Genomic DNA, 55,081 nt, shown 5'->3' on the forward strand with positions numbered 1-55,081 from the left:
GTGGCGCGTCGTCCAGTCGGCGGGCAGTTCGAGGACGTACTTCCCCTCGCCGCTGTAGCGCAGCGACTCGCCGTCCTGCCCCTCGACGGGCGCTTCGGCGTGGTGGACGGTCGTGATCGTCCCGTTGGCGCTCACGAACACGATGTCGATGTCGAAGGACATCCCCCGCATGACGAACGTCCGCGAGTCGGCGTCCGCGTGGACGAACCACATCCCCTCGCCGTCGCTCAGGTTCTCGGTGTAGCTCAACCCGGCGTACCGCGAGACTCGGTCGTCGGCGACGCGAGCGTCGACGCTCCCGAGCCGCTCGCCGTCGTCGCCGTCGTACGCGGTGACGGTGGTCCGGTCGTACTCCGTCGGTGGGCCGAGGACACCGACCGCGAGCACCGGGTAGAGGGCGTAGCCGAGAAGCAGGACGGCGACGAGACCGACGACTGCGACGAGAATCGCCGAACTCCGCTGGCTCATACCGGGTGGAGGCGAGTGCGTGGCGTAAGCGTTCCGTCGTCCGGTGTCGGAGTCACTCGCGTTGTCGCCCCTCGAAGTCGGTGTTCAGGAGCTTCAGCCGCTCGATACGGTCGGCGGTCGAGGGGTGGGTCGCCGTCGCCGCCCCGCCGAACCCGTGGGGGAGGAGACAGAGTCCCGAGACGGCGAGCGAGCGGGCGTCCGCGGCGGGTTCGCCGTCCGTGTCGAGCGCCCGAAGCGCCCCGGCGAGCGCCGCGGGACTCCCGACGGCGAGCGCACCGGCCCGGTCGGCGGCGAACTCGCGGTCGTGCGCGAGGCGTTCGCCGAGGTAGACGACGGGGGCGGCGGCGAGGCCGAGGAGGACACCGCCGAAGAGGACGACGAACAGCGTGAGGACGACCGCGCCGGCGAGCGACCCACCGGGCGCACCCGTCGCGGCGGCGGCGAGCGCCCCGCCACCGAGCACCGCGACGATGGCGAGGAAGCTCACCGAGGTGGGGACGCCACGCGGCGTGACGGCGTCGAGCAGCGAGTACTCGCCGCGGGCGACGGCGGGGAGGAACGTCGCGAGCGTCATCACCGTCGCGTCGCGGTTCTTGACGTGTGCGAGTTCGTGGGCGAGCACCGCGTCGAGTTGGGCGTCGTCGAGTCGCTCCAGGAGGCCCGTCGAGACGACGACGGTCGCGTCGCGCGTGCCACCGACGGCGAAGCTGTTGGCCATCTCCGTCTCGGCGACGGCGACTGCCGGGACGGCGACGTCGGCCTGCGCCGCGAGGCGCGTGATACGGGCGTGGAGGTCCGGGTGCTCGCGGGGACCGACGACCTCGGCGTCGACCGCGTCGAGCGTCTCGCGGCGCGTGTAGCGGAGTTGGACCCAGAGGAACGCGGCGAGGGCGGGGAGACCGAACGCCAGCCACGCGACCGCTGGCGGGGCGCTGACACCGAGTGCGTCTCCGAGCATGCCGCCCAGCGGCGCGAGCCACGGCCGGACGAGGAGCGCCAACACGGCGACTGCGAGCGTGTCGACGACGAGAACGGCCGCGAGCGTGGCGACCATGCGACGGGTCAGGCTGGTGTCTCGTGTCGGGAGGGCATCCATAGTTTATTTGATGGACGCGAAACACATATATTTCCCGGAAAATAAGACTCGTTCCGTGTACGCACCCCGCCGCGCAGCCCTCCTCGCGCTGTGTGCGATCGCCGTGGTCCTGGCAGCGTCGCTGTTCCCTGCGACGGGACTCGGGACGTATCCGACCGACGTCTGGAGCGGTGCGCCCGGCGGCCCTCCACTGTTCGCCCCTGGCGAGCAACAACCGCTCCCGCAACCGGACCCACCAGCCAGCGAGGCGACCCCGACACCGACGCCGACCGAGACGCCCGAACCAGCCAACGACGCCGGTACCGACCCGCCAGCGTCGAGCGACGGCGGTGGTCTCGCCATCGTCCCCATCGCCGCCGTCGGTGGACTGCTCCTCGTGGTGGGTCTCCTCCTCAACCGCCTCGGCTACCGCCGCGAGGGGTTCTGGCTCGTCCACCCCTCCCTCCCCGACCTCCCGCCCGCGTTCGTCCAGCGGCTACTGAGTACCGTCCCCCGCGTGACGATGGGGTTCGTCGTCGGTCTCTCGGCGACGCTCCCACGACTCGTCGACGACACCGCGACCGTCCTCGGTGCGGCCGGTTCCGCCGCCTCGATGGTCGTCCGTGGCACCGCACGCGGCATGGCCGCGGCACTCGTGGCGCTCCCGACGCTGTTCACCAGCGGGTCGAGCGGTCTCGCGAGCGGCCTGGGGCGTGCGCTCGGCGCACTGCCGGGTGCGGTCTCCTCGCTCGGCGGCCAGACCAACCGCGACTGGTCCCGGACCCCGTCGACCGACGTGTCGGCCGCCGAGGCCGACCTGGTCCCGACCGACGACGACCGCGGCCCGCTCAGCGTCGAGGAGGCCTGGGCGGCCATGACCGACCGTGTCCCGATGCGTAACGGCGACGCCAAGACTCCCGGTCAGTACGCTCGCGCAGCGGTCCGTCGTGGCTTCCCCGCTCGCTCGGTGGGCACGCTCACCCGAGCGTTCGAGGAGATTCGGTACGGCGACCGGCCGAGCACCGACGACCGGGTCGACGCCGCCCGCGGTGCCTACGACGACATCGACGACGGGGGTGACGACGAGTGACCTCGCTCTCGCTCCCGCGACTGCCGCGACCCACGAGAGCGCACGTCCTCGTCTCGCTCGCCGTCGTCCTGCTCGTCGCGGTCGGCGTCGTCCTCGCCGCCCCGGACCGACTCGCCGACCTCTCCGTACTGGACGAGAGCGCCCAGGCCGTCGTCTCGCTCGCGGCACTGCTCGTCGGCGTGCTCGGACTGCTGTTCGTCCTCCGACTCCCGTCGCTCACCGAAGCGACCGACCCGCTCGATTTCGAGGACTCCGCGGCCGAGATCGGCCGTGGCGACCCGCTCGGTCACGACGTCGACGAGGCGCTCGACCGCTACAGCGAGGTCAACGAGTGGGAGCGAATCAAGGCCCGAAAGCTCGTTCAGGAACGCCTCATCCACGCTATCGTCCACGTCCTGGTCGAACGGGAGGGCGTCACCGAATCCGCGGCCTACCGTCAGATCTGGCGCGGGACGTGGACCGACGACCGGGTCGCCGCGGCGTTTCTCGCCAAAGACGACAACGTCGTCCTCCCGCTTCGGGTCCGACTGCAGGAGTGGCTCACCGGCGACCAGTTCGCACGCCACGCCCGTCGCGTCGTCGCAGTGCTCACCGAACGTCGAGCGGAACTCCGCGCCGAGGATGTCTCGGTCGCCCGCGAGTCCACGCGTGGCGGTGAGCGAACCGCCGCGGTTCGCATCACCGTCGACGGAGGCGAGCGATGAGCACGACGCTCGAGACCGACGCGTCGAGCGAGGCCGCCGAGTCGCTCCGAGACGCCTCCGTCGATGTCGGTGACGAGTCCGACGTCGAAACACCGGCCGACGAGCAGGTCACGACCTCCCGTGAGGTGACCGTCGACACCCGCGCCGTCGACCGGTGGTCCTCGGGCATCGTCCTCGCGCTGTTCGCCGGAGCGACCGGGGTCACACTGGAGAACCCGGTCGTCTTCCTCGGGGCCGTCGTCGGTCTGGCCTACGCCTGTTTCGGCTACGTCACGCGCCCACCACCGCTCGACCTCGCGGTCGAGCGGACGGTGTCGGCGGCCGCGCCGTTGCCCGGCGACCGGGTCGGCGTCACGCTCGCCGTGACGAACGAGGGTGACCGACCCATCGCCGACCTGCGCATCGTCGACGGCGTTCCGGGTGCGCTCCCGGTCGCCGACGGCGAGTCACGCGCCTGTGTGAGCCTCCGGGCCGGTGAGACGACGGTGCTGACCTACGAACTCCCGGCCCGCCGTGGCGAACATCGGTTCTCGGGGCCACGACTCGTCGCCCGGAACGCCAGTGGAACGGTCCGCCGGGCGGTGACGGCGACCGTCGAGTCGTCGATAACCGTCGACACGACGCTGGAGACGCCGACGCTCCACGGCCAGACGCTGCCGTACCCCGGTCAGACGGCGACCGACGACGGTGGCGAGGGCGTCGAGTTCTACAGTACGCGCCAGTACGCCCGTGGCGATCCGATGAACCGTATCGACTGGAAGCGCTACGCCCGGACGAACGAACTGTCGACGGTCTCGTTCCGCGAGGACGAGGCGACGAGCGTCACCGTCATCGTCGACGACCGCGAGGCGGCACAGGTCGCCCGCGAACCCGACGGCGAGACGGGTGCGGCGCTCGGTCGTCACGCCGCCGTCCGCATCGCGGTCGGCCTGCTCGACCGGAACGACCGTGTCGGGGTCGCCTCGCTCGGCGCGGGGAGCTACGTCACGCCGTCGACCGGCCGCGAGCAGCGCGCTCGCATCACTCGTTTCCTCGACGACCCTCGGGGCCTCCACGACCGACCGGGCGTGCTCACCGACGTCTGTAACGGCGAGGTCGACCGACTCTGTGGCCACCTCGACCGTCGCTCGCGGGTCGTCGTCTGTACACCGCTGGCCGACGACTCGCTGGTGGCGATGACGAAGACGCTGACGGCCCGTGGCCACGCGGTGACGGTCATCACCCCCGACATGACTCCCGACACGACTGGCGGCGACCTGGCACGTATCGAGCGGTCGAAACGCGTCGACGACCTTCGACGCGGCGGCGTCCGACTGGTCGAGTGGTCGCCCGACGACGCACTCGCGGTTGCGATGGCACGCGCCGAACGGCGGTGGTCCGCGTGAGCGACACCGCGGCCGCCCGGCCGAACCGCTTTGGCGCACGGGTGACGGTCGGTATCGCCGGTCTCCTGGCCCTCGCCATGAGCTACGCGGTCGGTGTCGGCGTGCAGGCGCTCGTCGCCCTCGTCGGTGCCCTGAGTCTCTCGTGGGCCGTCGGCACCCCCGACGGCGCGTCGGTCGGTCGCCGTACATTGGCGAGTGTCGCCACGCTCGGCGGCATCGGTGCGCTCGCGCTCGGTGTCGGCCACACGTACCCGCCCGTCCAGACGACGGTGGTCGGTGCGGGCAGCGCCGCAGTGCTCGCGCTCGGCGTCTCGCTCGGTGCGCGGTCGCTCTCGGAGTCGCGGTTCCCGGCGGTGCTCCAGTCGTGTGTGCTCGCGCTGGTCGCGCTCGTCGCCCTCTCGATTCTGTTCAACCCGGCGGCGCTCGCCGTCGCTGGCGTCGGCCTCGTCGTGCTGTGGAACGCCGCCACCGCGACGCCGTTTCTCGCGCTGGTCGCGCTTCAGGGTGCGGCCATCGCGCTGTTGGCGATGCTCCCGCCGACGACCCGGACGCTCGAACGCTGGCTTCCCGGCCGCGAGTCGGTGCCGCCGCGCCGCCTCGCCGAGTCCGGACTCTCGTTCGACGACATCCGCTCGGCCCCCCGGTGGCTCGTGGTCGCGTTCGTCGCCGAGGTGTACGTCGCGCTGTTCGTCCCGACGCTGCTCGACTGGGTGTTCGCACAGCTCTCCATCCTCGGGACCGTCCTGGCGGCGATTCTCGAATCGGGGGTCGTCCTCGCCGTTCTGCTGTTCGGCATCGTGCTCTGTGGCATCGTCCTCGTCGGCCGCCTGCTCCAGCGGGCCGCGGTCGCGGTCGGTGACCAGGACCCGGCGGGCGTCGCGGCCGACGCCGCCGGTGGCGTCGTCGCCCCGGTTCTCGGTGCGGTCTGGCTCACCACGCTCTCGCCGGCCACTCTCGAACCCATCGCCGTGCTCCTCGGTGGTTTCGGGAGCGTCGGTCTCGTCGCGCTCGTTCTGGTCGTCATCACGCTCGGCGTGTTCGTCGTCTGGGACTTCCTCACGCTCCGGCCGACCGACGCGGGTCTCGTCTCGCTGTCGGGCCACGGCTTCGCCGCGATGCTGTTCGGCGTCGTCGTGCTGGTCGTCGCCGAGCAGAGCGCCCCGGCACTGTTGGTGTTCGCCGGCTTCGCCGGCATCCTGCTGGTCCGTGACGGTGGTGAGTACGCGACGACACTCGGTCGGGAACTCCCCGGTGTCGACGGTCGACAGGGTGTGCTCGCGCACACGACGGCGAGCGTACTGGTCGGCGTCGGTGCCATCGTCGTCGCCATGCTGACCGTCTTCGTCGTCGGGCCGGCCACGTCGGTTCCCGCCGGTGTCGGGACCGTCGCGCTGGCGCTGGCGCTCCTCGCTATCGTCGCACTCGTCGCCGCCGAGGCCTGACCCGGCGAGTGTCGCAAGCGTTATTCACCGCCGTCGGAATGTGGGGACGAGGGCTCGTGGTCTAGCTGGTCATGACGCGGCCTTTACAAGGCTGAGGTCGGTGGTTCGAATCCGCCCGAGCCCACTTTTCTCCGTGAACCACTCGCCGGCGAGTTGATATCCTCGTGAGACCATCTATGCTGTATGCGCACAGGAACCACGACACTACTGAGCGACAGCCTCGTCAGCACCGCTCGGGCCGGTATCGGCGACACCCTCCGGAGTGTCATCTACTTCACGCCGGTGACGTTCGAGGTGCTCTACCTCCGGAAGGACCTCTACGACGACGAGGCGGCCGCCCGTGAGGTGAAGGGTCGTCTGGTGGACGTCGAGCGCTCGGGGTTCGTCGACGGCTCCGCGTACTCCTCGCTCGGGCCCGGTGGGACGGACGGGCCGACGTTCGGCGAGTACGAGTTCACCCTCCGGGTCTTCCGGGACGGGTTCGTCAGCCGTGTCATCGTCGGTGACCACGGTGTCCTCCTGACGACCGACGAGGTGGACGTCGGGGACTTCGAGGAGGTCGCGGTCACGCTCCGAAAGCTCCTCGCGTAGTCGGGTGGCCGCGCAGAGTCAGATACCGCCGACCGTGCTACGGTACTCGGTGACGTGTTCGAGCGCGGCTTCCACGTGTGGGGTCGCTTCGTCGTCGCTCCCGGCGAGTTCGCGCAGGACGTTCATGTGGCGGTCGAGTCGACCCTGGTCGGGGCCTCGCTCGCGGTCCGCGAGGGTCGTGAGCGCCTCGGCCTGTCCCTCGATTCGCTCGCGGCGTTCGCCGTCGGCGTGGCTGGCGGCTGTTTCGAGTTCCGCTGCTGCGTCGGTGAGTGCTGTGCGACTCATGGCGGCGCTACGACACCCGAGATAAAATCCCTGTGGCCGGGTGGCGGTCGACCCGTGGTCGCGCTACGGCGGCGAGAGGTCGGTGTCGGAGAGTCGGTTTCGCAGTCGTTCGCCGTCGACGACCGAGACCTTGGTCTTCGCCGTCGCGTCGTGGGTCCGCTCGTCCACGTCGTCCGGGTGGACCAGCGCGGCGCGGTCCGCGCCGCTCATCCCGCGTGCGTAGTCCAGTCTGTCGACGCTTCCGGGCGTGACCGACGTCCCGGCCGTCGTCACCGAGACGACCGTCGTCCGTGTCGACCGGAGGAGTCGGTCCTTCCGGGCGACCACCGCGACGTCCCCCTCGGCGTTCGGTGCGGCCCACTCGACGTCGTACCCTTCCGCGGCGTAGAGGTCGAACACCGTCTGTTCGAGCGCTGACCGGTCGAACGTACTCAGATCGACCGTCCACCAGGACGTCCCGCCGCCCCCGTCGTCGTCGCTCCCCGTTGACATGCGCTGATACATCGTGTACTGTGACATAAACGTTACTTCGTTCGTGAAAGTCGGCCCGGCGTCGACAGAACCGTGCGATGACGTGACAGACCTACACAATTATTAAGGGGGTCCCCTCGAATGCTGGTAGTACGCAACACCCCACGGTGCATTCCAGATGAAGTCCCACATCGCCCACGCACTCGCTGACCAGGTCAGCGACGCGTACGGCGAGGGCGGGATGGTCTGGAACCGTGGTTGCACTCGGTCCACCCCGTTCGCGTAACCCGGACGGCACTTCCCGTCCGGCCGTGCGTCGGAAGGGGGTGTGACCGAGTGTCCTTCTCTCTCCCGACTCCACGCCGGACGGAGTGTCACGTCTCTCCGACACTCCGGATACGTGAGTGGTGGACCGCGTCCGCGTGGACGTGGCCACACACCGGGTTCGACTCCCGGCGGACGTCTCCATGTCGATGGAACTCGCGGTCACGAGAGTGGCCGTCAGGCTCTGGGTGCCTCGCGGCGCTGCCGGTGACCTCGCCGGCGGTGCACAGCAGGTGCTCGACGACGCACAGGCGATAGACCGCATCGAGACGCTCGACGTGACGGGCTTTCGCCCCACGGCGACGGACATCCGTGTCGACCTCGACGCGCGTGTCGTGCTGGCCCCCGGCGACGACGCCGCGGCCATCGGCGACGCGTTCGGCATCCTCGAAGTCGAGGTGGACGCGTGACTCGCTCCCGACGGTCGGCGAACGCTCCTCGCGTCGTGGGGCCCGAACGGTCGGGTGTCGGTTCGACTCCGACCGGGGAGCCTGTGCATTCGGGAGCGACAGCGACCGTGATGCACAGGCGAGGGAGATGTCGAAGCAGGGAGTGGAGCGAGCGGAGCGAGCGAAACGACCGCGGTTCGACTCCGACCGGGGAGCCTACGAACCCGCGACCGCCCGTGAGCGTGGCTCGCCACGCGGGTCGGGGTCGGCGTAGTGAGGCGTGACGCGCGTCACACGGGTCTCCACCGACCGCTCTCTTCAACACGTCGCCGCCCCGAGAGGCGAGCGATGACCGTCTCGTTCGACCTGTTCGGTACGCTCGTCGACGCCGACCTGCCGGTGGACCCTGCCCGAGCGGTCGCCCGCGAACTCGCCGCCCGCGACGTGACCGTGCCCGACGACTGGGACGACGCCTACCACGAGGTCCACGTCGACGCCCCGAAGCACGCGGAGGTACCGCTCCCCGCGCACGTCGCGCGAGCACTCGCTTCGCGTGGCGTCGACGCGCCCGGCAACGCGCCGCGCCGGGCCGTCGTCGCCGCGTTCGACCCCGCAGTCGAGACCCGCGCGAGCGCCGTCGACGCAGTCGCGGCGGCGAGCGAACGCGGCCCGGTCGCGCTCTGTTCGAACTGCGCGGTCCCGGAACTCGTCGGGCGGACGCTCGTCCGTTCCGACCTCTCGCGCGACGACTTCGACACCGTCGTGACGAGCGTCGCCTGTGGCTGGCGGAAACCACACGCACGAATCTTCGAGACGACGGCCGACTTCCTCGACGCGGCCCCGAACGCCCTCGTCCACGTCGGCGACGACCCGGAGACGGACGGCGGTGTCGAGGCCGTCGGCGGCGAGTTCGTCGACGTCGGGGAGACGTCACTGGGGGCAGTGGCTCGTCGGTTCGAGTGACAGAAAAACCGCTGTTCGGACGTTAGAAGTCCATCTCGTCGTACGCCCCGCCGCCCTTCTTCAGGTCGCCCGCCGCGACGACGTCGTCGATGCGGAGCAGGAGTTCGACGGCTTCGGTCGCGCTCTCGACGGCCTGGAGTTTGACGCGGACCGGTTCGACGACGTGCTGAGCCATCATATCGGCGGTCGCGCCGGTGTAGACGTCGAGGCCGGCGGTCACGTCGCCCGTCTCGTGGCGGGCACGGAGGTCGACCAGCGAGTCGATGGGGTCGAGGCCGGCGTTCTCCGCGAGCGTGCGGGGGACGATTTCGAGTGCGCTGGCGAACGCCTCGACGGCGAGCTGTTCGCGCCCGGCGACGGAGTCGGCGTAGTCGCGCAGGCGGCGCGCGAGTTCGATTTCGGGTGCGCCGCCGCCGGCGACGACGCGGCCGTCGAGGGCGGTGACGCGGACGACGCCGAGAGCGTCCTCGACCGCGCGTTCGACCTCGCTGACGACGTGCTCGGTGCCACCGCGGAGGACGATGGTGACGGCCTTCGCGTCGGGGCACTCCTCGACGAAGAGGCGGGTCTCGTCGCCCAGTTCGCGCTGTTCGACGAGGCCGGCGTCGCCGAGGGCGGATTCGAGGTCGTCGAAGTCGCTGGTGACGGTCGCGCCGGTCGCGCGAGCGAGGGCGCGCACGTCGGACTTCTTCGCGCGCTTGACTGCCAGCACGCCCGCCTTCGACAGGTAGTGGACCGCGAGGTCGTCGATGGCCTTCTGGCAGACGACGACGGTCGCGCCGGAGTCGACGATGGCGTCGACCATGCGCCGAACCTCGCCTTCCTCGCGGGCGAGGAACTGTTCGAGCTGGTCGGGCGAGGTGATGTCGAGCTGTGAGTCGATTTCGGTCTCGCGGACCTCGATTGGCGCGTCGAACAGGAGCACCTTCGCGTCCGTGACGCGGCGGGGCATGTTCTCGTGGGTGCGCTCCTTGTCCATGACGACGCCGCGGACGAGGTGGGCGTCGGCGACCGCACCGCCGACGATGGGTTCGACGACGACGTCGTCGAGGTCGATGCCCTCTTCGGACTCCACGGCCCGAACCGCCTCGACGACGAGGTCGGCCAGCAGGTCACGCGAGGCCTCCGCGCCCTTGCCGGTCATCGCGGTGATGGCGATCTCGCGCAGGGACTCCTCGCCCTCGACGTCCGTGGCGATGGATTCGAGGATGGCGCGAGCCTCGGCCGCGGCGAACCGGTAGCCGTTGGCGACGACGGTGGGGTGGACGTCGTTCTCCAGTAAGTCCTCGGCGCGGGCGAGCAGTTCGCCCGCGAGGATGACCGCCGTCGTCGTGCCGTCGCCCGTCTCCTCGTCCTGGGTCTGGGCGACCTCGACGATCATCTGGGCGGCGGGGTGGTCGACGTCCATCTCGTCGAGGATGGTGACGCCGTCGTTGGTGATGACGACGTTGCCCATCGAGTCGACGAGCATCTTGTCCATGCCCTTCGGGCCGAGGGTCGTGCGTACCGCCTCGGCGACCGCTCGGCCGGCGACGACGTTCATCGACTGGGCGTCGCGCCCGGAGGTGCGTCGGCTTCCTTCACTCAGAATGTAGATGGGTTGGCTACCAACGTATGCCATAATCACCCCCGGTTAGGACGGCCGAGGAGATAAACATAGATTGAGTGACAGTCGTTCGCCTGCCACGGTGTGTCTCACCCCGTGCGACAGTCGTCGAGCGGTGCGTATTGATACCCCCGAGTCGCTACCTACTGGTGCGGTCCCCCGACCGCCGAGTCGGCCACCGGCACCGGTCCCCAACCCAGGTGCCGGTGGTCGTTTCTCCCGTATCCGACTCACGAGCGACGCGTCGGCGTGTCGGGTTGTTCCCGCCGCTGGGTCATCGCTCGATAGCCGCCCCCGGTGACTCGCGGGCGTCGACCAGTTCGTAGCCCACCGAGCCTTCGCGCAACCGGTCGGTGTGGGCGGCGAGGTCACGTGGTCCGACGAGCAACAGCACCGACAGCCCTCGCGTCGCGGCCTCCTCGACGGCCTGTGCGGTGCCGAACCGAACGTCCGGGTCGTGGCCCGCACGGCGGGCGGCCGCCAGCGCTTCGACGCCCGCGGTCGCCAGGAGGTCGTGTTGGGTCGTGAGTCTCGCTACCTCGTCGGCCGCCACCGCGCGACTCCCCCCGTCGCGCACGTCCGGGAGGACGACGACGGTGACGGTGCCCGTCTCGTAGTCGAGCAGCCCGTCGAACTCCGCGACGCCCACGTCCGCGCCGGCGTCGGCGGCGGTGAGCGTCCGGGCCGTCGCGCTCCCCTCCTCGCCCGCGTGCGCGTGGAGGACGCCGTCGTCCATCGTCAGCGTGACCGTCTCGCCGGCGTCGAGCGGTTCGCCGGCGATGGCGGTGTCGGCGTCGACCTGTCCGACCACCTCCTCGGTGACGAACTCGGTGAACGCCCGGAGGTCCTCGGTCCGGGAGATGAGCCAGTCGACACCCTCCTTGGTCACCTCGTAACGTCCCCGGCCGTGTTTCTCGACCGCGCCGGACTCGACCAGTTCGCGGACGTACTCGCTGACCGCCTGCGCGGTGACGCCGACGGCGTCGGCGATCTCCTGTTGGCTCACCGCCGGTTGCCGCGCGGCGATGGCGACGAGGATCTGGTACCGCGAGGCGTCGCGCTTGTTGCGTAACACGGCCACGTCGCGGCCGTCCTCACCGTTCATACCCGGCGTTGGGGGCCGACGTGCAAGAGCGTTGCCACCTGAGTTGTCTTGTGGAACAGTCGAGTTGTGCTCGGTCCGACCGGCCGGTGTTCAGTCGTCCGCCGGTGTGCACCGAACGGACACGTCCGCCCCGGCCGCTATCAGGGGGCCGCGTGTATCGCCGGGTGATGACACTCGAAGGAGAGCAGGCACCGGGGTTCAGTCTGGAGAGTACGACCGGCGACGAGACGTCGCTGGCCGATGCGGTCGAGGACGGACCAGCCGTCGTCCTCGTCAACCGTGGTCACTGGTGTTCGTTCTGCGCCGAGCAGCTACAGACGTTCAGCGAGGTCGAGTACGACCTCTGGTTCAACGACGACGTGACGATTCTCCCCATCGTCACCGACCCCGTCGGGGAACTCGTCGAGATGCGCGACCGCTACGACCTCTCGACCCAGTTGCTCGCCGACCCCGACGGCGAGGTGGCCGAGCAGTACAGCGGCACCGAACAGACCAGTCACGGCCTGACCGGTGTCGCCGCGACGTACGTCATCGACGAGGAGGGCGTGATTCAGTACGAGCAGGTCGCCGACCACCCCGGCGACCGAACGTACGGGAACTGGGTTCGCTACTACATCCGCAACGGCTTCGAGGGCCCGTTCTCCGGGTGAGCCACGCGCGTCGAGCGCTCCCTGACGGGTCCGGCAGTACCGCCCGACTGCTCGTCACCTGACCGACTCCCGCCCCGCCTCCTCGTGTGGCGCTCGATGGCCTCGGCGGCGGCGTGTTCTCGCTGTTCCACCCCTCGCAGACGGCGTGTTCCTCGCCATCTGGGCGCTGACGACCCAACGACTGTTCTTCGGGCCACCGTTCGACGGCGTGGGGTTCGTCCTCTCGGTGGCCGGCGTCGTCGCCTTCGGTGGGGTGGCGACTGGTCGGACCCGAACGAGGCCAACGGCCTCGACCGGGACACTCAGTAGTAGTAGAGGTCGATGCGGTGACCACAGTCTTCACAGGGGACGCTTCGACCGTGGAGGGTGTCGTCACCTCGTGGCTCGCCCGGTTGGGCCGTGACCGACGCCGAACAGCCGGGACACGCCACGCGGACTCTGACCGACATATCAGAAGCGACGACGGTACACGGCTTAGTTATCTCGTCCGTACCGTCGTCGAACCGCCTCGTCCGGGAAGTCGCCGTCCTCGCCCACCGAACCGCCGTGTCACGTGTCGAGTTAGCAGTTCGCATCCTCCGATTTGGGTCTCGCTACCGTACCCGTCGGTGGTGTGTCATCGTCCGATGACGGGCGCGTGACCACCGTCAGACAGGAGTGCAGAAGACTCATTACCGACGCGGAAGCCCACTCTGACGGGCGAGTGTCACACCGTCGCCCGTTCGTGCGGCCACCCGGCCGTTCTCCCCTTCGGTCACGACGACGGCGAGCGGTTGCGCCCGGTAGTCGACGGCTTCCGGTCGTCGCCGGCCCAACGGTTATCCTACAGAACGTGGTGACGAGCGTATGGCACGAACCGTACTGTTCGCCGGGACGACGCGGGAAGCGGGCGTCGAGTCGCTCGTCACGGCGCTCTGTCGTGGCTACGCCGACCGCGGTCGGTCGGTCACGCCGTTCGCCGCGCTCGCTCCGGCACCGGTCGGTGCCACCGTCGCTCCCGCCGTCCGGACGCAGGCGCTCGCGGCGGGTGTCGACCCCGACCCGACGCTCTCGCCGGTGTTGCGTGCCCCCGACGGTGGACTCACGGTCGACGGCGAGTCGGTCGGCGTCCCCGACGGCTACCACGACCCCCGCTGGGGACGGGCACGCGCCGCCGCCGAACGCGCCCACGACCGACTCCCGACGACCACCGACCTCGTGCTCGCCAGCACCCACGAACCGCTCTCGGAGGGACCGGTCGACGCCCCACCGCTCGGGTCGTCGGACCTCGCGCGGGTCGCCGACGCCGACGTCGTCCTCGTCGCCGACGCGAGTCGGGGCGGGGCGTTCGCCTCGCTCGCGGGGACGCTCGGACTCCTCTCGCCGGCCCTCCGCGAGCGTGTCCGTGCCTGCGTTCTGACCCGTGTCCCGAGTGCGGACCGCACCGCCCTCGAAGCGCGCGTCGAGCAGTTCGAGGCGGAGGTCGAACGCCCCGTCTGCGGCCTCCTCCCCGCGCTGACGGCGGGGACGGTCGACGAGGCCGCCCGGACCGTCGACGCGGACCTGACGCTCCCGTTCGCGCCGTAGTCCGACGACGCGACCCTCATCGATTCCGAGCACTTATCTGTCGGAAGGAACCAGACCCGGTGAATGGTCGAGGCGTTCGCCGTCGCCTCCGGGAAGGGAGGGACGGGCAAGACGACGAGCACCCTCGCACTCGGGATGGCGCTGGCCGAGGAGTACGACGTGACGGTGGTCGACGCCGACACGGGGATGGCGAACCTCCTGTTTCACGCCGGCCTCGCGGACGTCGACGTGACGCTCCACGACGTGCTGTCGGGGTCGGCCAGTACCCACGAGGCGGCGTACGACCGCTTCGGGATGCGCGTCGTCCCCTGCGGGACGAGTCTCGCCGGGTTCCGCGACGCCGACCCCGAGCGCCTGCGGTCGGTCGTCGCCGACCTCGCGGCGGACACGGACGTCCTCCTGCTCGACTCGCCGGCCGCGCTGGGGTCGAAGACGGCCGTCCTCCCCGTCGTCCTCGCCGACCGCGTCGTCGTCGTCCTCAACCCCACCGTGCCGTCGCTCTCCGACGCGCTGAAGGTCCAAGAGTACGCTCGCTCGTACGGCACCGAGACGGCGGGGGTGCTGTTCAACCGCGTCCGCGACGAGGACGCCGTCGACCGGGTCGGCGAGCAGGCAGAGCGCTACTTCGACGGGCCGACACTCGCGGCGGTGCCCGAGTCCGACGCGGTACGGGCGAGCAGACAGGCCGGCGAACCGCTGCTCGCGCACGCACCGGACAGTCCGGCGGCGGCGGCCTACCGCTCGGCGGCGACGAGTCTCGACGTCCGGTCGGGTGCGGCGGGGGCCGTGGCCGACCGGTTCCGGAGCGCGGTCATCCCCGACCCGCCATGAGCCTCGGCGACGGGTCCGTCGACATCCCGCACGGCCGTCTCGTCTACTCGCGGGTCGTCGACGACGTCGGCGTCGCCCTCGCCACCGCGTTCGAGCGTTCGCTGACCGGCTACGCCGTCCTCACCCCCCAGAGTGCGCTCCTCCTCGACGACGCCGAGTGCGTCCTCACCTTCGAGGCGGGCGTCCCGGTGCTCGCCTACGACGTGGCGAGCGACGTGGGCGGTACCGACGCGCTCACTGCCTTCTCCGCGGGCGGCCCCTGCCGAACCGAGTTGTACGACCTCCCCGCCGACGCGCTCACCGTCGCCCACGACACCCCCGAGTTGCGCGTCCCACCCGGTGCCCCCGCCGACCACCTCGCCGACGACGCTGCGCTCGCCGACCGCTGTCGGGCGCGGGCCCCCGACGACCGAACCGACGACCCCGAGACCGACCCGCTCGAAGCGTTCCTCGCCGACGAGGAGCGCATCGCCGCCATCCAGGAGGAGGCACGCGCGGACGCCGAACGCCGCGCGGCGGAGTGGGGTCTCGACGACCACCTCGACGGGTAGCCGGTCCCTCGTGGGGAGTCGTCCGGATTCGAGGAGACGCCGACGGCGCTGGCCGTCGTGGCCTCGCCGTCGGTTCCGTCGGACCGACCAGTTCAGTCGGTCCGGGTCGTGCCGCTCGACCCGACCGGAATCGGTGTCCGGTCGCTCACCGCCCGCTTGAGTGCGGGCACCGCCCGGTCGACGGTGTAACGCAGGCCGTGGCTCCGCAGCGAGATGAGGAGGCGCTCGACGAGGCCCTCGCCGCGCCAGGTGTGGACTCGGAGGTACTCGTCCTGCTGGATGAACACGCGATAGCGGTCGCTCGCGTTGACCTTCTCCAGAGCCGTCTCGAGGTCCTGCTGCTCGGAGATACCGGGGCCGTCCATGTCGAAGTACCGGCCGTGGAACACCTTCGCCGGCCCGGCGAGCGTCCCGAGCGTCCAGTAGATACAGTTGTAGTTGGCCGGCACCGTTGCGATGCGGACGTCGCCTTCGTAGCTCGCACGGCGGAACGAGTACTGGTCTTCGGTCTCGCCCTGTGCGGCGATGTCCTCGAACGCCGTCTTCCACTCCTCGAAGAACCGCCAGACGCGGTCGGACCGTTCGTAGGCGAGGACGCCCGTGCTGTACTCGGGGTAACACTCCGGAATGTCGTCGGTCCACTCGTCCCCAGGACTCCAACTCGGAAACTGGTTGGCCGCCACGTCGAACCCGTCGAGGACGTCGAACAGTTCGGAGATGTCGTGTGCGACGTAGGTGTCGGTGTCGAGGAAGACGGTCCGGTCGAACGGCGTCCGTTCGAGGTTGTACACCTTGTCGGCGAACCCGTACGCGGGGTCCGGAACGTCGAGGTACTCGTCGACGGACGGACTCTCGACGTCCTGGTCGGTGGCGAGCGCGACCGGAACGTCGGGCATCGCCGTCTTCACCGACTCGGCGGAGAGACAGGCCTCCCGTGCGTGGTCCGGCCCCGTCGCAATGTACAGCACGCCGCGTGACATGGCTACCGAGTGGGCGTCGGAGGGTATAGCTGTTGTCACGGAATCATGTCCGGGGTGGAGCGGGAGGTCCCGGCCGGAGGCGGGTCGGTCACCCCGAGAGCCGATAGCTCCCGCGGGGCTACTGCTCCGGTGACAGACTCTCGTCTCTCGACACCCGAAGGTCGACCATGCGATGTCGTGCCATCGTCCCCGACGGGGCCATCGAGCGTGAGTCGTACGAGTACACCGACTACGGCGTCGAGTGTGACCGCGACGACGGCGAGTTCGTCGCGGTCGTCCCGTACTCCTCGCTGGTCGCGTTCCTCGACGAGGAGCAGTTGGCCCGACGACCGCTCCGTCGCCCGAGTGGTCGGTCAGTGGACGACGAGGAACGTCCGCCCGGCCCGGCGTTCGAGGTGGACGACGTCGGTCCCGACGGCGTCTCGCGCGTACGCTGCGACCGTCGCGGCGCTCACGTCCGAGACGTCCACCGACACCCGTGACTGCGGTGTCGGCTCGTTCGTCTCCCGCGACGAACGCGTGGTGCGGTCGGGTTCCGTCCGAATCACGTCGATGGTCATGACTCGTCGGTGCCTCTCGGGGGGCTTAGTGCTCCGCCGTCCGCGCAGTGAAAGTGAAACTGACCGTGTCGTGATTATGCATTCGTCTCTGAACGTCAGGTACCGTTCGCTCGTCCACACGGGCACTCGCCGGGACGTCCTCGAACGGGGGCCGAACCCGATGTATCGGGTCGTGACGGGCCGAATGAATTTTTTTCTCTACTATCTAGAGCGTTTTTAACTAACGGTATCGTATCCGAAAGTCGAGTGACGGTCACGGTGACGCGTCCGGCGCGGATGACCCGTGACCACCACCCAGCAGTAGCTATGATAGGAATCGACGCGTTCTGTCCGAGAAGCGGTGCACCGCTCACCGACGACCGCCACTACGACGCCGACGGCCGTGGACTCCGAGCGGTCAGCGACGACGACGCGGCCCTGGCTGCCGGGACGGCGGGCGAACTCACCGGGGGGGCGATCCGGTCGTCTCGGCCGGCGCTCGTCGCGTACTTCCGGCGCTGTCACGCTCGCCACGAACCGGTCGACACCGATCTGTACGGGACCGCGGCGTTGCTGGTCTACCGACTGCTCCACGCCCGCGAGACCCAGCCACCGGACGTCGTCGTCTGGTACGCGCTACTGTGTCGTCTCGACGCGCTGGGCCACGACACCGAGTGGATGCACGCCCACGCCGCGTTGCGCTGTCCGGTGTGTCACGGCCGCCTGCGCTACGAGCGCATCGGCGACGACCTGACCGCTCGCTGTGCCGTCCGCTGCTCGCCCGAGGGCGACGCCGCCCTCGAAACGCTCCGTCACGACGTCGTCTCGCTGTACGACGACGCCTTCGACGACGCCGCGCCGCTCCCCGCCGACTCGGTCTTCCACCTCTGAGGTACGTAATGACCCGACGACACGACACTACCTTCCAGCCCCAGCAGACGCCATGACCGGCGCGCTCTCCCGCGAGGACATCCGCGTCGTCCAGGTGCTCGCGCTCTCGCCGTCGTCCTGCCGGCGCGTTCGTGAACTGCTCGACGACGATCACCTCGACTACGCCGTCGCGGGCGACCCGAAGGACCCCGAGGGTCCCGCTATCCTCTCGGTCCCCGTCCCCGCGCGCTCGGTCGAGCACCTCCAAGAACGCCTCACCGAGGTCGGTGACGACCTCTACACGGTGGTGCTCGCTCCCGAGGCGGTCCTCTCCTCGCGGTTCGAGGAGGACCCCTACGACGAGGTGGTCGGACGCAACTACCACGGCGTCTCCCGCGGCGAACTCCGGTCGACGGCCGACGACATGCTCCCGTCGTTCGGCATCCACACCCTGCTCACCGTGGTCTCCGCCGTCGTCGCCGTCGCGGGTGTCCTGCTCGACTCGCTGGCGGTGCTCGTCGGCGCGATGGTCATCGCTCCGCTCGTCGGCCCGCCGATGGTCGCCGGGGTCGCCACCGTCGTCGACGACACGTCGCTGTTCCGTCGGAGCCTCGCCCGGCAGGTCGGCGGCCTCGTCGTCGGTGCAGTCAGCGCGACGCTGGCCGCCTTCGTCTTCCGGTTCGTGGGCGTCGGCCCTCCGACACTCGTCCAACTGGAGGCCATCGCCAACCACGTCGAACCCGGTTTCCTGCTCGTCCTCGTCGCCCTCGGCGCGGGCATCGCGGGCGCGGTCAGCCTCTCGATGGACGACGCGCTCGACCTCATCGGCGTGATGATCGCGGCGGCGGTCGTCCCGCCGCTGGGCGTCGTCGGCGTCGGCGTGGCGTGGGGCTTCCCCGTCGCGGCGCTCGGCGCGGCGACGGTCGTCCTCGTCAACGTCGTCACGGTCAACATCGCCGCCATCCTGACGCTGTGGTGGCTCGGCTACCACCCCGCGGAGTGGGCCGCGTTGCGCCGTGCCCGCTCGACGCTCCTCGTCCGCGTCCTCGTCCTCGCGGTGGTCGGCCTGACGCTCGCGGTGGTCCTCGGTGGTCTCACCGACGGCACCATGCCAGGGTGGTGGCCGTGAACGAACGCGTCCTCGCCGTGCTCCGTCGTGCGTTCATGCTCAGTACCCGCATCCTCTGGGTCGTCAGTCGTGTGGCCGTCATGGCGCTCGTCTTCGTCGTGACCGTCGTCGTCGACCCGACCCGTCGGCGGACGTTCCAGCGCTGGTTCCTGCTCGAAGGCGGGCGGATGCGCATCGCCGGCTGGATGACCGGCGTCGTCGTCGTCTCGACGTTCACCCTCGGGATGCTCGGCGTCCTCGGCGTCGAGGACCGCGGGTTCGTCACCTCGATGTTCGGCGGCGTCATCTCGGGGCTGTTCTCGTTCGTCCCCATCGTCGTCGCGGTCAACCAGTTGACCGTCTCACAGCTGTTCGGCTCGCCCGAACAGCTCAGAGACGAGATTCGGAGCGTCCGGTCGTTCCGTTCGAGCATCGAGGGCCGCCTCCCGAACGAGACGGTCGCCCCGACCGAACCCGCCGCCTTCCTCTCGGACGTGCTCGGGCTCGTCCTCGACCGGGTCTACGAACTGCGTGCCGTCGTCGGCCGCGACGGGACGACCGACCAGCGCCGTCGTGACCTCCAGTCGGACGTCGATACGTACGTCCGGACCGTCGAGACCCAGTCCGAGGAGATAGAGCGCCAACTCGACGGCACCCACCAACGACTCATCGCCGTGCTGGTGCCGATGATGGGCGACAGCTACTCCCGGAACGTCACCGACGCCCGGCGACTCGCCGTCGAGTTCGAGGACGTCCTCTCCGCTCGTGCCGGGACGCTGCTGGCGGAGCTTCGAGAGCTGTTCGTCTCGATGGACGTCCTCCGCCAGTACTTCAAGGCGCTGTACGTCCAGCAGGAACTCGCCAACCTCTCGCGGCTCATCGCCTACAGCGGCATCGCGTCGTTCCTGACGAGCGTGTTCCTCATCTTGCTGTTCGCTCGTGGCGAACCGCTGGTCGGTCACGTGTTCCTGGAACTGCTCATCAGCGTCTCGCTGGGAATCGCGTTCTCGCCGTTCGCCATCCTCGTCTCGTACATGATCCGTATCGCCACCATCGTCAAGCGCACCACCGCCCCGGGCGCGTTCACGCCGGCTCGTGAGACCCCCGAGTACCGGGAGATAGACCGCTCGTACGACTGATGCTCACCACCAACCGACCCCTCGTCCCGAGTCGCATCGCTCACCGACCAGCCACCGCGTCGGCGGTCCTGTCCCGTCGCCTCCCCGACCCACGGCCACCGACGGTCGGCCCCGACGACCGGGAGGCCCGCCGGCGATGACCCGGACGCGACGCGCCGTCCTCGCCGGCTGTGGCGCGACGATGGCCGCACTCGCCGGCTGTTCGGTCGGCACCGACGACGCCCCCCAGCGTGGGTGGGTCACCGTCGACTCCCCGACGGGCGCGGCGCTCGCCGACGTCACCATGACCGAGTACGGGCCGGTCGCCGTCGGCGAGGGTGGTACGGTCGTCCACCGTGCCGACGGCGCGGACTGGTCGGTCGTCGACGAGGACGGCCCCGCGGACGCGACGAACGGTCTCACCGCGGTGGCGGCGACCGACGACGGTGCACACGTCTGGTACGTCGGCTCTTCGGGAGCCATCGGTCGACTCCGCGTCCAGACCGGCGACGTGCGGGACTACTCCGCACCCGCCGGCAAGACGTCGACGTGGGAGGCCGTCGCCGTCGTCGGCGCGTCGGGCAGCGAACGCGTCGCCGTCGCCAACGGCTCGGGCGAACTGCTCGTCGCCCAGTTCACCGGTGCGGAACCGACCTGGGAGGGTCCCTCCAAACCGACCGGCGGCGACAACGCCGTCGCCATGGACGACGCGAACGGGGTCGTCTTCCTCGCCAGTCAGAACCTCGTCGCCCGCCAAGCGGGCGGGGAGTGGACCCGCATCGAGGGCCCCAACGCTTCAATCACCGACGTCGCGGCCGTCTCCGGGTCGGTGCTCAACGCGACCACCGACGGCGGGACCATCGCGTCGTACAACGGCCACAACTGGCTCCGGGCCGCCAGGGTCGAACGGCCGCTGACCGCCATCGACCGCGTCGAGAGTCGTGGGCTCGCCGTCGGTGACGGTGAGGTCCGCGTCCTCTCGAACGGGGCGTGGCAGGACGACGACGGCCCCGACGCCTCGCTGCGGGGTGTCGCCCTCGGCACCGCCCGGTTCGCCGACGTCGCCGTCGGCACCGATGGCACCATCGCGGAGCGGTTTTAGATGCCCGTACTCGACTCGCTCGTCGACGCGCTCTCGCTGACCGCCGAGATGACCTGGGACACCTGGTGGGCGCTCGTCCTCGGGTTCACCGTCTCCGGGGCGGTCCACGCGTTCGTCTCCGAAGAACGCATGTCCGCCACGCTCGGCGACGACGGCTGGCGGGAGGTGGGCCTCGCCTCGCTGTTCGGCGCGGCCTCCTCCTCGTGTTCGTACTCCGCCGTCGCCACCGCCAAGACCGTCTTCTCGAAGGGCGCGTCGCTGGTCGCCACGCTCGCGTACACGTTCGCCGCGACGGACCTCGTCGTCGAACTCGGCCTCGTGATGTGGGTGCTGCTCGGCTGGCAGTTCGTCGTCGGCGAGTTCGTCGGCGGCCTCGTCGCCGTCTGCGTCGTCACCGTCCTGATTCGCCGGGTGCCCGACCGCCGGGTCGAGGACGCCCGCGAGCACGTCCGCGAGACCCGCGAGGCGACCTGTCCGACCTGTGGGATGAGCGTCGACGCGAGCGAGGCCACCGACGAGACGACCCTGGAGACGCCCGGCGGCACGGAGTTCTTCTGCTGTGGGGGCTGTCTCGGCTCCTACGCGGCCTCGACAGAGAACCCCAGAGGGGGCCTGACGACGCTCGCCGGCTGGACGCGTGCCGCGAGTTCGACGGTCGGCGACTGGGAGATGCTCTGGCGAGACATCGCGCTCGGGTTCGTCCTCGCGGGCCTCGTCGGCGGGTTCGTCCCGACCGAGTGGTGGACCGCGCTGTTCGGTGGGCACGCCGGCTTCGAGGGCGTCGTCTACACCACCGCCCTCGCCGTCGTGCTTGGGGCGCTCTCGTTCATGTGCTCGGTCGGGAACGTCCCGTTCGCGCTCGTGCTCTGGCAGAACGGCCTGCCGTTCGGTGCGGTGTTGTCGTTCGTCTACGCCGACCTGCTCATCCCGCCGCTCGTGCGCATCTACCGGCGGTCGTACGGGACGCTGATGGGCGTCGTCGTCGTGCTGACGCTGGCACTCGCGGCGGTCACCGCCGGCGTCGTCGTCCACTACGTCGCCTCGTTCGCGGGCATCGTCCCGCAGGCGGGGACGGGCGGCACCGTCGACCACGAGTACACGTTCGTCCTCAACGCCGTGCTCACGCCCGTCTTCCTCGTCCAGTTGGTGCTCGTCTACGGCGTCGACGGCGTCCGCGACGGCCTCGAATCGCGCTACACGCGTGGTCGTGACGCGGTCGTGATCACCCACGACACGGTCCGGACGATCCGCTCGACCCGGTCGCTCGCGCCGGTCACCACCGTCGTGAGCCGCCGCCTCCGCGGGGTCGCAGACCGCCTGCGAGGTGGCTCGTGAGCCGCTCCGCCGCCGTCGAGACGGCCCGGTCGACGGCCGAGCGGGTCGCGCCGCACCTCCCGCCCGAACGCGTCGTCGTCACCCGCGCGTTCGACTGCGCGCTCGGGGCGGCGGCGTGGTTCGTCCCGGCCCTACTGCTGGTCGTCGGGACGCCGCTGCCCATCGTCGGCCTGTTCGGCGGCCTCTGGCTCGCACTCGTCCGCCCGGAACACTACGTCCGACTCCTGCGAGCGCTCGGACTGGACTCGCCGTTCGCCCGACGGGCGCTGGGCGTCGCGGGCGTCACCCTCTGGACGCTCGGCCCGGTGGCCGGGCCACCGACCGGAACGCCCGTCTGGCTCTGGTTCTCCGTCGGACTGCTCGGCGTCGCCCCCTACGGCGGTGTCGGGGACCGCCCCGACGCGATCACCGTCGTCCTCGGCCGGGTGTTCGGCCCGGTGCTCGCACTGCTCGCTCTCACGCCGGTGCTCGCGGCGGGCGGCCTGGTCGCGGGCGTCCAGGTCGCGTTCGCGGTGACGGCGGCGCTGGGCGTCCTCGCGCTCGTCCTCGGCGTCCCGCTCGACGAGACGCCGACCGTCTCACCGTCGATGTCGGCGTTCGTCGAGTGGGCCGAACGCCTCCCGCCCGCCGAGCGCCGCCTCCTGCTGGCGGACACGTGGGCACGGACCGGTCTCGCCGTCGTCGGCCCGCTGTTCGTCGCGTTCAGCATCCAGCGTCTCGGCGACGGCTTCGCCGAGGGCGCGGAGGTCATCGCGCTCTCGCTCGTCGTCGCCACTGTCGCCGCCGGTGGGACCCACCGCGTCCTCTCGCGGATTCGGGAGTTGGGGTCGTGGACGACGCCGCTCCTCTCGGTGGGGGGGCTACTCGTGGCGACGACCGCGCCGCTCGCGGTCGTCCTCGTCCCCGCCTCGCCGCCGGCGTTCGCCGGGACGTTCGCCGCCGTCGGCGTCGCACAGGGTGGCTGGACGGTCCTCGAAGACGAAGTGACCGACACGCTCGGCGAGCACCGCGACACCTACCGGGCGGCACGGGCGCTCCTCCTGATTCCGCCCGCAGTCGTCGGCGGTCTGCTGTTCGCCGTCGCACCCCGGACCGCGTTCGTCCTCTCCAGCGTGCTGGCGGGCGTCGGGACGGTGTCGTACCTCCGACGGGTGGCCCGATGAGCGGGAGCGTGGTCGGTTGGCTCCGGTCGGCGTGGCGACGGCTCGTTGCCGTGGTCGTCCGCGCACTCGACCCGCTGGCTATCGACCACCTGACGGTCGCCCGTCTCTCCGTCGCGTTCGGTGCGTTCGCGGGACTGTGGGGGACGACCGACGCGATGGCCCTCCGCGCGGAGGCGTTGACCCCTGGGATGGGTGTCTGGCCCGCAGCGACCTACGACGCGTTCTTCACGACCCACGGCGTGACGATGCTGTTTTTCTTCGCCACGCCCGTCGCGTTCGGCCTGACGACGGCCGTCCTCCCGCGACTCGTCGGCGTCGAGGAACTCGCTTTCCCCCGCATCCACGCGCTGGCGTTCTGGCTGCTCCCGCCGGGCCTGTTCGTCGCCCGTGCACCCTCGCTGCTGGACCTGCTCGCCGACGTGGGTCTGCTCGGCTTCCGGGTCCGCCCGCCGGTCGTCGGCTGGACGCTCTACCCCCCGATGTCGCTCCAGCCACACGCCGGCATCGACCTGCTGCTCGTCGGCCTCTCGCTCGGGACGCTCTCGACGCTCCTGACCGCGCTGGTCGTCGTGGTGACGGTGGTCACCGAGCGCACTGTCCCGTGGGCGCGTCTCGACGTGTTCACGTGGACGATGCTCGTCGCCGCCGGCCTCGTGGTGTTCTCCTTCCCCGTGCTGGAGAGCGCCATCGCGCTGTTGCTGGCCGACCGCGTGCTCGGGACGACGTTCCTCGCACCGCCGGAGGGGCCGATGGTGTTCGTCAACCTGTTCTGGTTCTTCGGCCACCCCGAGGTGTACGTCCTCGTCCTCCCGGCGATGGGCGTGCTGAGCTACCTGATTCCGCGCTTCGCGGGCCGCGACCTGTTCGGGAAACGTTCGGTCGTCTACTCGACGCTCGCCATCGGCGTCCTGAGCTTCGGCGTCTGGGGCCACCACCTGTTCGCCTCGGGGGTGGACCCCCGCGTCCAGGCGTCGTTCATGGCCGTCACGCTCGCCGTCGCCCTGCCGTCGGCCATCAAGACGTTCGCCTGGACGACGACGCTCTGGAACGGGTCGCTCAGGCTGGAACCGCCGATGCTGTTCTGCCTCGGCGCGGTGGCGTGGTTCGTCGTCGGCGGCGTGACGGGCGTGTTGCTCGCCTCCATCCCCGTCGACTACGCCTACCACGGGACGTACTACGTCGTCGCCCACTTCCACTTCCTGCTCGTCGGGACCATCGTCTTCGGCCTCGTCGCAGGGGGCTACTACTGGTTCCCGCTGTTGACGGGTCGGCGCGTCGACGACCGGTACGCTCGGGCGCACTTCTGGCTCTCGATGGTCGGTGTGGCGGTGACGTTCGGCGCGCTTCTCGCCCTCGGTCTGGGCGGCCTCCCGCGCCGGATGGCGACCTACCCCGAGGTGTTCGCGCCGATGCAGACTCTCGCCACGCTCGGCGCGTTCGTCCTCGGCGTCGCTCAACTGCTGTTCGTCTGGGGCATCGTCCGCGCCCTGCTCGTCGGCGACCCGGCGGGCGACGACCCGTGGGGACTGGCCGAACGCGGCATCGAGGCGCGAGAGTGGTCGCGGTGACCGCGCCATCGCCTCCTCTCCCGTCCCTGCTCCGCTCGGCTGTTCCGAGGCCTCTCCGTGGTCGGCCTCGCTCCTCGCGTCCGGTTCAGGCCGGGACTCGGGTTCGACGCCCGAACGCGACGTCGGCGGGAAACCGCCACTCCTGTGATGTCCGTGAACCACTCTACCTCGACCGGAGAATCGCCCACCGAACCAGAACCGTCAGTCCTCGCCAGCCTCACCGGTTTCCAGCGCGACCTGCTGTTCGTCGTCGCCAGCCTGGAGGGGACCGTTCCGACCGGCGTCACCGTCCAAGAGGAACTCGCCGACCAGCGTGGTGACCGCGTCAACCACGGCCGTCTCTACGGCAACCTGCGGGACCTCGTCGACGCCGACCTCGTCGAGAAACGCCCCGTCGACGGCCGGACGAACACCTACCGCGTCACCGACACCGCCAGCGAAGCGCTCCGCGCACACTGCCAGTGGGAGGCGCTCTGTCTCGGCCGCGAGTGCGTCGAAGGCGAAGACGAGGAGGACGACGCGGCCGACGATGAGGACGACGGTCCCACCTACTCCCGCCGGTGGGACTACTGAGATGTCCGCGTGTCACACCGCCTGCCACTGCCGGGACTGCTCGTGTACCGACTGCACACCGACGGACTGTGCCTGCGTCGACGCGTCGTCGAGCGACGCGACGGCCGACGGGGCGTCCGACCCGCCCGAGTAGATGCTCCTCCTCGACCTGTTCGTCGGTCTCCTCGTGAGCACGTTGCTCACCGGTCCGGTCGTCTACGTCGGCCTCGCCGTCCGAACCGGGACGGCCGTCACCTACGGGTACGCGGTGGCCGTCGCGCTGCTCGCGCTGGTTCTCGGCGGCCTGACGACGGTGCTCCTCGGCTGGCTCCCCGTCGTCGGCGTCGTCCTCTCGCCGCTGGTCTGGGCGGGCACCGTCCGTTCGCTCACCCGCGCGGAGTGGCCGATGGCGCTGTTCGTCGGCTTCGTCGCCTGGGCGCTCGCCTCGACGGTGTTCTTCGTGACGTGACCCACCGCCGACCGCCCGGTCCGACCCCGCCGACCCGACCGGTCCCGACCAGCCGTCTCGCTCGCTCGACCACCCTGCACGGCCGCTCGGTGGCCGTGCTCGTCCCCGACCCCGTCTCACACCACACCGATGACACTCGAAACCGACATCGCCCTCGGTATGCTCCAACTCGTCGCACTGTCCGTCCCACCCATCGCCGTCCTCATCCGGATGCTCCGGGGGGCCGACGACCTGTCGTGGCGACTCCGCAAACTCAGCTTCGGCCTGGCGGTCACCAGCGTCCTCTCGTTCATCGGGGCGGGCGCGGCCGTCGTCGCCTTCCTGCTCTCGCAGGCCGCCCTCCCGACGACGCTCGTGGTGGGGATGACGCTCGCCATCCTCGGCCTCGTCCCGTTCGCCCTGTTCACCGGTGTGCTCTACGTCGAACACAAGCGGTCGTACGCCTGAACGGTCAGGAATCGTCGAACGCCGCCCGCGCGGCGTCGAGTCGCTCGCGGGCGACCCGCCGTCCCCGCTCGGTCGGCCGGTAGCGGTTCGTCCGGCCGTCGACCGGCCGCCGTTCGAGCGCGCCGCGTGCCTCCAGTCGGTGCAGGTTCTGGTAGACCCGGCCGTTGCTCACCCGCTCGTAGCCTCTCTCTTCGAGGTACCGCCGCAGTGTGGCCCCGCTCGTCGGTTCACCCTCCGCCTCCAGCGCGGCCGCCGCACACAGCAGGTCGCGCTCGAACCCGGTCAGTGCCGTCCACCGGAACGTCGTCTCTGACGTCATACCCGAGCGGTCGACGCGACGGGGGAAAACCGCGACCGGGTCCGTTCCGATTCTTCCGGTTCCGACCGGAATCGAGGCGCAGAGCCTCCGTGCTCTCGACTGGACGGCAGTCCGGAGCGTTTCCGATACCACCGTTCGGGGTCCGATACGACGGGCCCGGCTCCGCTACCACCGGCCCGAGTCGAGTGCCACGAACACCGGTCGCCTACCGACCGCCCCACGACACCGCCGTCCGCCGGACACCCGGTCCGGTCGGCGTCGACAGTCTCGCTGGGTCGGTCGAACAGCGTGGCGTCGAGGACGACTCCGACGCTACGCTCAGTCGTCTTCGCTGGCCGCGCCGCCGCTCGTCTCGTTCGTGCCCGCGGAGCGCAACCGGGCGGCGACCTGTTTCGAGGCCGTCCCGCCGAGTCGGCCACGGACGGTCCCCAGCAACCCACCGGGGACGAACAGGACGAACAGGACGAACAGCACGCCCAGGAAGAGGCTGGCGTGGCCGTTGAGGAACGTGTCGACGGCCTCGCCGACGGTCATCCCGTTGTAGATGACCGCCTCCAGCACGCCCTGCGGGAGATGGCTCTGGAGGTAGGGCAGCAGTCCGCCGCCGGTCCCCTCCTTCGAGAGGAACTCCCGGAACAGTTCGTCGAACAGCGTGCCGAACAGCGGGCCGGCGAGCGTGCCGAACCCGCCGATGATGCTCACGAGCAGGGCGTCGCCCGTCACGAGGAAGAAGAACGTCTCGTCGGGCGAGACGGCCCGCGAGTAGCCCGCGAACAGGCCGCCGGCGACGGCCGCGAAGAACGCCGAGACGGCGAACGCGACCAGTTTGTACCGGTCGGTGTCGTAGCCCACGGCGCGTGCGCGCTCTTCGTTCTCGCGGATGGCGAGCATCACCTTCCCGAACGGGGAGTGGATGATGCGCTGCATGGCGAAGTAACAGACCAGCACGACGAGACCGACGAGGTAGTACGACACCTCGACCGTCGAGAGGTCGACGACGCCGAGTGCGAGTTCGTCGCCGTTCAGCTTCCCGAGTCCGAGTCCCAGCGCGTCGACGAACGGGACGCCGACTTCGAACGCCTCGGGGTGGGTGTCGAACGACACCGAGACGCCGTCGCGGGGGTTCGACCCGACGTAGTCCCAGTCGCGCACGAAGACGTAGATGACCTGTGAGAAGCCCAGCGTTATCATGGCGAAGTACACCCCGGAGAGTCGGAACGACACCGACCCGATGGCGACGGCGAGGAGCACGGCGAGCAGGCCCGCGAGCACGAGCAACAGCACGAACGGCGTGTCCGTCGGCACGAGCGGGAGTTTCCCGTTCGCGGCGAGGATGACCGTGTACGCGCCGGTCCCGAAGAACACCGCGTGGCCAAAGGAGAGGTAGCCGGTGTACCCCGAGATGAAGTCGAAGCTCATGGCGAACAGACCGAAGTAGAGCACGACGATCATCGTCTCGACGCGCGGGAGCACCGTCACGAACTCCGCGCCGGCCGGCGAGTTCACCGCCAGCGTGTAGAAGCCGGGGTAGAGCGCCAGCGCCACGACGACCAGCAGGTGGGCGACGTGTTCACGGGCGTAGCGAGCGAGCCACGACTCTTCCGTCGCCGTCTCGCCGCTCCCGCCCGCACCGGTCGCCGTGTCCGTCGGTCCGTCGCCGCCGTCTCCACTACCGCCGGCCGACTCGGTGGGGGTGCTAATGGCCCCCCACCTCCGCTCGGCCGAAGATACCCTGCGGACGGATGACGAGCATCACCACGAGGATGAGGAAGACGGTCATCTCGGGGAGGCTGGGGAAGTCGACGACGTTGACGAACAGCCACTGGGTGAGGGCGTCGGCCAGTCCGACGACGAGGGCGGCGACGACGGTGCCCCGGAACGTCCCGAGGCCGCCGATGATGACGACGACGAACGCCGGGAGCAGCGTCTCCGTGGCGAGGGGGACCGACGCCCCCCAGTTGCCGTCCCACATCAGCAGCATGCCGGCCACGCCGGCGAGGCCGGCACCCAGCGCGAAGACGGTGGTGAACACGCGCCGGACGTCGATACCGAGCGCCTCGGTCATCTCGGCGTCCTCGCTGCCCGCCCGCACCACCAGCCCGTAGCGCGTCCGGGTGAGGAACGCCCAGACCGCACCGACCGCGAGCGCACCCAGCAGAATCTCGAACAGGTCCATCCCGGCGACCGAGACCGGGCCGAGCGTGAACGACCCCGAGAGGAACTCCGGTTTCGTCCCGAGGGCGGCCTGCCACTCGGTGATGGGCTGGAGGCCGTAGAACAGCACCACGATACGCACGAGTTCGTCGATGACGAGCGTGATGCCGAACGTCAGCAGGATCTGGTAGACCGGCGGCCGGTCGTAGAGCGGCCTGATGAGTCCGACCTCGAGCGCGCCGCCGAGCGCCGACAGCAGGCCGAAGACGACCACGAGGCCGACGAAGAAGACGGCCAGCCGCGCGAACGGGCCGGTCGTGGTGGTGACGAGCGTCACCATCACGAGACCGCCGAGGTACGCCCCGAGCATCGTCAGCGACCCGTGGGCGAAGTTGAGCACGCCCATCAGCCCGAAGATGAGCGTCAGGCCCATGGCGATGAGTGCGTAGAGCGCGGCCTTCGAGAGGCCGTCGAGCAGGATGGACGACAGCGCCTCGACGGTGAACAGGTCGCCCAGTTGCAGCGGGGCGAGCGTCGCCGTCGACGCGAACGCACCCGCGGAAGCGAGCACGCTCATGCGGTGAGGTACCTCCGGAGGTCGTCGTCCTCGGCGCTCACGTCGTCGGTGTCGCCCGAGGCGACGACCGTGCCGTTGTCGAGCACGTAGAACCGGTCCGCGAGGTCCAGCGCCAGCGGGAGGTTCTGTTCGACCAGCAGGACCGTCGCCGCCTCGCTCGCCGCCGAGATGGCCTCGGCTACGTCCGCGACGATCTGGGGTGCGAGGCCCTCGCTCGGTTCGTCTACCAGGAGCAGGTCGTTCTCGCCGACGAGGCCGCGAGCGATGGCGAGCATCTGCTGTTGACCACCGGAGAGCGCGCCCGCCTCGGCGGCCTTCCGCTCTTCGAGGGCGGGGAACGTCTCGTACACCTGCGCCAGCGCGGCGTCGACGTCGCTCCCCTTCGGGACGGCGATACGGACGTTCTCCGCGACCGTGAGCGCCGAGAAGACGCGCCGGTCCTCGGGTATCCAGCCGATGCCGCCCTGTGCGACGTCGCTGGTCCCCATCCCGACGAGGTCCGTGCCGCGATAGCGGACCCGGCCCTCGCGGGGCGGCGTCAACTGGAGGATGCTCCGGAGGGTGGTCGTCTTGCCGACGCCGTTACGACCGATGAGGGCGACGACCTCCCCTTCCTCGACCTCCAGTGAGACGCCTTCGAGGATGTGGCTCTCGCCGTAGTAGCTGTGGATATCTTCGACGGCGAGCAGCGGTGTGCCGGTCGACGCCGTCTCGGTATCCGGGGTCGTTTCCGCTCCCGAAGCGTCGTCGGTGGGCGTGTCGCTCGAACTCACGCCGACCCCTCCGCGGTGTCCGTGGACTCCTCGTCCGTCTCCGTCGCGTCGAGCGCACCGGGTTCGTAGCCGCCGAGGTACGCCTCCTGGACGGCCGGGTCGTCCCGGACGTCCTCGGGCGTCCCGTCGGCGATGACGCTGCCGCGATTGAGGACGACGATGCGGTCGGAGACGTTCATGACGATGTCCATGTTGTGTTCGACCAGCAGGACGGCGTGGTCGGTGGCGACGTCCTCGATGAGCGCGATGATGTCGTCGACGCTCTCGGAGGAGACGCCGGCGTTCGGTTCGTCGAGCAGGAGGACGTCGGGGTCGCCCGCCAGCGCGACGGCGACCTCCAACTGGCGTTTCGCGCCGTGACTGAGCGAGCGTGCGGGCCGGTCGGCCCGGTCGGCGAGACCTACTCGGTCGAGGATGGTGTCGGCCTCCCGGAGGTAGCGGTCGAACGCGCCGGCGTTGCGCCAGCCCGTGAACGAGTCGTCACCGGCGGCCTGCGCCGCGATACGGACGTTCTCGTGGACCGTGCTCTCGGGGAAGACGCTCGTGATCTGGTACGACCGGTGGACGCCACGGGCGGCCGTCTCGTGTGGCGGTGCGCCGGTCACGTCGTGCCACTCGCCGTCGCGGCGGTGTTCGACGGTTCCCTCGGTGGGTTCGAGGACGCCCGTCAGCAGGTCGAAGAACGTCGTCTTCCCCGCGCCGTTGGGGCCGATGAGCGAGCAGAGTTCGTCGCCCAACTCGACGTCGACGTCGTCGACCGCCGTGAGGCCGCCGAAGCGTTTGGTCAGTCCGTGCGTTCGGAGTCGGCTCATGGTTCAGAGACTGCAGTTCATCTCCGACGAGTCGGCGGGAATCGTCGTCCGGTCTTTCGAGATGGTCGCGACCGGTTCGGAGGGCATCACGGGGGCGTTCCAGCGGTCCTCCTCGTTCGGGACGACGTTCGCCACCGTCATCGGCGAGCGCGCCTGGTTGTTGTACTCCTGGAACGTGTACGCGCCCTCGCCCTTCGGGGTGTCCCGTACGGTCATCCCGCGCAGGGCGTCCGCGATCTCCGACCCGTCGGTGCTGCCGGCGGACTGGGCGGCCTGCACGATGGCGGAGGCGGCGGTGAACGTCCCCGAGGTGAAGAGGTCGGGGACCGCGCCGTAGGCGTTCGAGTAGAGTTCGACGAACCGGTCGTTGATGGGGTTGTCGTACTGGTTCCAGTGGTAGCGCGTGGTGAACGGGCCGAGGTTCGAGTTCTCGACGGCGTCGGCGGTCAGCGGGTCGCCGAGCACCTTCTGCATCGTCTGACCGACGATCTGGGTGGTGATCTGGGTGGCGAACCCACCGAACACGCGGAAGTCGTAGTCGCCGTTGAGGACGGTCGTGAACAGCGCGGGGAGCGTCGAGACGGTGAACCCGCCGACGATACCCTCCGCGCCCGCCTCGACGGCCTGGTCGAGCAACGGCGTCCACTCCGAGTAGCCCTGCGGGACGAACCGCTCGCCGACGATCTCGACGCCGTTGGCCTCCAGGACGGTCCGGTAGTTGTTGACGACCGCTCGGCCGAACGAGTAGTCCGCGCCGAAGAGGTAGACCGAGGAGACGTCGGAGTTCTCCGCCACGTACCGCCCACCGGAACGGGCGTCCATCGCCGTGTTCTCGCTCGCGCGGAAGACGAGGTCCGTACACGTCTCGCTGCTGGAGGTGATGTCGGCGCTCGCGGCGGGTCCGATCATCGTCGGGACGCCCGACTGCTTCGTGACCGAGTTGACGATACGCGTCGCGGCCGCCGAGGAGGTGCCGCCGAACAGCAGATCGACCTCCTCGCTCGTCACGAGGTCGGTGGCCACCTCCTGTGCGGTCTGGGAGTCCAGTTTGGTGTCCCGGACGTGCATCTCCACGTCGAGGTCACCGACGCTCATCGTCTTCGTCCCCGTTGAGGCGTCGGGGAGCGAGGACGCCTCGCCCTTGTAGCCGAGTCCGGAGTAGAACCCCCAGAGTGCTTGCTGGCCGTAGTACTGGAGGTCCCCCGAGACGGGCTGGACGACGCCGACTTTGAGCGTCCCGGAGACGCTCGCCCCGGCCGTCCCGGTCGTCGTCCCCCCGCCGGTGCCGTCGGTGGTGCCGCCGTCGGTCATACCGCCGTCGGTCCCGTCACCGCTTCCGTTCTCCGACCCGCTGTCGTCCGTACACCCGGCGAGCGCGGCGACCCCCGTCGCTCCGAGCGTCGCCAGTACCCGTCGTCGCGTCTGTCTGTTCGCGTCCATGACACGAGAGAGAATGTGGCTACTGGGGCAAGGGACCCGAGGTTAACATGTTAACCGGACCGTCCGCTCCGACAGCCGCCGATTCGACATGGTCCGCCAAGCGATTCACATGTTAACCCACCGACTTTCACCGCTACCGGCGCAGGTCGTGGTATGGACCTCCGCGCACGCCGGTTCGACGCCCGCGACGGACTCCGACTGAACTGCTGGGAGCACGCGCCCGACCGGGCGACCGAGGCCGTGGTGTTCGTCCACGGCTCCATCACCTGCTCGCGTGCGCTGTTCTCCCCGCCCGTCGAGCGCGACGGGCGTATCGACGAGTCGTACTCGTGGCTGGCCGCCACGGCCGAGACGGGGCGGGCGGCGTTCGGCCTCGACGTTCGGGGCTACGGCGACTCCGAGCGTCCGCCCGAACTGAACGAACCGCCCGAGGCGAACGGCCCGCCGGTGCGTGCGGACCTCGCCGCGAACGACATCGCCGACACCGTCGCCCACGTGCGTGAGGAGTACGACACCGTCCACCTCGTCGGCGTCTCGTGGGGGACGAACACCTGCGGCCGGTTCGTCGCCCGTGACGACCCCGAGGTGGCCTCGCTCACCCAGGTGGCCCCCGTCTACCGCGTCCCCTACGACGTGAGCGAGGGACTGGCGGCGCTCGGCCTGGACCCCGCCGGCGAGTTCGGCGCGTACCACCGCCAGGAGTACGAGACCGTCAAGGAACGGCAGGGCGAGACCGACGAGGCGCTGTTCGAGGCCATCTGGCGGACGCAGGTCGAGTCCAACCAGGGCGAGGGTGACGGCTACATCGCCCAGACGGGGTCGCTCGCGGACTACGCCGACTGCGGGGCCGACGACCCGCCGTACGACGCTGCCGATATCGCCGTCCCGACGCTCGTCGTCCGCGGGAGCGCGGACGCTATCTCGTGGCGTGAGGACGCGCTGGCGCTGTACGACGAACTCCCCCGCGAAGACGGGACCTACCTCGAACTCGCGGGCGCGGACCACTACGCGATGCACGGCGAGCGACGAGCGGACCTCTACGACGCCGTCTCGGGGTTCCACGACCGCGTCTGAAGACGGCCCTCCCCGTCGCCCTCCTCACTCCGTCTCTTCGTCGAGCGTCTCCAGCACCTCGGTGATACGGGCCATCGTCTTCGCCTGACCGCGTCGGAGCGTCTTCGAGACGGCGGGTTTCGACACGTCGAACTGGTCGGCGAGACTGCCGAGCGTCTCGCCGCGTGGACTGTCGAAGTAGCCGCCGCTGACGGCCGCTTCGAGCGTCTCACGTTCGCGCGTCGAGAGGTCACGACAGCCCTCGATGAGCGTCATCGCCGCGCCGACGTTCTGGACGAAGCCGCTGAGTTCGGTGAGGTCGACCGACTCCCGCGAGAGCACCTCGTACTCGTTGTCGTTGTCGAGAATCGACAGCGCGGTGTCGGCGTCGGCGTCCCGGTCGAAGCCGACGTGCCACAGTTCGCGGCCGCCCGCGATGTGGAACGGGCCGGTGATGTAGCCGTCGTACTCGCGGATGGTCGCCATCGCGGTGGTCTCGTCGATGGTCGTCCGGACGTGCGCGACCGGTCCCTTCCGGGAGACGAGGTCGTAGTCGCGCAACCCCTCGTGGTCGCGGAGGACGCGCAGTCCGGCGTCGAGGGCCGCGGGCGTCGACCCCTCGACGACCATGCGGGTGTCGAGGCGGTCGCCCGCGGGGTCGAACTCCCAGTGTGCCGCCGAGAAACTGACGTCGTGAGCGTCGCTGGCCGCGATGAACGGACAGTCGTACTGCTCCATATCGAGGGTGACGTCGAGCATAGCCCTTGGGTCGTTCACCCATGTTCGTTTCGGGAGATAAATCTTTTCGGACACTCCCGCCTGCCGGACCGTCACTGCTCGACGAAGCGGCCGGCGTGTGCGCGTGTTCTCCCCGTCCCTCCCGACACACAAACAAAACATTTAGTCGGGGGTCGGCTGTTGGAGCCTTCATATGGCAACCATCGCCACCTTCTCCGTTCCCGCTCGGTCGCTCGCGCTGTCGGGGGCGCTGACGGCGCTCCCGTCGGCGTCGTTCGTCTGTGAGTCGACCGTCGTCTCCGGCAGTGGGACCACGACGCCGTTGCTCCGGGTGACCGGCGCGTCACGGGAGGCCGTCGAGGACGCACTGGCCGCCGACGCGAGCGTCGAGGCCGTCACCTGTCTGGCCGACCACTCGACGGAGTTCCTCTACCGCGTCGAGTGGGGCCCGGAGTTCGACTTCTTCGCCCGCGTCCTGCCGGGGTCGACCGGGTCGGTGTTGAGCGCACGCGCGTCGGGGTCGGACTGGTCGATTCGCGTCCTCTACCCCGGACGCGACGCCCTCTCGACCGCCCACGAGACCTGTCTGGACCACGGAATCGACGTCGAGGTCGAGACCGTCCGTGACCTCGACCCCGACCGGCCCGAGCGATTCGGTATCACGAACGAACAGCGCGAGGCCCTGCTCGCCGCCTGCGAACACGGCTACTTCGACATCCCGCGTCGCACCGGTCTCCGCGAACTCGCCACCGACATCGGCATCTCCCACCAGGCGCTGTCCGAACGACTCCGGCGGGGGCACGACACCCTCATCACCGAGACGCTCGCCGACGGCGACAGCGCTCCGTTGTGACGGACAGGGTGTGTCACCGATAGGCACGACAACCTTTCACGGGGAAGCTGTCGGTGTACGGAGAATACCGCCGAATTCACGGTCCTATGTCCTTCTTACTGCCGTATAATCCTCAATTAAGGCGCTCCGTATCTCATGCCCGCCGAGAGCGCGCACCCGACCGCTGTCCGGGGGTTTAGCCACGTCCTATGGACTATCACTCGTCCGGGTCTGTTGTCCGACTGGGACTTACATGATTTGGACAAAGTTTAAGCACAAGTAAGTTTGAACTCCGGACATGTCGGGACCGCTCCGCTCGGTCGTGCCGGACTTCGTCCGCAAGAGCTACGCCCGCAAGTTCGGGATCGTCCTACTCATCCTAGGGATCTCCGTCGGACTTGTCGGTGTGGTGACGACCGCACAGATGCAACAGCAACTCAACGAGGGTGCTGACGAACAGTACGCAAGCTTCGCCGCCAGTGAGGCCCACAGCCTCGACGCGTGGCACCAACGGAACACGGGGTTCGCTCCCTCGATAGCACAGTCCGACGCCGTGCAGAGCGGTGAGGAGACGCGCGTGCAACTCTCCTTGTCCGGATGGATGGACCGACTCCCGAACGGGACGTACGGTATCCACTACGTCGACTACGCGAGCAACGAGGTCGCCGCGTCGACGAACAGCAACTACACGAACGAGAACCTGGGGAACATCGGGGAGCCGTGGACGGACGACGGCGAGGTCTACGCGGAGACCGCCTCCTTCGAGGGGTTCGGTGAGGAGCAGTACGTCTCCGACCCGTTTTTCGTGATGAACGGTGACCACGCGATTCCGATGGTCGCGTACGCGGCCCCCGTCGAGGGACAGCCCAACGAGTTCGTCGTGGTGACGGTTCGCTTCGACAGCTACCAGTCGGTGTCGATGAGCGGTGACCAGACGAACGCCGAGATTTCGCTCGTCGGTCCGAACGGCGAGGTCGTCATGCGCCACGCCCACCAGCTGGGTCACTCCTGGCTGCCGGGCAACCTCGACCGCGCGGCGCTCGAAGAGCGCTCGTCCGGGATGGACGGCATGCACTCGGGCGACATGGGAGGAATGGACATGTCCGAGATGGACCACTCCGGCGTCCCCGAAGCCTACCAGTCGGACTCGATGGAGTTCACGCAGTTCGACGACTCGACGGGCCTGCTGGAGACCGCCAACCGCGAAGGTGGCTCCGACACGGTCCGTGACGGTCAGGCACCCGGCGCGTTCGCCGGCCTGCTCGCCAGCGGTGGGCAGACGCTGAGCTACTCGACGGTCGGCGACACGGGTTGGGTCGTCGTCACCGAGACGCCGATGTCCGCCGCCTACTCGACGGGCATCACGCAGTTCAGTCTGCTCGGCTCGGGCCTCGCGGTCCTGTTCATCGGTGTGTTCGGTATCGCACTCGGAACCAGTTCCGCTCGGACCGTCAACCGCCTGCGCGGCAAGGCAGAGCAGATGGAGGAGGGGAACTTCGACGTCGACCTTCAGACCTCCCGTATCGACGAGTTCGGTCGGCTCTATCAGGGCTTCGCGTCGATGCGTGACCGCGTCCGCGGTCAGATCGAGGAGACGGAGTCCGCCCGTGCGGAGACCGAGGAACTGAACCGTCGACTGGAGACGCGTGCAGACGAGTACAGCCAGGTCATGCAGGCCTGTGCCGCGGGTGACCTCACCCGCCGGATGGACCCCGCCGACGAGAGCCGTGCGATGGCCGACGTCGCCACGGAGTTCAACGAGATGATCGAGGAGATCGAAGCCACCGTCGACCGCCTGAAGGCGTTCAGCGACGACGTGGCGACGTCGACCCAGCAGGTGGCGGCGAGCGCCGAGATGATCTCCGAGGAGTCCGCCGACACCTCCGAGTCGCTCGACGACATCAGCGAGGACGCGCGAAAGCAGAACGAGACGCTCCAGCGAGCGTCCGAGGACATGATCTCTCACCTGACGACCATCGAGGAGATCGCGGCGTCGTCCAACGACGTGGCGTCCATCGCACGTGAGACCGCAGAGACCGGTCGTGCCGGTCGTGACGCGGCCGCGGACGCGATCCAGTCGATGGAGGCCATCGAGGCCCAGTCCGGCGAGACGGTCGACGAGATCGAGCGCCTCGAACGGGAGGTCGCACAGGTCGACGAACTCATCGAGTTCATCTCCGACGTCGCAGAGCAGACCAACATGCTGGCGCTGAACGCGAACATCGAGGCGTCGCGTGCCGGCGAGTCCGGCGAAGGGTTCGCCGTGGTCGCAAACGAGATCAAGAACCTGGCAGAGGAGACCAAACAGACCGCGGGCGACATCGAGGACCGACTCGAACGCATCCGCGAACAGACCGAACAGACGGTGGCGGAGGTCCGTGAGAACAGCGACCGTATCTCCGAGAACACCGGGTCCGTCGAGAACGCGGTCGACGCACTCGACGAGATCGCGGGCTACGCACAGGAGACCAACACCGGGATTCAGGACATCTCCGAGTCGACCGAGGAGCAGGCAGCGTCGACGGAGGCCATCGTGCGCACGGTGGACGACGCGGCCGCTATCTCCGAGGAGACGACCGTCGAGTCCGAGTTCGTCGCAACGGCGGCGGAGACCCAGACCGCCGCACTCCGCGAGATGTCCGGCGGTGCCGGTGACCTCGCCGAACAGGCGACCCGCCTGAGCGACGCACTGGACCGCTTCGAGACCACCGATTCGGAGGCCGCGGACCTCGACATCGGCGACGCCAGCGAGGCGGCCGCCGAGGCCGACGCGGACGAGGCCGACGAGGAGACGGCCGACGCTGACGACGCCGTCCCTGCCGAACGGAGCGACTGAGATGGCCGGCAGCGAGCACCATCACACGAACACGCCCGGAGGCCGAGCGTGAGCGAGGCCGAGTCCGGCGACACGACGGAGACGCGTGAACTCGTCGAGTTCATCACCGTCGTCGTCGGCGACGCCCGCTACGCCTTCGAGGTGGGCCGCGTCGCACAGGTGACCGACGTCCCCCGCATCACGCGGCTTCCACGGACGGCGGACCTGGTCGCGGGCCTCGCCAGCGTCAACGGCGAGATGGTCTGCGTGCTCGACACGCGGGCCGCCTTCGACCTCCCACCGAGCGACGACGACGGCAAACTCGTCGTCCTCGAACGGACGGACGACGAGGCACAGACCATCGGCGTCCTCGTCGACGACATCGGCGACGTGGAGCGCTACCCGGTCGACGCCATCGAGCGACCGGAGGAACGACCGAGCGCCGCGACGGGGCCGTGGGTCACGGCCGTCGTCGGTGCGAAGACGACTACGAACGGTGACGTTGCGGTCCTCGGCGTCGAGCGACTGGCAGCGAGCATCACCCCCGAACAGGAGACTACACAGCAATGAGCGACACTATCGGCATTCTCATCGTCGACGACTCCGACTACATGCGGAGCCGTCTCAAGAACGTCCTCGACGATACGCGGTACTACATCGTCGACGAAGCACCCAACGGCGCGTGGGCCGTCCAGAAGTACAAGGAACACGCCGCCGACGTCGACGTCGTCCTGATGGACATCGTCATGCGGAAGGCGAACGGCGTGAAGGCGACGGCCGCCATCAAGCACATCGACCCGGACGCACGCGTGTTGATGTGTACGTCGGTCGGCCAGCGCAAGAAGATGAAGCTCGCGGCCCGCGCGGGTGCGGACGGCTACGTGACGAAACCGTTCGACGACGACGACATCATCGAGGCAATCGACGGCGTCCTCGCATGAGCGACGCGACGAGTACCGCTGTCGACCAACGCGGACGGGAGGAGCGCCGCGGATGACGGTCAGCGATGAGTTCGTCCGTGAGAGCACGTCCCAACTCCGAGACCTGAGCGACGGGCTCATCGCCATCGAACAGGCACCCGGTGACGGGGCGACGCTCGACGAGGCGTTCCGTACCGCACACAGCCTGAAGGGTAACTGTGCGATGGCGGGCCTCACCGAGGCGAGTGCGGTCGCACACGCCGTCGAGGACGTGCTCGGTGCCGTCCGGACCGGCGAGGTCCTCCCCGAACCGGACCTCATCGACGCCGCGCTCGACGGGACCGACAGCATCGAGTCGCTCGTCGAAGCCGCCCGGACCGGCGACACCGAGACCGTCGAGTACGAGGCGTCTATCGAGACGCTCCGCGAGACGCTCGCCGCTCGCCGGGAGGCCGACGCCGACGCCGACCCGGTCGTCCGGACCGACGACTCGGCGGCCGAAGAGGAGCCGGAGGCTCCGCCGGACGACCTCGACGCCGACGTGCTCGACGCGCTCGACACCGCCGCTGAGTACGACGACCTCGACGAACTGCTGGCGGCGATGGACGACGACGAGGGCCTCGACGAGATGCCCGACCTCCCCGAAGCGAAGCAGTTGAACGAGGGGTCGGCGACCGACGAGACTGCGGACGAGACACCGGTCTCGTCCGGCGACGGACCGTTCGCGGCTCCCGACGAGGCGTCGACACCCGAACCGACCGGAGACGCCCCGGCCCCCACCGAGGACGACGCGGACCCGTTCGCGTCGGTGCAGGCGGAGGTGGCCGAGGAGGAGTCGAATCTCGCGGAACTGCAGGCGGAGATCGACGCGGTGTCGTTCGGGGAGTTCGACGAGGACGACGACCTCTCCATCGAGGAACTCGTCGAGGGGGTCGACGACGAAACCGTCGCTGCGAGCGACGAGACCGACGAGAACGGTGGCTTCCGGTTCGGTGAAGACCGGGAGGACGCTTCGGACGCTCCGAATGCCGCCGAGACCGACGCGGACGACGCGTTCGGCGAACCGTTCGGGGCGGACCCCGAGGGGGCCACCCCCGTGGAGGCCGACGCCGGCTTCGACGGGTCCGGCCCGTTCGCGGACGCACCGGCCGACGACGTCGCCGAGGCGACCGCGGCAGGCGGTCAGAGCGAGGACGGGTCCGACGACGGGTTCGACGGCTCCGGTCCGTTCGCGGCTCCCGACGAGGCGTCGACACCCGAACCGACCGGAGACGCCCCGGCCCCCACCGAGGACGACGCGGACCCGTTCGCGTCGGTGCAGGCGGAGGTGGCCGAGGAGGAGTCGAATCTCGCGGAACTGCAGGCGGAGATCGACGCGGTGTCGTTCGGGGAGTTCGACGAGGACGACGACCTCTCCATCGAGGAGCTCATCGAGGCCGACCCGGCCGCCGAGGCGGACGAGGCCGTCCCCGAGACGGGGACGCCCGAGGCGTCGACGACGCCGTCGGTTCCGACCGTCTCGAGCGACCTCACGCCGGCGGTCGTGGCGACCGACGAGCCAGCACCGACGGTTCCGTCGGTCGCTCCGAGGCCGCCCGAACACCCGGCGGACCTCACCCCCGCGGTCGGTGCCGCGAGCGGCGAGGCGGCGGTCCCGGAGCGACCGTCGGTGGCGACCGAGGCCGGTCCCGACGCCACGGACTCGGCCACGGGGGACGCACCGGCCGACTACGCGGCGATGGGCTGGGGGGAGCTCCAGTCACACGCCGCCGACCGGTCGGTGTACCGACCCGGCATGACCCGGACGGGCGTCGAGGCCGCGCTCGCGGCCCTCGACGACGGTGCGGACACGGAGACGGCCATCGCCGCCGGTCGACCCGACGAGTCGGACGAACCGGACGAGTCCGTGTCGGCGTCGACCGACACACCACCGGTTCCCGAGCACCCGGCGGACCTCACGCCCGCAATCGGTGCCGCGAACGGCGAGGTCGACGTGCCCGAGCGTCCCGCCGAGGCGACGGACGCACCCGCGGTGCCGGACGTACCGACGGACCTCACGCCCGCGGTCTCGGCTGCGGAGGGGGCGGTCGACGTGCCGGACCGGCCGGCCGAGGCCACCGCCGACCCGGAGCCGGAACCGGAACTCGACACGGACGTCGAGGACCTGCTGGCCGACACCGGCTTCGACGACCTCGCGGCGGCCGACGACGAGGAGTCGGCGGCGGAACCGGAACTCGACCCCGAGGTCGACGACCTGCTCGACTCCTCGTTCGAGGAGCGCGAGACGGACGTCGAGTTCGCGCGTGACACCGCGACCGAGGCGTTCGAAGACCGGTTCGGACAGCTGTTCGGCGCGGACGAGGCGGCGGTCACGCGGACCGTCACCTCGCTCGCGGAGAGTTCAGCGGCGGACCTGTTCGCGGACCCGGCCGACGAACGGGGCGGGGTCGAGCGTGACCGCGTCCAGTCCATCACCGTCGACGTGGAGAACGCCGAGGCGCTGCTGTCGATGGTCGAGGAGCTGACCGCGACCCGGTTCCGTCTGGAGGGGGCGCTCGAAGACGCCCGCTCCGAGGAGACCGTCGACGCGCTCTCGGGGCTCCAGTCGGTCACCGCGAACCTGCGGAAGACCGTCATGGACCTGCGGCTGATGCCGTTCGAGACGGCGACGCGGGACCTCCAGCGGCTGGTGCGCGACACCGCTCGCGCTCAGGACAAGCAGGTCGCGCTCGACGTGAGCGGCCGCGAGGTCGGTCTCGACCGGTCGGTCATCGACCGACTCAGTGCGCCGCTGGTCCACGTGGTCCGGAACGCCGTCGACCACGGTATCGAGACCCCCGAGAGCCGCGAGGCCATCGGGAAGGACGCACAGGGGACCGTCGAGGTACGCGCCGAGCGTGCCCGCGACGGTGTCGTCATCGAGATCGAGGACGACGGCCGCGGTATCGACGTCGACGCCGTCCGCCAGCGCGTCGTCGACAACGACCTGTTGAGCGCCGAGGAGGCGAGCGAACTCCCCTCCGAGGAGCTCTACCCCTACGTCTTCGAACCCGGCTTCTCGACGGCCGAAGAGGTGACGGACGTGAGCGGTCGTGGCGTCGGAATGGACGTCGTCGACCGCGTCACCGCCGACCTCGGTGGCAGCGTCGAGGTCGAGAGCACGCCCGGCGAGGGGACGACCGTCCGCCTGCGACTGCCCATCACGGTGGCCGTCGCGGAGGTCATGTTCGTCCAGTCGGGCGAGGAGCGCTACGGCATCCCGATGACCGCCATCGAGGAGGTCGACGAACTCGACGCCGTCGCGGGCGACCGGCCGCTGGTCCGTCTCGCGGAGGCGCTCGACACGCCCGGCACCCACGCGGAGACGGGCGTCGCGGTTCGACTGCGACCGGAGACGCGGGACGTGGCACTGCAGTGTGACCGGGTCGTCGAGACCCGAGAGGTCGTCATCCGCCCGTTCGAGGGCGCGCTCGGCGAGGTGCCGGGCGTCAGCGGCGCGACGCTGCTGGGTGACGGAGAGCTGGTGAACATCATCGACGTGGCAACGATATGAGCAAGACGAGCAATCAGAACCGAGGCGCGACGGGTCACCGCATCGACGTGGAGTCGTTGGCGGTGCTCAACCGACTCGGCGACATCGGCATCGGCGGTATCGAACAGCGCCTCCAGCGCTTGAAACAGGACGCGAACGTCACCTCCGAGCAGGTCGCACACGGCTACGCACGGCCGGACCTGCTCGACGTGACGTTCGAGAACAACGAACGCGTCGGCGTGAAGATGAAGCTCCCCGGCGCACCGTTCGGCTTCGCGCTCGTCTGGTTCCCGATGACGAGTGCGAACAACGCCGCACGGCTGATGCTTCAGGACGTGCTCAACGAGGGCCAGACACCCTCGCACAAGATGGCTCGGAGCGCCATCACCGAACTCGGCGGCATGGTCGCCGCCGGCTTCGTCGACGCGTGGGCCGACACGTTCGAGCAGGAGATCGACCTCGGCGCACCGACACCGGTCCAGGCGACCGAGCAGGCACTGGTCGGCAACGTGCTCGAAGAGGGCGAGGACCTGGGGCTGTACGTCTCCTCGGCGGTTCGACTGCCGAGCTACGACATCAGCCTCAACGTCCTGCTGTTCCCGCGCAACGCGGTGTTGCTCCAGATCCTCGACCGCATCGACGTCCAGCGAGTCCGCCGATGATGCTCGACGTGGAGGCGTTGGGCACCTTCTACGAGATGGCCCGCGAGGGGGCGGAACTCGCCGCTGGGCGACTGACGCCGATGACGGACATCCAGACGCGCGTCGGCGTGACGCGCCTGGATTTCACCACCGGTCCCGCCATCCGTGCGGAACTCGACGACGACGTCCGGAAGGTCGGCATCCGCGTCGAACTCACCGGCGGCGTCGAGGGGACCTCGCTGTTGCTGTTCGACGAGGACAGCGCCCGCGAGGTGGCCGCGACGCTCACCGAGGGGATGGACGACGGCCTCACGCAGAGCGCCGTCGCCGAGGTCAGCCAGATCATGAACAGCGGCTTCGTCGACGGCTGGGCGGACGTGCTCCAGACGGAAATCGACGTCACGACGCCGGAGTACGTCGACGGCACCTCGCCCGACGCGTTCCTCGACGAGGAGGACATCACGCCGGCCGACGAACTGGCGCTGGTCTTCCGGAGTCAGATCGAGGCCGTCGGCACGGAGTTCGCGTTCAAACACTACTTCATGCCCGAGCGCGACTCCATCGAGTCGCTGTTCGAGCGCCGGACCGCGGGCTACTCACTGGAGTACGAGAAGCTGGTCGGCTTCGACCGGATGGCCCACCGCGGTGCGGAGACGGTCGCCGAGAACCTGACGAAGATGACGGGTATCGACATGGACGTCGACATCCGGCGCATCAACTTCGTCTCGCTCGACGCCATCCCGGAGGACGTGCCCGCCGAACCGCAGGTCAGCGTGGCGTTCGGCTTCGACGGCCTGCCCTCGGGCTACCTCCTGTTCCTGTTCAGCGAGCGCTCGGCCAACCAGCTCGTGGAGGCGACCGTCGGCGAGTCCGCGAACGACGACGGCCTGAGCGCGATGGGTCAGGACGCGGTCCAGGAGCTGTCGAACATCATGGCGTCGGGGCTGCTCGACGGGTGGGCGAACCTGCTCGATACGACCATCGACCACACGACGCCCACCTTCGCCCACGACATGGGGCCAGCGGTGGTCGACCCGCTCATCGTGGGGCTGTCGGAGGGCCAGGAGTTCGCGTTCGTCTTCGACACCCGGCTGAAGGCCGTCGACACGGAGTTCGACCTCGACATCTACGCGATTCCCAACGAGACTGACCTCGAAGCCGCACTGGAGCGTCTCGACGTGACGGACGTCGAGGCCGTCCCGATGCAGGCGGAGTTCTCGGCCGCGACGGGCGGCCCGAACTCCGACGACCTCCAGGAGATCGGCGACATCGAGGGGGTGGACCTGTGAAGACGTTCACCTCGACGCCCGACGACGCGCCGGGTCCCGAACGGCTGCTCGTCGGCGTCTCGAACTACGTCGTCGGGACGGGCGAGCAGACGCTCGTCGCCTACGGGCTGGGCGCGTGTGTCTCGGTCGTCCTCTACGACGAGTCGGCGGGCGTCGGTGGGGTCACCCACGCGATGCTCCCGAAACAGCCACGGAGCGGCGGGATGCCCGGCAAGTACGTCGACACGTCCATCGAGTCGCTGCTGCGCGACTGCGTCGGCTCGGGGGCCGGCTTCGGCGACGTCGAGGCGACCATCGTCGGCGGGGCGACCATCTTCGAGCTGAAGGACCTCGCGGCCGGTGCGGGCGAGCGGAACGTCGAGGCGGCCCGCGAACAACTCGACGCGCTCGACGTGCCCGTCGTCGCCGAGGCGGTCGGCGGCGAGGCCGGTCGAACGGTCGAACTGGACGTCGCCACCGGGACGGTCACGGTGTCGACGGCGGACGGCGAGACGGAAGTTCTGTAGGGGGCGATGGGGGTGACGGTCGCGTCTCCACCGTCACGAGCGCGAAGGGGGTCTGGGGAACCGACGACGACGGCCCGACCCGTCACGGAACGGACCGGTCCGCCCGCGAGAAGGTGTCAATCGAGGGCACAATCGTTTTCCCCGTTCCTTGGTAACTACGTTCAACCAGCGCGCCGTCGGCGCGCGTGGACCAATACATGGCAGACAAACCGCACCAGAACCTGGCCGTCATCGGCCACGTCGACCACGGGAAGAGCACGCTCGTCGGGCGACTCCTGTTCGAGACGGGCAACGTCCCCGAGCACGTCATCGAACAGTACCGCGAGGAGGCCGAGGAGAAGGGGAAAGGCGGGTTCGAGTTCGCCTACGTCATGGACAACCTCGCCGAGGAGCGCGAGCGCGGGGTCACCATCGACATCGCCCACCAGCGCTTCGACACCGACGAGTACTACTTCACCATCGTCGACACGCCGGGCCACCGCGACTTCGTGAAGAACATGATTACGGGGGCGAGCCAGGCCGACCACGCGGTGCTGGTCGTCGCCGCCGACGACGGCGTCGCCCCCCAGACCCGCGAGCACGTCTTCCTCGCCCGCACCCTGGGCATCGGCGAACTCATCGTCGCCATCAACAAGATGGACCTCGTCGACTACAGCGAGGACACCTACAAGGAGGTCAGAGACGACGTCCAGAAACTGCTCCAGCAGGTCCGCTTCCGTTCGGAGGACGCGAGTTTCATCCCGTGTTCGGCGTTCGAGGGCGACAACATCGCCGAGCGCACGGGCAACATGAACTGGTACGACGGCCCCATCATCTTGGAGGCGCTCAACGACCTGCCCGAGCCACAACCGCCGACGGACGCACCGCTCCGCCTGCCGATTCAGGACGTCTACACCATCTCGGGTATCGGGACGGTTCCCGTGGGGCGGGTCGAGACGGGGATGCTCGAAATCGGTGACGACGTCTCGTTCCAGCCCTCGGACGTCTCGGGGGAGGTCAAGACCATCGAGATGCACCACGAGGAGGTGCCAGAAGCCGGCCCCGGTGACAACGTCGGGTTCAACGTCCGCGGCATCGGCAAGGACGACATCCGCCGCGGTGACGTCTGCGGTCCCGCAGACGACCCGCCCAGCGTGGCCGAGACGTTCCAGGCCCAGATCGTCGTGATGCAACACCCCAGCGTCATCACCGCGGGGTACACCCCCGTCATCCACGCCCACACCGCGCAGGTGGCCTGCACGTTCGAGTCCCTCGATCAGAAGATAGACCCCGCCTCGGGCGAGGTCGACGAGGAGAACCCGGATTTCATCCAGTCCGGCGACGCCGCTATCGTGACCCTGCGCCCGCAGAAGCCGCTCAGCATCGAGCCGTCGGGCGACATCGCCGAACTGGGAAGTTTCGCCATCCGCGACATGGGCCAGACCATCGCCGCCGGCAAGGTCCTGAGCGTCGAGGGACGCTGAGGAGCCTCCACCTCCTCGAGTCGAACGTCGGTCGAGAGCGCCGTCGCTCTCTCGACCGAGGGTGACGACGTTGCCTCCGCCGGGTGTTCTTGCCCGCGTCGCGGGGGCAAGCGAGGTGGCTTCGTCCGGTTCGCGTCTCTCGAGAACCGGACGTCGAGGAGATGCTGGAGGAGATGCACAACGAGGTCGACTGACAGCCGTCGGCCGTCGTGACCTCAGAGGACGCGCCGCGAGAGCAACAGGACGCCGACGACGAGCAGTCCGATACCCCAGTACAGCGAGTCGTAGGGGAGCCAGAGGAGGAGGAGCGTGACGATGCCGGAGGTGAGTAGCGACCAGCCGAGCGTGTCGGTGAGTCCAGCCATAGGAGAGTGCTGGAGCGCCCGACAGGTGAGTCTGTGGCCTGCCGATGCGTCAGCGACGCGGGGCAGACGACGGGCGGGCGGTCGTGGACGAACGGTTCGTGGCGTTCTCGGTCGCATCGAGCGTGACGCTCAGCGTGTAGCTTCCTGGGCCGAACGTCCCGGTCTCGTAGTCCACCAGTCGCTGCTCGCTGGCGGTCGCTCGGTCGAACCCACGGTCCGGCGTCTCGTAGACGGCCCACGTGAGTTCGAGTTCACAGCCGTCTGCGACGGTGAACTGAACCCTCACGCTGCCGCTCGACGCCCCGGAGGTCGACCGGACCGTGACACACCTGTCGACGTCGGCGGCGAGTTCGTCGGGACGCATCGTCTTCTCTTTCTGATAGTGGCCGTCGACGGTGGCGGCGTGGAAGTACTGGACGAGCCGCGACTGGTCGTTGTAGAACCGGTCGCTGTCGGGCGGCCCGAACCGCTCGATGACGGGACCGGAGACGAAGTCGAACTGGTAGTACGTGGCGTTCGGTTCCGGTTCGGGCTCAGGCTCCGGTTCAGGCTCCGGTTCCGGTTCAGGCTCCGGCTCCGGTTCAGGCGGTCGGTCGTCGCCGCCCAAGAAGGGGTCGAAGCGGACGTTCGAGACGCCGGGGGTGTCTCCCTCCGAGACGCTGTCACCGCCACCATCGGCGAGTGCTCCCGTCACGGGGTCGGCGAACGGCGCGTCGGGGTCGTCGGGCACACTCGACGGACCGTCGGCCGCCCCCCAGAAGTTCTCGCGTGCGTCGACCGGGGTCGGACCGTCGTTGCGCAGTCCGACGTCGTTCCCCTCGAAGACGTTGTCACGGACGAGGAGGGCCTCGTTCGTACCGAACTCCGAGACGAGGATGCCCACGCGGTTGTCCGCGATGCGGTTGTCGAGGACCCGGACGTCCCCGAACCCCTCGACGGCGACGAGTTCGATGCCGACGTCGTTGTCGCTGACGTCGTTGCCGCTGATGGTCCCGACGGAGCCGAGATACTCGATACCGGTCGCCGCGCCACGGACGACGTTGTCGACGACGTCGACGCCCGCGCTCCCTTCGACGACGTTGATACCCTCGTTCCCGTCGGTGAAGATGGTGTTCCGGGCGACGAGTACGTCGCTGGTCGTCCCGCTGGTGCTGGAGATGGAGACGGCCCGACTCGTGACGCCGGACCCGATGTCGAACTCGTTGTCGACGATGCGTGCCCCCTGCACGCGTTCGTTCAGGTAGACCCCCTGAGTCCCGTCGAACGTGTTGTTCTCGACGACGATGTCCACGCCCTGTTCGCCGAACAGGATTCCCGACCCACCGAGTCGGCTGTCGTGGACGAGGACGTCCCGGAAGAACAGCGCGTCGATGCCGTCCGCGAGGTCGCTGTCGGTGACGGTGAGTCCGAACAGCGAGTCGGCGACGAGTTCGTCGGCCGTCACGTCGCGGAGCGTGAGTCCCTCGTAGACCGTCGAGGTGTCCTCACCGACGAGCACGGAGCCGTCGACGACGAAGCCGTTCCCGTCGACGGTGACGTTGTCGGCGAGTATCCGGAGACAGGGGTCGTTCCCGTCCGCCGGTCCGACGTCGTTCCCGAGACGGTACTCTCCCGGTTCGGTGACGACGGTACACTCGGTGAGCGTCGTCACGTCGCCCTGCACGGTGGGCGAGGCGTTCGATCCGGCACCGACGGTGCCGACGAGGCCACCGGTGACGACGACGACGGCGACGAGACAGACGAGCAGCGCGCTTCGCGTGGGCATAGTTCACACGCACCACGTTCGTCGGTTTGGTTATTCACCGACGGTTGGAACGAAATCCTCTCCTACCCGTGAGTGTCGGGGAACTGACCCGTTGACCGCTCAACACCGCCAGTCGCGGTCGGTGTGGTTGAGTCGTTCACACCCGTCGGCGGTGACGACGACGAGGTCCTCGATGCGGACGCCGAACTCGTCGGGCAGGTAGACGCCGGGTTCGACGGAGAACACCATCCCCGGTTCGAGTTCGCGGTCGTTGCCCGCGACGATGTACGGTTCCTCGTGGACGTCGAGGCCGACGCCGTGGCCGGTGCGGTGGACGAACTGCTCGCCGTAGCCCGCGTCCGCGACGACTTCGCGGGCCGCGGCGTCGACGGCCTCGCAGGTGACGCCGGGTTCGACGGCGTCGACGGCCGCCTGCTGTGCCTCCCGGACCACCTCGTGGACCGTCTCGAACTCGGCCGGTGGGTCGCCCGCGAACACGAGCGTCCGGGTCTGGTCGCTCGGATACTGGTCGACGACCGTCCCGAAGTCCAGCACGACCGGGTCGCCCGCTTCGATGGTCCGGTCGCCGTGGGTGTGGTGTGGCATCGCACCGTTCGGTCCCGACCCGGCGATGACCGCGAAGGAGACGCCCGACCCGCCCGCCGCGTCGAGTTCGCGTTCGATACGGCGCGCGAGGTCCGTCTCGGTCCACCCGACGACCTCCTCGCCGAGCGCACGAACGGCCGTGAGAGCCTCGTCGGCGGCCTCGCCCGCTCGTCGGAGAGCGTCGAGTTCGGCGTCGTCCTTCCGGGTCCGGAGCGGCCCGAGCACCTCGCTCGCCAGGCCCATCTCGGCGTCGTGGACCGCCGCGAGGTCCTGGGTGAACCGGGCGTGCATCGTGTCGTCGACGAGTACGCGATCCCCGAGGCCGAGGTCGGCCACGACCGTCGAGAGCGCCTCGCGGGGGTCCTCGTCGTCGTCCCACGTCCGGACGTCTTCGACCCACGACGTCTCGCGAACCTGCTCGCCGTAGAGCGCCGGAACGAGGAACGTCGGGTCGCCGGTCTGCGGGACGAACAGGAGGAGGTGGCGCTCGCCGGGGTGTTCGTCGAACCCGCTCAGGTAGTAGAGGTTGTGGCTCGGGAAGCAGACGAGGTCGGCGTCGGCCTCGCGGAGTCGGTCCTGGGCCGCTCGCGTCCGTCGCTCGAAGACACTCGACATGCCGGTGGGTCGTCGCGTGGCGGATTAAACGGTCCGACTCCGCCGCAGTCGGGCGGCGTGTCCCCTGATTTACCGGGTATATTCTCTGGGATGTCACTTTCACCCATGGCACTCTATGTGTGTATCCAGTGGCTTTATATGCGTCTTGTCCTGCTGGTGGAATATGTCTCAGGGGACCGGACAGCTTCCACCGAGTGTGGCCGTCATCGAACAGGTGGCTGCGAGAGAGGACACCGACCCGATGCGGCTCGAACCGCCACTGAACGACGTCGTCGACCCGGACGCACTCGACGCGCTCTGTAAGGGGGCGTCGATGAACGGCTTCGTCGTCTTCTCGTACTGTGGCTACACGGTCACCGTCGACGCCGACGGCGTCGTCACCGTCGAGGAGAAACCGTTCGACGCCACGGCGACACGACAGTCCGCGCCGACGGCCGTCTCCGAGTAACCCGTTCGACACTGTTCTGCGGAAACGCCGGAGCCGACAGCGTGCGGTGCGGCGCGGAGGTGCGCCGCGCGGGGGGAGGGCCGAACCGTCGTTCGGTCAGGGGGGTCGCGGCGTCCACACGGTGACCGAACGTGGTTCGGCTCCGCGGCCGCCGCGCGGCGTGTGAGTCGCCTCACACGGACCGGTGATGCCTTCACGCCATCACCGGAGGTCGGTTGCCGGGAGACGCGGGCCGCCCCGCCGACACCGACGGCCGCCTCGTGGCGGGGCACCCGGCTGCCGGGCACCGTGTGAACGGTCTCCGTGTCGTGTATTCAGTACTGTGTCGTGAGTACACTGACTGTAGATAGTATCGATACAATCCATACTATCTGTTCTCACGACACCCATCCCGGTCGGTGGCGGTGGCGTGTCGAATCAGAGTTTGTGGCGGAACGCGCGGAGGGCGTCGCGGCCCGTCTCGGTGAGCGTCACCTGCTTGCGCCGGCCGACGCGTTCGACGTCGATGTAGCCGTCCTCGACCAGCGGGTCGACGACGTTGGCGTTCAACAGCGCGAACTTCGCCTTGTCGTTGGCCGGTTGGTTCTCGGCGATGTACGAGAGGCCCTCGGCCTCGGCGTACTCGATGAGGTGTTTCTTCTTCGCCGTCCGGTGGGCGGAGTTGGTCTCCTCGAGGTAGGCCATCGTCGCCACCTGGTCGCGGGTCGGTGATTCGATGGGGTAGGCGGGGAGCACCTCGTCGCCCGCGTAGCCGTAGCTCTGTCGTTCGCCCCGGTCGGCGTGGGCGTAGCCCTCGGGGTGGACGTAGTAGGGCGTCGCGTCCGTGCACATGCAGGCGATGGTCGCACCGACCGCCGACAGCTTCGACCCGCTGGAGACGTTGACCCGGACGATGTCGTCGGGGTGGTCGGCGGCCAGCGTCGTCACCGCACCGAGGACGTCGTAGATGTCCATGAGGTCTGCTGTGTGAGTCCGAACCGTACACTCCTCGTCGAGTTCGGCCTTCAGTTCCTCGTGGTAGTCGGCGCGTTCGTCGGCCGGGCCGTCGTGTTCGAGGAGATAGACCACGTCCACGCCGTACGCGCGAACCGGCCCGACGATACGGTCGTACTCGTAGCCCAGCGGAGCGATGTGGACCTCGTTGATGACGTGCACGGGGGGTCGTTCGACTCCACTCGCTTAGCGGTTTGCACCGACGGGTGTGGCGACCGGACGACGAGAGTGACAGTCCGACCGCACGCTCGTCGGGGTTCATCGGCCTCGCGTCCCTCCCGTCGAGCATGTGGGAGTTCGACGGTCCGGACCCCGGTGTGTGGGAGCGGGCGTCGGTGCCCGTCTCCGAAACGCTCTACGACGTCTGTGACAGCGCGAACGGTCCCGTCGTCGTCGGGAGCGACGGCGTCGTCCTCGGCCGCAACCGCGAGCAGTGGGGCGTCGTCCTCGAAGACGGCCCGGCCGCCCGTGGGCGGACGCTCCACACCGTCGCCGCCACTGCCGACGGCCGGCGCGTCTGGTTCGCCGGTGCGGACGGCGCACTCGGGTCGGTCGACCTGGCGACCGGCGACCGAAACGACTGCTCCCGACCACAGGATGCCGAGGGGACGTTCGACGCCCTCTGTGTCGCGGGCGCACGCGGCGAGGAGAAACTGCTGGTCGCCGACGGGTCGGGCAACGTCCACGCCGGCGTCGTCACCGACGACGAGGTGGACTGGGACCGGCCGACGACGCCGAGCGGTGGCACCGCCGTCGCCGCCCTCGCCGCGGACGGACCGTTCGGCTACGGCGTCGACGGCGACGGCGACGTCTGGCGGACCACCGCCGACGGCTGGGAGCGCATCGGTATCGACGACACCGACGGCACGCTGACCAGCGTCGCCGCCCGCGCCGACCGCCTGCTGGTCGGTGGGTCGGACGGCCGGGTCTACGCCCACGACGACGAGGGTTGGGTGCCGTTCGACCTCGGCGGAGCGACCGTCCGGTCGGTCGACTTCCGTGGTCCCGAGTCGCTCGCCGGTGGGGACAGCGCCCTGCTCTCGGTGGGCCGGGACGGCGACTGGGCGAGCGTCGAGGTGGGCGGCGACGCCGCCGTCCGTGGCGTCGCGCTCACCGAACCGGCGGTGGCGGTGGGGTCGGGTGGCGTCCTCCTCGAACGGACGTCGAGCGGGCCGAAAGGCCCGGACTAACAATACCCGGTGGGCGTGTTCGCCCGGTGATGACCGGGTCGCGGCAGTCTCGCCGAGCACGTAGCGCACCGCGCAGTCACGACGGCCGAGACGCCTCACGCCGCCCGGTTCCTCACACCGTCCCCACCTCGCGGGCGGGTCTGGTCGGATGAGCGTCTCGCGCTCCTCGCTCCGGTTGTTCGCCGCGCGAGTGGGGACGACGGCGCTGTCGTTCCTCGCGTTAGCCTACTTCGCACGGGTGTTGGGGAGCGGCCAGTTGGGGGTCTTCTTCCTGTTCCAGGCCGCGCTGGCGATGCTCGTGATGCTCTCGGACGTCGGCATCTCGACGGCCATCGAGAAACGTATGAGCGCGGGCGGCGGCCCCAGCGTCTTCTGGACGGGGGCGTCCGTCGTCGGCGGCGTCGCCGGCGTCCTCTCGGCCGTCGTCGTCGGTTTCCGGGGCGTCGTCTCGGGGTATCTCGGTGCGGACCTCGCGCTGTTGCTCGCGCTCGCCCTCCTGTTGACGACGGCTCAGTTGGTACTCAACGCGGGGCTTCGAGGCACGTTGCGGACCGGAGAGACCGGGGACCTGATGGTGCTCAAACTCGGTCTCCAGTGGGGTCTCGCCGCCGTCCTCGTCTGGAGCGGGATGGACGTGTTCGCACTCGTCGTCGGCTTCCTCGTCGGTGTCACGGCGTCGAACTGCTGGGCGGCGGTGAAGCTCCGGCCGTCCCCGGCGACGCCCACCGAGGCGGACGCCCGCTCGTTGCTCGGCTACGCGAAGTACAACGCCATCCCCAGCGTCGGCCGGGAGGTCCACAGCTGGATGGACGTGCTCGTCGTCGGCCTCCTGCTCACCGCGGCGGACGTGGCCGCCTACGAGATCGCGTGGCGCGTCGCCAGCGTGACGACGCTGCTCGCGGGGGCCATCGGCGTCGCCATCATGCCACAGACGAGCGCGTGGGACGCCGACGGCGGCAGCGAACGTATCGGACGGCTGGTGAGTGCGGCGTTCCTCCCCGCGCTCGTCTTCGTCCTCCCGGCGGTCGCCGGGGCGGTCGTGGTCGGCGAGGACCTCCTTCGCATCGCGTTCGGCCCGGAGTTCACGACCGCCAGTCTCGTCCTCGTCGTCCTCGTCGCGGGGAAGGCCTCCGAGGCGATCCAGTTGGTCGTCGGCCGGACGCTCCTCGGCCTCGATCGGCCCGACCTGGTCGCGCGTGCGACGGCCCTCTCGCTCGGGCTGAACCTCGTGTTGAACGTCACGCTCGTCCTCGCGTTCGGACTGGTCGGCGCGGCCGTCGCCACGACGCTCTCGTTCGCCCTCGGGACGGCGCTCCGGATGCGGTATCTCGGGCGGTTCGTCCCGCTGTCGGTTCCGCTCGCCGACCTCGCGTGGTGTGTGGGTGCGTCGCTGGTGATGGGTGGTGTCCTCGTCGCGCTCGGTCGCTCGGTGGCGCTCGACTCCGCGGTCGCACTGCTGGGCTACCTTCTCTCGGGAGCGCTCGTCTACGGCGTGGTCCTCCTGGTGAAACCGAGCCTCCGCGAGACGCTCGTGGGCTACGCCGAGACGGTACTGCCCGAGACGGTGTTTCGCGCGTGACCGGTCACACGGTGGGTCCGACCGTCGGCGGCGAGGAAGCGGACCGCCGTCGAACCGGTCGGAAGTGTCGTGTGCTACTCGTCCGACGGGGACGCCGCGTCGCCGTCGTGGTCCTCCCCGCGACCCTCGAACTGGTCGCCGTCCTCGCTCGTCCCGGCCTGTCGTGGTTCCTGTCGGGGGCGTTCGAGGACGGTCGCGTCCGCGCCGACGGCCACGTCGGGGTCGCCGAGCGCCACGTCGAACAGGTCCTCCTCGGTCGGGGCGTGGACGGCCTCCCAGCGGTCGCCCTCGACGCGCTCGTAGATTTCGCCGCCGTTGCCGAGCACGACGAGTTCGTCCTCGTGGGCGCTGAACGCCCGGAGCGAGGCGGTGTCGGTGACGCCGATGGGCGTCCAGTTCCTGTAGGAGTCGTCGTAGCGGTAGATACGCCCGTCGCCCGCCGCGACGTAGACCCGGCCCTGCTCGCCCGCGTAGATGTCGTAGAACGTCACCTGCGCGTCCCGGATGCCGATGCGCTCCCAGCCGTCCTTGGCCGTCGTCTCGAACACGTTCCCGCTGGTGTCGACGGCGTAGCCGATACCCTCCGGGGACGCGCCGAGTGCGGCCATCGTCGAGCCAGCGCCCGAGGGTTTGTCGGCGACGCCCCAGTCGGCGTCGAAGCCGTCCATCGTGAACGGGAGCACCTCCCCGGAGCCGTTCGAGACGAGCGCCTTCTCGCTTCCGCGGGGCCCGGCGACGGTGATGGCCTCCCACGTGGAGGTCATCCCCTCGGGCATCGAGTAGTCGAACTTCCGGCGACTCGTCACGTCGTAACAGCCCAGCGCACCCGAGGACCCGGAGAACCAGACGCGTTCGCCGTCGTCGGTGACGGCGAGCGCCCGTAGCTGGTTGTCCCGCGTGTGTGGTCCGCTCTCGAAGACCACCGCCCAG

Annotated in this window: 57 protein-coding genes and 1 tRNA gene (2 of these 58 only partly in view); 38 read left to right on the forward strand and 20 right to left on the reverse strand. The window is 69.5% G+C overall.

Annotated features, from left to right (window positions below):
* Nucleotides 1-468, reverse strand: the 5' portion of a protein-coding gene (locus tag GQS65_RS00600) for a DUF192 domain-containing protein (RefSeq protein ID WP_158202727.1). 60 nt of this gene lie to the left of the window's left edge; the window shows 468 of its 528 coding nt (coding positions 1-468); it begins with the start codon at nt 466-468; its stop codon lies off the left edge, out of view.
* A 52-nt stretch (nt 469-520) separates the two neighbouring features.
* Nucleotides 521-1,564, reverse strand: coding sequence for a M48 family metalloprotease (locus GQS65_RS00605; protein ID WP_233264956.1), 1,044 nt, complete (start codon nt 1,562-1,564; stop codon nt 521-523).
* A gap of 55 nt (nt 1,565-1,619) precedes the next feature.
* Here GQS65_RS00605 and GQS65_RS22030 point away from each other — a divergent pair, with 55 nt between their 5' ends.
* The 6 genes from GQS65_RS22030 (at nt 1,620) to GQS65_RS00635 (ending at nt 6,755) form a co-directional block, all read left to right on the forward strand.
* The gene (locus GQS65_RS22030; protein WP_158202728.1) at nt 1,620-2,633 is read left to right on the forward strand and encodes a DUF4129 domain-containing protein; all 1,014 of its coding nucleotides are present in this window, start codon (nt 1,620-1,622) and stop codon (nt 2,631-2,633) included.
* Entirely contained in the window at nt 2,630-3,337 is a 708-nt protein-coding gene (locus GQS65_RS00615) for a DUF7269 family protein (RefSeq protein ID WP_158202729.1), read from the forward strand. The genes GQS65_RS22030 and GQS65_RS00615 overlap by 4 nt, the downstream gene beginning before the upstream one ends.
* Entirely contained in the window at nt 3,334-4,722 is a 1,389-nt protein-coding gene (locus GQS65_RS00620; RefSeq protein WP_158202730.1) for a DUF58 domain-containing protein, read from the forward strand. Before GQS65_RS00615 ends, GQS65_RS00620 begins: the two co-directional genes overlap by 4 nt.
* Nucleotides 4,719-6,164, forward strand: a complete 1,446-nt coding sequence (locus GQS65_RS00625) for a hypothetical protein (protein WP_158202731.1) — start codon at nt 4,719-4,721, stop codon at nt 6,162-6,164. Before GQS65_RS00620 ends, GQS65_RS00625 begins: the two co-directional genes overlap by 4 nt.
* A gap of 50 nt (nt 6,165-6,214) precedes the next feature.
* Nucleotides 6,215-6,288, forward strand: a tRNA-Val gene (locus GQS65_RS00630).
* A 59-nt stretch (nt 6,289-6,347) separates the two neighbouring features.
* The gene (locus tag GQS65_RS00635; RefSeq protein ID WP_158202732.1) at nt 6,348-6,755 is read left to right on the forward strand and encodes a DUF7522 family protein; all 408 of its coding nucleotides are present in this window, start codon (nt 6,348-6,350) and stop codon (nt 6,753-6,755) included.
* A gap of 18 nt (nt 6,756-6,773) precedes the next feature.
* On the opposite strand, the gene GQS65_RS00640 is transcribed toward GQS65_RS00635, so the two are convergent.
* Both GQS65_RS00640 and GQS65_RS00645 read right to left on the reverse strand, forming a co-directional pair.
* Nucleotides 6,774-7,040, reverse strand: a complete 267-nt coding sequence (locus GQS65_RS00640) for a DUF7553 family protein (RefSeq protein ID WP_158202733.1) — start codon at nt 7,038-7,040, stop codon at nt 6,774-6,776.
* A gap of 63 nt (nt 7,041-7,103) precedes the next feature.
* Nucleotides 7,104-7,532 (reverse strand): restriction endonuclease, encoded by a 429-nt coding sequence (locus GQS65_RS00645; RefSeq protein ID WP_158202734.1) that lies wholly within the window; start codon nt 7,530-7,532, stop codon nt 7,104-7,106.
* A 446-nt stretch (nt 7,533-7,978) separates the two neighbouring features.
* Here GQS65_RS00645 and GQS65_RS00650 point away from each other — a divergent pair, with 446 nt between their 5' ends.
* From GQS65_RS00650 to GQS65_RS00655, 3 genes are all read left to right on the forward strand, one after another.
* A complete protein-coding gene (locus GQS65_RS00650) occupies nt 7,979-8,245 on the forward strand; it encodes a hypothetical protein (RefSeq protein ID WP_158202735.1) in 267 nt (88 codons plus the stop codon).
* A gap of 127 nt (nt 8,246-8,372) precedes the next feature.
* Nucleotides 8,373-8,498 carry a hypothetical protein gene (locus tag GQS65_RS21800; RefSeq protein ID WP_267902860.1) on the forward strand — a complete coding sequence of 42 codons (126 nt, stop codon included), beginning with the start codon at nt 8,373-8,375 and terminating at the stop codon, nt 8,496-8,498.
* A 74-nt stretch (nt 8,499-8,572) separates the two neighbouring features.
* Nucleotides 8,573-9,187, forward strand: coding sequence for an HAD family hydrolase (locus GQS65_RS00655; protein WP_158202736.1), 615 nt, complete (start codon nt 8,573-8,575; stop codon nt 9,185-9,187).
* 22 nt (nt 9,188-9,209) lie between these two features.
* Here the strand turns inward: GQS65_RS00655 and thsA are convergent, their stop codons facing one another.
* The gene (gene thsA / locus GQS65_RS00660) at nt 9,210-10,808 is read right to left on the reverse strand and encodes a thermosome subunit alpha (protein ID WP_158202737.1); all 1,599 of its coding nucleotides are present in this window, start codon (nt 10,806-10,808) and stop codon (nt 9,210-9,212) included.
* A gap of 259 nt (nt 10,809-11,067) precedes the next feature.
* Nucleotides 11,068-11,898: a DUF7839 domain-containing protein gene (locus tag GQS65_RS00665; protein ID WP_158202738.1), complete on the reverse strand. Its 831-nt coding sequence runs from the start codon at nt 11,896-11,898 to the stop codon at nt 11,068-11,070.
* A 167-nt stretch (nt 11,899-12,065) separates the two neighbouring features.
* On the opposite strand from GQS65_RS00665, the gene GQS65_RS00670 reads away from it, so the two are divergent.
* Nucleotides 12,066-12,548 (forward strand): peroxiredoxin family protein, encoded by a 483-nt coding sequence (locus GQS65_RS00670; RefSeq protein ID WP_158202739.1) that lies wholly within the window; start codon nt 12,066-12,068, stop codon nt 12,546-12,548.
* Between the two features lie 302 nt (nt 12,549-12,850).
* Here GQS65_RS00670 and GQS65_RS00675 read toward each other — a convergent pair whose 3' ends face one another.
* Entirely contained in the window at nt 12,851-12,997 is a 147-nt protein-coding gene (locus tag GQS65_RS00675; protein WP_158202740.1) for a hypothetical protein, read from the reverse strand.
* A gap of 397 nt (nt 12,998-13,394) precedes the next feature.
* On the opposite strand from GQS65_RS00675, the gene GQS65_RS00680 reads away from it, so the two are divergent.
* The 3 genes from GQS65_RS00680 to GQS65_RS00690 all read left to right on the forward strand — a co-directional run bounded on the left by GQS65_RS00680 (nt 13,395) and on the right by GQS65_RS00690 (nt 15,496).
* Complete coding sequence (locus GQS65_RS00680) at nt 13,395-14,114, forward strand: hypothetical protein (RefSeq protein WP_158202741.1); 720 nt, start codon at nt 13,395-13,397, stop codon at nt 14,112-14,114.
* 63 nt (nt 14,115-14,177) lie between these two features.
* Entirely contained in the window at nt 14,178-14,945 is a 768-nt protein-coding gene (gene minD, locus GQS65_RS00685) for a cell division ATPase MinD (RefSeq protein ID WP_158202742.1), read from the forward strand.
* Nucleotides 14,942-15,496, forward strand: a complete 555-nt coding sequence (locus tag GQS65_RS00690) for a hypothetical protein (RefSeq protein WP_158202743.1) — start codon at nt 14,942-14,944, stop codon at nt 15,494-15,496. The genes minD and GQS65_RS00690 overlap by 4 nt, the downstream gene beginning before the upstream one ends.
* Before the next feature lie 92 nt (nt 15,497-15,588).
* Here the strand turns inward: GQS65_RS00690 and GQS65_RS00695 are convergent, their stop codons facing one another.
* The gene (locus tag GQS65_RS00695) at nt 15,589-16,476 is read right to left on the reverse strand and encodes a hypothetical protein (protein WP_158202744.1); all 888 of its coding nucleotides are present in this window, start codon (nt 16,474-16,476) and stop codon (nt 15,589-15,591) included.
* A 167-nt stretch (nt 16,477-16,643) separates the two neighbouring features.
* On the opposite strand from GQS65_RS00695, the gene GQS65_RS00700 reads away from it, so the two are divergent.
* The 12 genes from GQS65_RS00700 (at nt 16,644) to GQS65_RS00750 (ending at nt 26,747) form a co-directional block, all read left to right on the forward strand.
* Nucleotides 16,644-16,958: a hypothetical protein gene (locus tag GQS65_RS00700; RefSeq protein WP_158202745.1), complete on the forward strand. Its 315-nt coding sequence runs from the start codon at nt 16,644-16,646 to the stop codon at nt 16,956-16,958.
* 384 nt (nt 16,959-17,342) lie between these two features.
* Nucleotides 17,343-17,906, forward strand: a complete 564-nt coding sequence (locus GQS65_RS00705; RefSeq protein ID WP_158202746.1) for a hypothetical protein — start codon at nt 17,343-17,345, stop codon at nt 17,904-17,906.
* A 52-nt stretch (nt 17,907-17,958) separates the two neighbouring features.
* The gene (locus GQS65_RS00710; RefSeq protein ID WP_158202747.1) at nt 17,959-19,014 is read left to right on the forward strand and encodes a TIGR00341 family protein; all 1,056 of its coding nucleotides are present in this window, start codon (nt 17,959-17,961) and stop codon (nt 19,012-19,014) included.
* Entirely contained in the window at nt 19,011-20,132 is a 1,122-nt protein-coding gene (locus GQS65_RS00715) for a hypothetical protein (RefSeq protein ID WP_158202748.1), read from the forward strand. Before GQS65_RS00710 ends, GQS65_RS00715 begins: the two co-directional genes overlap by 4 nt.
* A gap of 136 nt (nt 20,133-20,268) precedes the next feature.
* Nucleotides 20,269-21,213, forward strand: a complete 945-nt coding sequence (locus GQS65_RS00720) for a hypothetical protein (RefSeq protein WP_158202749.1) — start codon at nt 20,269-20,271, stop codon at nt 21,211-21,213.
* Nucleotides 21,214-22,548, forward strand: a complete 1,335-nt coding sequence (locus GQS65_RS00725; RefSeq protein ID WP_158202750.1) for a permease — start codon at nt 21,214-21,216, stop codon at nt 22,546-22,548. It begins immediately after the preceding gene.
* Nucleotides 22,545-23,711 (forward strand): hypothetical protein, encoded by a 1,167-nt coding sequence (locus GQS65_RS00730; RefSeq protein WP_158202751.1) that lies wholly within the window; start codon nt 22,545-22,547, stop codon nt 23,709-23,711. The genes GQS65_RS00725 and GQS65_RS00730 overlap by 4 nt, the downstream gene beginning before the upstream one ends.
* On the forward strand, nt 23,708-25,279 hold the full coding sequence (locus tag GQS65_RS00735) for a cbb3-type cytochrome c oxidase subunit I (RefSeq protein ID WP_158202752.1): 1,572 nt from the start codon (nt 23,708-23,710) through the stop codon (nt 25,277-25,279). The genes GQS65_RS00730 and GQS65_RS00735 overlap by 4 nt, the downstream gene beginning before the upstream one ends.
* A gap of 147 nt (nt 25,280-25,426) precedes the next feature.
* Nucleotides 25,427-25,852: a helix-turn-helix transcriptional regulator gene (locus tag GQS65_RS00740; RefSeq protein ID WP_158202753.1), complete on the forward strand. Its 426-nt coding sequence runs from the start codon at nt 25,427-25,429 to the stop codon at nt 25,850-25,852.
* 1 nt (nt 25,853) lies between these two features.
* Nucleotides 25,854-25,985 (forward strand): hypothetical protein, encoded by a 132-nt coding sequence (locus GQS65_RS21805; protein WP_267902861.1) that lies wholly within the window; start codon nt 25,854-25,856, stop codon nt 25,983-25,985.
* Nucleotides 25,986-26,300, forward strand: a complete 315-nt coding sequence (locus tag GQS65_RS00745) for a hypothetical protein (protein ID WP_158202754.1) — start codon at nt 25,986-25,988, stop codon at nt 26,298-26,300. It begins immediately after the preceding gene.
* Between the two features lie 129 nt (nt 26,301-26,429).
* Complete coding sequence (locus GQS65_RS00750; protein WP_158202755.1) at nt 26,430-26,747, forward strand: hypothetical protein; 318 nt, start codon at nt 26,430-26,432, stop codon at nt 26,745-26,747.
* 4 nt (nt 26,748-26,751) lie between these two features.
* Here GQS65_RS00750 and GQS65_RS00755 read toward each other — a convergent pair whose 3' ends face one another.
* The 6 genes from GQS65_RS00755 to GQS65_RS00780 form a co-directional block, all read right to left on the reverse strand.
* On the reverse strand, nt 26,752-27,066 hold the full coding sequence (locus GQS65_RS00755; RefSeq protein ID WP_158202756.1) for a PadR family transcriptional regulator: 315 nt from the start codon (nt 27,064-27,066) through the stop codon (nt 26,752-26,754).
* A 318-nt stretch (nt 27,067-27,384) separates the two neighbouring features.
* The gene (locus GQS65_RS00760) at nt 27,385-28,572 is read right to left on the reverse strand and encodes a branched-chain amino acid ABC transporter permease (protein ID WP_394351420.1); all 1,188 of its coding nucleotides are present in this window, start codon (nt 28,570-28,572) and stop codon (nt 27,385-27,387) included.
* 190 nt (nt 28,573-28,762) lie between these two features.
* Nucleotides 28,763-29,797 carry a branched-chain amino acid ABC transporter permease gene (locus GQS65_RS00765; protein WP_158202757.1) on the reverse strand — a complete coding sequence of 345 codons (1,035 nt, stop codon included), beginning with the start codon at nt 29,795-29,797 and terminating at the stop codon, nt 28,763-28,765.
* The gene (locus GQS65_RS00770; protein WP_158202795.1) at nt 29,794-30,486 is read right to left on the reverse strand and encodes an ABC transporter ATP-binding protein; all 693 of its coding nucleotides are present in this window, start codon (nt 30,484-30,486) and stop codon (nt 29,794-29,796) included. The genes GQS65_RS00765 and GQS65_RS00770 overlap by 4 nt, the downstream gene beginning before the upstream one ends.
* An 80-nt stretch (nt 30,487-30,566) precedes the next feature.
* Nucleotides 30,567-31,382, reverse strand: coding sequence for an ABC transporter ATP-binding protein (locus GQS65_RS00775; RefSeq protein ID WP_158202758.1), 816 nt, complete (start codon nt 31,380-31,382; stop codon nt 30,567-30,569).
* Nucleotides 31,383-31,385: 3 nt separating this feature from the next.
* Nucleotides 31,386-32,822, reverse strand: coding sequence for an ABC transporter substrate-binding protein (locus GQS65_RS00780; protein WP_158202759.1), 1,437 nt, complete (start codon nt 32,820-32,822; stop codon nt 31,386-31,388).
* Nucleotides 32,823-32,975: 153 nt separating this feature from the next.
* On the opposite strand from GQS65_RS00780, the gene GQS65_RS00785 reads away from it, so the two are divergent.
* Nucleotides 32,976-33,896, forward strand: coding sequence for an alpha/beta hydrolase (locus tag GQS65_RS00785; RefSeq protein ID WP_158202760.1), 921 nt, complete (start codon nt 32,976-32,978; stop codon nt 33,894-33,896).
* Nucleotides 33,897-33,920: 24 nt separating this feature from the next.
* Here GQS65_RS00785 and GQS65_RS00790 read toward each other — a convergent pair whose 3' ends face one another.
* The gene (locus GQS65_RS00790) at nt 33,921-34,634 is read right to left on the reverse strand and encodes a helix-turn-helix domain-containing protein (protein ID WP_158202761.1); all 714 of its coding nucleotides are present in this window, start codon (nt 34,632-34,634) and stop codon (nt 33,921-33,923) included.
* 172 nt (nt 34,635-34,806) lie between these two features.
* Between GQS65_RS00790 and GQS65_RS00795 the strand changes: the two genes are divergently transcribed.
* From GQS65_RS00795 to tuf, 9 genes are all read left to right on the forward strand, one after another.
* Nucleotides 34,807-35,466, forward strand: a complete 660-nt coding sequence (locus GQS65_RS00795; RefSeq protein ID WP_158202762.1) for a helix-turn-helix domain-containing protein — start codon at nt 34,807-34,809, stop codon at nt 35,464-35,466.
* 277 nt (nt 35,467-35,743) lie between these two features.
* Nucleotides 35,744-38,281, forward strand: a complete 2,538-nt coding sequence (locus GQS65_RS00800; protein WP_158202763.1) for a methyl-accepting chemotaxis protein — start codon at nt 35,744-35,746, stop codon at nt 38,279-38,281.
* A 48-nt stretch (nt 38,282-38,329) separates the two neighbouring features.
* Nucleotides 38,330-38,830 carry a chemotaxis protein CheW gene (locus tag GQS65_RS00805; RefSeq protein ID WP_158202764.1) on the forward strand — a complete coding sequence of 167 codons (501 nt, stop codon included), beginning with the start codon at nt 38,330-38,332 and terminating at the stop codon, nt 38,828-38,830.
* Nucleotides 38,827-39,201: a response regulator gene (locus tag GQS65_RS00810; RefSeq protein WP_158202765.1), complete on the forward strand. Its 375-nt coding sequence runs from the start codon at nt 38,827-38,829 to the stop codon at nt 39,199-39,201. The genes GQS65_RS00805 and GQS65_RS00810 overlap by 4 nt, the downstream gene beginning before the upstream one ends.
* Before the next feature lie 52 nt (nt 39,202-39,253).
* Nucleotides 39,254-42,733, forward strand: a complete 3,480-nt coding sequence (locus GQS65_RS00815; protein WP_158202766.1) for an ATP-binding protein — start codon at nt 39,254-39,256, stop codon at nt 42,731-42,733.
* Nucleotides 42,730-43,374, forward strand: a complete 645-nt coding sequence (locus tag GQS65_RS00820; RefSeq protein WP_158202767.1) for a chemotaxis protein CheC — start codon at nt 42,730-42,732, stop codon at nt 43,372-43,374. The genes GQS65_RS00815 and GQS65_RS00820 overlap by 4 nt, the downstream gene beginning before the upstream one ends.
* Nucleotides 43,371-44,642 (forward strand): chemotaxis protein CheC, encoded by a 1,272-nt coding sequence (locus tag GQS65_RS00825; protein ID WP_158202768.1) that lies wholly within the window; start codon nt 43,371-43,373, stop codon nt 44,640-44,642. The genes GQS65_RS00820 and GQS65_RS00825 overlap by 4 nt, the downstream gene beginning before the upstream one ends.
* Nucleotides 44,639-45,148: a chemotaxis protein CheD gene (locus GQS65_RS21520; RefSeq protein ID WP_199268372.1), complete on the forward strand. Its 510-nt coding sequence runs from the start codon at nt 44,639-44,641 to the stop codon at nt 45,146-45,148. Before GQS65_RS00825 ends, GQS65_RS21520 begins: the two co-directional genes overlap by 4 nt.
* A 197-nt stretch (nt 45,149-45,345) precedes the next feature.
* Nucleotides 45,346-46,611, forward strand: a complete 1,266-nt coding sequence (gene tuf, locus GQS65_RS00835) for a translation elongation factor EF-1 subunit alpha (protein WP_158202769.1) — start codon at nt 45,346-45,348, stop codon at nt 46,609-46,611.
* A 215-nt stretch (nt 46,612-46,826) separates the two neighbouring features.
* Here tuf and GQS65_RS21290 read toward each other — a convergent pair whose 3' ends face one another.
* The 3 genes from GQS65_RS21290 to GQS65_RS00845 form a co-directional block, all read right to left on the reverse strand.
* On the reverse strand, nt 46,827-46,976 hold the full coding sequence (locus tag GQS65_RS21290) for a hypothetical protein (protein ID WP_199268373.1): 150 nt from the start codon (nt 46,974-46,976) through the stop codon (nt 46,827-46,829).
* A 49-nt stretch (nt 46,977-47,025) separates the two neighbouring features.
* A complete protein-coding gene (locus tag GQS65_RS21295) occupies nt 47,026-48,741 on the reverse strand; it encodes a NosD domain-containing protein (RefSeq protein WP_199268374.1) in 1,716 nt (571 codons plus the stop codon).
* A 99-nt stretch (nt 48,742-48,840) separates the two neighbouring features.
* The gene (locus GQS65_RS00845; RefSeq protein ID WP_158202770.1) at nt 48,841-49,941 is read right to left on the reverse strand and encodes a M24 family metallopeptidase; all 1,101 of its coding nucleotides are present in this window, start codon (nt 49,939-49,941) and stop codon (nt 48,841-48,843) included.
* 163 nt (nt 49,942-50,104) lie between these two features.
* On the opposite strand from GQS65_RS00845, the gene GQS65_RS00850 reads away from it, so the two are divergent.
* On the forward strand, nt 50,105-50,389 hold the full coding sequence (locus tag GQS65_RS00850) for a HalOD1 output domain-containing protein (protein ID WP_158202771.1): 285 nt from the start codon (nt 50,105-50,107) through the stop codon (nt 50,387-50,389).
* Nucleotides 50,390-50,806: 417 nt separating this feature from the next.
* On the opposite strand, the gene GQS65_RS00855 is transcribed toward GQS65_RS00850, so the two are convergent.
* A complete protein-coding gene (locus GQS65_RS00855; protein ID WP_368279741.1) occupies nt 50,807-51,544 on the reverse strand; it encodes an HFX_2341 family transcriptional regulator domain-containing protein in 738 nt (245 codons plus the stop codon).
* Between the two features lie 125 nt (nt 51,545-51,669).
* Between GQS65_RS00855 and GQS65_RS00860 the strand changes: the two genes are divergently transcribed.
* Nucleotides 51,670-52,572 (forward strand): hypothetical protein, encoded by a 903-nt coding sequence (locus GQS65_RS00860; protein ID WP_158202772.1) that lies wholly within the window; start codon nt 51,670-51,672, stop codon nt 52,570-52,572.
* Between the two features lie 148 nt (nt 52,573-52,720).
* Nucleotides 52,721-54,151, forward strand: coding sequence for an oligosaccharide flippase family protein (locus GQS65_RS00865; protein ID WP_158202773.1), 1,431 nt, complete (start codon nt 52,721-52,723; stop codon nt 54,149-54,151).
* A 74-nt stretch (nt 54,152-54,225) separates the two neighbouring features.
* On the opposite strand, the gene GQS65_RS00870 is transcribed toward GQS65_RS00865, so the two are convergent.
* Nucleotides 54,226-55,081: the 3' portion of a WD40/YVTN/BNR-like repeat-containing protein gene (locus GQS65_RS00870; protein ID WP_158202774.1), read on the reverse strand. It continues 152 nt past the right edge of the window; 856 of the gene's 1,008 nt are visible here — the last part of the coding sequence; the start codon falls outside the window, past its right edge; it ends in the stop codon at nt 54,226-54,228.

This window comes from Halomarina oriensis, from assembly GCF_009791395.1.
GTDB classification, from domain to species: domain Archaea; phylum Halobacteriota; class Halobacteria; order Halobacteriales; family Haloarculaceae; genus Halomarina; species Halomarina oriensis.

Bases quoted from the DNA above. Each gene is read 5' to 3' on its own strand.
- GQS65_RS00670 (WP_158202739.1), top strand. From the start codon at position 12,066: ATGACACTCGAAGGAGAGCAGGCACCGGGGTTCAGTCTGGAGAGTACG.
- GQS65_RS21290 (WP_199268373.1), bottom strand. From the start codon at position 46,976: ATGGCTGGACTCACCGACACGCTCGGCTGGTCGCTACTCACCTCCGGC.
- GQS65_RS00735 (WP_158202752.1), top strand. From the start codon at position 23,708: ATGAGCGGGAGCGTGGTCGGTTGGCTCCGGTCGGCGTGGCGACGGCTC.
- GQS65_RS00605 (WP_233264956.1), bottom strand. From the start codon at position 1,564: ATGGATGCCCTCCCGACACGAGACACCAGCCTGACCCGTCGCATGGTC.
- GQS65_RS00700 (WP_158202745.1), top strand. From the start codon at position 16,644: ATGCGATGTCGTGCCATCGTCCCCGACGGGGCCATCGAGCGTGAGTCG.
- GQS65_RS00825 (WP_158202768.1), top strand. From the start codon at position 43,371: ATGATGCTCGACGTGGAGGCGTTGGGCACCTTCTACGAGATGGCCCGC.
- GQS65_RS00740 (WP_158202753.1), top strand. From the start codon at position 25,427: ATGTCCGTGAACCACTCTACCTCGACCGGAGAATCGCCCACCGAACCA.
- GQS65_RS00820 (WP_158202767.1), top strand. From the start codon at position 42,730: ATGAGCAAGACGAGCAATCAGAACCGAGGCGCGACGGGTCACCGCATC.
- GQS65_RS00845 (WP_158202770.1), bottom strand. From the start codon at position 49,941: ATGTCGAGTGTCTTCGAGCGACGGACGCGAGCGGCCCAGGACCGACTC.
- tuf (WP_158202769.1), top strand. From the start codon at position 45,346: ATGGCAGACAAACCGCACCAGAACCTGGCCGTCATCGGCCACGTCGAC.
- GQS65_RS00860 (WP_158202772.1), top strand. From the start codon at position 51,670: ATGTGGGAGTTCGACGGTCCGGACCCCGGTGTGTGGGAGCGGGCGTCG.
- GQS65_RS00665 (WP_158202738.1), bottom strand. From the start codon at position 11,898: ATGAACGGTGAGGACGGCCGCGACGTGGCCGTGTTACGCAACAAGCGC.
- GQS65_RS00695 (WP_158202744.1), bottom strand. From the start codon at position 16,476: ATGTCACGCGGCGTGCTGTACATTGCGACGGGGCCGGACCACGCACGG.
- GQS65_RS00655 (WP_158202736.1), top strand. From the start codon at position 8,573: ATGACCGTCTCGTTCGACCTGTTCGGTACGCTCGTCGACGCCGACCTG.
- GQS65_RS00810 (WP_158202765.1), top strand. From the start codon at position 38,827: ATGAGCGACACTATCGGCATTCTCATCGTCGACGACTCCGACTACATG.
- GQS65_RS00795 (WP_158202762.1), top strand. From the start codon at position 34,807: ATGGCAACCATCGCCACCTTCTCCGTTCCCGCTCGGTCGCTCGCGCTG.
- GQS65_RS00800 (WP_158202763.1), top strand. From the start codon at position 35,744: ATGTCGGGACCGCTCCGCTCGGTCGTGCCGGACTTCGTCCGCAAGAGC.
- GQS65_RS00755 (WP_158202756.1), bottom strand. From the start codon at position 27,066: ATGACGTCAGAGACGACGTTCCGGTGGACGGCACTGACCGGGTTCGAG.
- GQS65_RS00650 (WP_158202735.1), top strand. From the start codon at position 7,979: ATGTCGATGGAACTCGCGGTCACGAGAGTGGCCGTCAGGCTCTGGGTG.
- GQS65_RS00775 (WP_158202758.1), bottom strand. From the start codon at position 31,382: ATGAGCCGACTCCGAACGCACGGACTGACCAAACGCTTCGGCGGCCTC.
- GQS65_RS00725 (WP_158202750.1), top strand. From the start codon at position 21,214: ATGCCCGTACTCGACTCGCTCGTCGACGCGCTCTCGCTGACCGCCGAG.
- GQS65_RS00815 (WP_158202766.1), top strand. From the start codon at position 39,254: ATGACGGTCAGCGATGAGTTCGTCCGTGAGAGCACGTCCCAACTCCGA.
- GQS65_RS00680 (WP_158202741.1), top strand. From the start codon at position 13,395: ATGGCACGAACCGTACTGTTCGCCGGGACGACGCGGGAAGCGGGCGTC.
- GQS65_RS21295 (WP_199268374.1), bottom strand. From the start codon at position 48,741: ATGCCCACGCGAAGCGCGCTGCTCGTCTGTCTCGTCGCCGTCGTCGTC.
- GQS65_RS00765 (WP_158202757.1), bottom strand. From the start codon at position 29,797: ATGAGCGTGCTCGCTTCCGCGGGTGCGTTCGCGTCGACGGCGACGCTC.
- GQS65_RS00640 (WP_158202733.1), bottom strand. From the start codon at position 7,040: ATGAGTCGCACAGCACTCACCGACGCAGCAGCGGAACTCGAAACAGCC.
- GQS65_RS00720 (WP_158202749.1), top strand. From the start codon at position 20,269: ATGACCCGGACGCGACGCGCCGTCCTCGCCGGCTGTGGCGCGACGATG.
- GQS65_RS00645 (WP_158202734.1), bottom strand. From the start codon at position 7,532: ATGTCAACGGGGAGCGACGACGACGGGGGCGGCGGGACGTCCTGGTGG.
- GQS65_RS00790 (WP_158202761.1), bottom strand. From the start codon at position 34,634: ATGCTCGACGTCACCCTCGATATGGAGCAGTACGACTGTCCGTTCATC.
- GQS65_RS00750 (WP_158202755.1), top strand. From the start codon at position 26,430: ATGACACTCGAAACCGACATCGCCCTCGGTATGCTCCAACTCGTCGCA.
- GQS65_RS00780 (WP_158202759.1), bottom strand. From the start codon at position 32,822: ATGGACGCGAACAGACAGACGCGACGACGGGTACTGGCGACGCTCGGA.
- GQS65_RS00705 (WP_158202746.1), top strand. From the start codon at position 17,343: ATGATAGGAATCGACGCGTTCTGTCCGAGAAGCGGTGCACCGCTCACC.
- GQS65_RS00850 (WP_158202771.1), top strand. From the start codon at position 50,105: ATGTCTCAGGGGACCGGACAGCTTCCACCGAGTGTGGCCGTCATCGAA.
- GQS65_RS00635 (WP_158202732.1), top strand. From the start codon at position 6,348: ATGCGCACAGGAACCACGACACTACTGAGCGACAGCCTCGTCAGCACC.
- GQS65_RS21805 (WP_267902861.1), top strand. From the start codon at position 25,854: ATGTCCGCGTGTCACACCGCCTGCCACTGCCGGGACTGCTCGTGTACC.
- GQS65_RS00745 (WP_158202754.1), top strand. From the start codon at position 25,986: ATGCTCCTCCTCGACCTGTTCGTCGGTCTCCTCGTGAGCACGTTGCTC.
- minD (WP_158202742.1), top strand. From the start codon at position 14,178: ATGGTCGAGGCGTTCGCCGTCGCCTCCGGGAAGGGAGGGACGGGCAAG.
- GQS65_RS00710 (WP_158202747.1), top strand. From the start codon at position 17,959: ATGACCGGCGCGCTCTCCCGCGAGGACATCCGCGTCGTCCAGGTGCTC.
- GQS65_RS00865 (WP_158202773.1), top strand. From the start codon at position 52,721: ATGAGCGTCTCGCGCTCCTCGCTCCGGTTGTTCGCCGCGCGAGTGGGG.
- GQS65_RS00620 (WP_158202730.1), top strand. From the start codon at position 3,334: ATGAGCACGACGCTCGAGACCGACGCGTCGAGCGAGGCCGCCGAGTCG.
- thsA (WP_158202737.1), bottom strand. From the start codon at position 10,808: ATGGCATACGTTGGTAGCCAACCCATCTACATTCTGAGTGAAGGAAGC.
- GQS65_RS00675 (WP_158202740.1), bottom strand. From the start codon at position 12,997: ATGTCGGTCAGAGTCCGCGTGGCGTGTCCCGGCTGTTCGGCGTCGGTC.
- GQS65_RS00690 (WP_158202743.1), top strand. From the start codon at position 14,942: ATGAGCCTCGGCGACGGGTCCGTCGACATCCCGCACGGCCGTCTCGTC.
- GQS65_RS00785 (WP_158202760.1), top strand. From the start codon at position 32,976: ATGGACCTCCGCGCACGCCGGTTCGACGCCCGCGACGGACTCCGACTG.
- GQS65_RS21800 (WP_267902860.1), top strand. From the start codon at position 8,373: ATGTCGAAGCAGGGAGTGGAGCGAGCGGAGCGAGCGAAACGACCGCGG.